Genomic DNA, 55,301 nt, shown 5'->3' with positions numbered 1-55,301 from the left:
CCTCTTCCCCGTCCTCGTCGGAGTCCGTCAGCACGGGAGAACCGTGGTGGGACCAGAGCCGCCAGCCCTCCGATGTGCGTCGGAACACATTCGTGGCCACGACCAGCTGGCCGACGAGCGGGCCGAGTTCTCCGCCGTCCTCGGCGGGCCCGCCGCTGAGGATGTTCTCCGTACACGTCACCAGTGCGGTGTCACCTATGACGGCGACTTTCGTGTCGGTGAGGAAGAACTGGATGTAGTCGGTGTGGGACATGATCAGCGCGTACGAGCGCAGCACCTCGCCGCGGCCGGAGAGCACCGGCCAGCCCGGGTGCACGCAGGAGATCTCGTCCTCCAGCCAGAGCGCCGACAGTGCGTCGAAGTCCCCCCGCTCCATGGCCTCGTAGAAGGCCGTGTTGACCTCGTCGACGGCTTCGATGTCGGTACGGCTCACCGTTCCCCTCTCCTGGCTGCTGCTGTACGGGTCCCACCACCGGCGGGGTGGATCACAGAGCCCCTTCCACCGCACGGGCCACCCGAACCGCGTCGGCGGTGGCCCGTACCTCGTGGACCCGTACGGCCCAGGCGCCCTGGTGGGCGGCGATGGCGGAGACGGCGGCGGTGGCGGCGTCGCGCTCGCGGGCGGGCGGCGGGGCGGCGTCGGCGGCGCCGGCCAGGATCCGGCCGAGGAAACGTTTGCGCGACGCGGCCACCAGCAGCGGGAAGCCGAGGGCGCGCAGCTCGGGGAGGTGGGCGACCAGGGCCAGGTCGTGCTCGGCCATCTTCGCGAAGCCGAGGCCGGGGTCGACGAGGAGCCGCTCGGGGGCGATCCCGCCGGCCACGACGGCGTCGATGCGGGTCCGGAGCTCGGCGGTGACCTCGGCGACGACGTCCTCGTAGACGGCGAGGCGGTTCATGCCGTCGCTGAAGCCGCGCCAGTGCATCACCACGAACGGCACCTCGGCGGCTGCGACGGCCGGGATCATCCCGGGGTCGGCGAGGCCGCCGCTGACGTCGTTGACCAGTGCCGCGCCGGCGGCGACGGCCCGGGCCGCGACGGAGGCGCGCATGGTGTCGACGGAGACGGTGACCCCTTCGGAGGCCAGGCCGCGCACCACGGGGACGACGCGGCGCAGCTCCTCCTCCTCGTCGACGCGGGAGGCGCCGGGGCGGGTGGACTCGCCGCCGACGTCGACGAGGTCGGCGCCCTGGGCGACGAGGTCGAGGCCGCGCTTGACGGCGGCGGTGGTGTCGAACCAGCGGCCGCCGTCGGAGAAGGAGTCGGGGGTGACGTTGACGACGCCCATGACCCCGCAGCGGTCCCATTCCGGCAGGCCTGCGACCCGGCCCCTGCCGGTGGCCCCGCGCTCGATGTTCATGGCTCCAGGGTAGGGCCGCTGCCCTGGCCGGGCCGTACGCGGGGATCGGGGCCCGCCGGCTTCCCGCGGCCGCCGCCCCGGGCGGCCCCGGGAAACGGCGGAGCCCGGCCCGCCGCACGTGCGGCGGGCCGGGCTCGGGGCCGGGCTCCGGGCCGGGGGCCCGGGATCAGGCGACCTGGACTTCGCGCTCCTGCTTGGCCTGGGCCGGGACCTGGGCGGTGTGGTGCGTGTGGGCGCAGGTGCGGACCGGCTTGGGACGGCGGCGGCTGGCGAACAGCCGGGGCAGGGCCAGCGTGACGAAGCCCTCGGCCTGCATCACGGCGAAGCCGATGCGGGGCAGGTCGCGGCTGCTGCGGTAGACCATGAAGCGCGGCTCCCAGCGGGGGCGGAACTTCTCGTTGAACTTGTACAGCGACTCGATCTGGAACCAGCGCGACAGGAAGACCAGCAGGCCGCGCCACATCCGCAGCACCGGGCCGGCACCGATCTTCTCGCCGCGGGCCAGGGCCGCGCGGAACATCGCGAAGTTCAGGGAGACCTTCTCGATGCCCAGCTCGGGGGCCTGCTGCAGGGAGGCGACGATCAGCAGCTCGTTCATGCCCGGGTCGGCGGCGCGGTCGCGGCGCATCATCTCCAGCGACATGCCGTCCTTGCCCCACGGCACGAAGTGCTGGATGGCCTTCAGGTCGCCGAACGGGCTGCTGTCGCCCTCCTCGACCCGGTGGGCGGTGGCGATGAAGCAGTCGCCGTCGCCCTCGTCGCCGACGCGGCCCAGGGCCATGGAGAAGCCGCGCTCGGTGTCGGTGCCGCGCCAGGCGACGGCCGCGCCGCGGACCTGCTCCAGCTCCTCCTCGGTCAGCTCGCTGACGCGGCGGACCTTGGTGGTGTAGCCGTTGCGCTCGATGCGCTTCACCATCTGGCGGACGTTGCGCATGGGTCGGCCGGTGAGCGAGAAGTCTTTGACGTCGACGATCGCCTCGTCGCCGAGCTCCAGGGCGTCCAGCCCGGTCTCGCGGGTCCAGACCTCGCCGCCGGTCTCGCTGCAGCCCACGACGGCCGGGGTCCAGGAGTGGGCCTTGGCCTCCTCCATGAACCGCTCGATGGCGCCGGGCCAGGCCTCGACGTCGCCGATGGGGTCGCCGGAGGCGAGCATCACGCCGGAGACGACGCGGTAGGTGACGGCGGCCTTGCCGCTGGGGGAGAAGACGACGGCCTTGTCGCGGCGGAGCGCGAAGTGGCCCAGCGAGTCGCGGCCTCCGTGCTTGGCGAGCAGCTCGCGCAGCTTCGTCTCGTCGTCGGCGGTGAGCCGGGCGGCCGGGTGCTCGGGGCGGAAGGCCAGGTAGATGGTGGTGAGCGCGGTCAGCATGCCGAGGGCGCCGAGCGAGTAGCCCACGGTCCAGGAGACGCGGCCGGCGTAGTCGACGGGTCCCTCGATGCCGAAGAGGCCGTAGACGACGTGGCTGATCTGCTCGTAAATACCCGGATGGCCGACGACGCGGCCCGGGTGGGAGTTGACGATGACCAGACCCAGGCCGATGGAGCCGGCGCTCATCAGAACGAAGTTGGCCAGCGCCTTCCAGCGGCTGCGCGGGTCCGGCAGCGCCTTGAATTCACCCTGGTGGCGCACGATGAGCCCCAGCAGTACCGCCGCGATGACGACACTGATGACCGAGTGCCGGTACATGAACTGCGCCGCGGCCCCGGCCGGGAGCAGAACGACGGCGGCCCGCCAGGCACGGCGCTTGCGGCGCTTGAGGCCGTGGGCGAGCAGGAGCAGCAGGACGCCCGCGCTGATGGCGAGGGCGGCTGCGAAGGGGCCCAGCGAGCCGGGCAGCACCTCGGTGACCGCGTGGATCCGGCTGTGCCGGAACCGCGGGAACACTCCCGCCGCGATGTCCAGAAGGCCGACGATCATGACGGCCGTACCTACCAGCCCGGGCACCGACTCCGGTCGTGGGCCGCGGAAGATTCGGCGGACCTGCTTCGGAACCTGTCCCGACTTATCGCCATCTATCCTGCTAGACATCGCTTCCCGTTGCTCCGCGAGAGATCATGTGGCCGAAGGCCGCGACAGCCTCCGGAGTGTGGTGCGTCCACTAGGACGACATCGGGGTCGAGCGGGTTCACTCTTCCGCCGAGAAAAACTAGTCCTGCCATCAGAAAGTCGACTGACTGCTCATGGGTCTCACCAGTAATACGGTTCTGGCGCTGGCCATCATCGCCGGTGTGCTGCTGTTCGCAGCCACGGTGTGGTTCTGGCCCCGGCTCTCGGGCCGCACCTGGCGTGCGCTGCTCGGCCGGATCGGGCTCCTGCTCGCGACCCAGCTGGCGCTGTTCTCGGCCGTGGGCCTGGCGGCGAACAAGTCCTTCTCCTTCTACGGCTCGTGGGCGGACCTGTTCGGCCAGCAGACATCTGTCGGCAAGGTCGTGGACCACTCCATGAGCAGCAAGGACATCAAGGTCGTCGACAAGCAGAAGCTCGACGTGCCGGGCGGCGCCCAGCCCCAGGTCGGCGGACAGATCCTGAAGGTTGCCATAACCGGGCAGAAGTCGAAAATAACGAGCCCCGGGTACGTGTGGCTGCCGCCGGAGTACTTCCAGCCGCAGCACAAGGAGCAGAACTTTCCGGCCTCCATCGTGCTGACGGGCTACCCGGGCACCGCCGAGAACCTGATCAAAGGGCTGAACTACCCGATGACGGCCTTCAAGCAGGCCAAGGCGGGCAAGATGAAGCCGATGATCCTGGTGATGCTGCGCCCGACCATCGCGCCGCCGCGCGACACCGAGTGCGTGGACATACCCGGCGGACCGCAGACCGAGACCTTCTTCGCCGAGGACCTGCCGCAGGCCATCCAGGACACGTTCCGGGTCGGCAAGAAGCCGCAGAACATGGGCTTCATCGGGAACTCGACGGGCGGCTACTGCGCCCTGAAGATCGCCGCGCACTACCCGCAGACCTTCGGCGCCGCCGCGGGTCTGTCCGCGTACTACGACGCGGCGAACGACGCGACGACGGGCAACCTGTTCCAGGGCGACGACAAGCTGAAGAAGCGCGCGGACGTCCTGCACAGCATCGAGCACAAGAAGCCGACCGGTACGTCGTTCCTGGTCACGAGCAGCGAGACGGGCGAGCCCAACCTCGACGACACCAAGAAGTTCATCAAGCTGGTCAAGGGCCCGGACCGGGTCTCCTCGATCATCCTCGACAGCGGCGGCCACAACTTCAACACCTGGCGCCGCGAGATCCCGTCGATGCTGGTGTGGATGAGCAACCGCATCCAGGCCTGAGGCCCGGCCTCGGACCCGAGGCCGCGCCCAGGCCCAGGATCAGGCCAGGCCTGGATCAGGATCAGGCCCAGGCCTCCTAGGCCTCTTGCAGTTGGGCCCGGCGCAGCGCCCGGTGGACCCCCTCCGGGGTCAGTACGCCGACCAGTTCACCGGAGTCCGGATCCGTGACCCCGATCCGGCCGGAGTCCTCCTGAAGCAGCAGCGCGAGCGCCTCGCGCAGACTCGCCCCCAGCGCCACTTCGGCGGTGGGGGCTTTCCCGTCCGCCCGCGTCAGGTCGGCCCGCTCCACCGGGGTGACCGCGAGCCGCTTCAGGCCGCGGTCGGCGCCGACGAAGGAGGCCACGTACTCGGTGGCCGGGGCGCCCAGCACCTCGGCCGGGCGGGCGAACTGCTCGATGGTGCCGGAGCCGTAGACGGCGATGCGGTCGCCGAGCCGGATCGCCTCCTCCAGGTCGTGCGTGACGAGCAGGATCGTCTTGCGCACCGTCCGCTGGAGCGCCAGGAACTCGTTCTGGAGGCGTTCGCGGACCACCGGGTCCACCGCCCCGAACGGCTCGTCCATCAGCAGCACCGGCGGATCGGCGGCCAGCGCCCGGGCGACGCCGACGCGCTGGCGCTGCCCGCCGGACAGCTGCTCCGGGTACCGGCCCCCGTACACGGCCGGGTCCAGCCCCACCAGTTCCAGGAGCTCGGCCGCCCGGGCGCGGGCCGTGGCCTTGGGGGTGCCGATCAGCTGCGGGACGGTCGCGGTGTTCTCCAGCACCGTCTTGTGCGGGAAGAGTCCGACCTGCTGGATGACGTACCCGATGTGCCGGCGCAGCTCCACGGGATCGGCGCTCGCGATGTCCTCGCCGCCGAGCAGGATCCGCCCGGAGGTCGGCTCGATGAGCCGGTTGACCATCTTCATCGTGGTCGTCTTGCCGCAGCCGGACGGGCCCACGAGCGTGACCAGCTCACCCTCCGCCACCTCGAAGGACAGGTCCTCGACGGCCGTGGTCCCGTCGGGGTAGCGCTTGGTCACATGCTCGAATCGGATCACACGCCCATCCTCCCCCACGCGCCGCGGGTTGTTTGTGACGGGAGTATTACCCCGGTGCGAAGGTTTCCGGCCATTGTCGGCGACGGGGGTTATGGTCGCTGTTGACCCGTGCCCATTCGGACGGGTGTACGCAGCGGTGGCAGGGGGGTGAGGACATGGCCGGGCAGAACTGCCTGGTGGCGAACGACTGGATCTGCTGGGACTACGTCACGTCCCGCTCCCAGGAGCTCACCGACGCCACGGTCCAACATGTGTGGATCACGGGGGTGTCGGTGCTTATCGGCCTCGTCGTGTCCCTCCCGCTGGCCCTGCTGGCCCGCCGCGGCCGGCGGTGGTCCGCGCCGGTGCTGGGCCTGACCACCCTGCTCTACACGGTCCCCTCGCTCGCCATGTTCTCGCTGCTGCTGCCGCTGTTCGGGCTGTCGGCCTCACTCGTGGTGACCGGGCTGGTGCTGTACTCGCTGACCATCTTGGTCCGCAACGCGATGGCCGGCCTGGAAGCCGTCCCCGAGGAGGTGCGGGAGGCCGCGCGCGGGATGGGGTACGGGCCGGCGCGGCTGCTGTGGCAGGTCGAACTGCCGCTGGCGCTGCCCGCGCTGCTCGCCGGGGTGCGGATCGCCACGGTGTCCACGGTGGCGCTGACCACCGTCGGCTCCATCGTCGGCAAGGGCGGCCTCGGCAACCTCATCGCCCCGGCGGTCAACAGCTCCTTCAAGGCCCAGGTGCTCACCGCCTCCGTGCTGTGCGTCCTGCTGGCCCTGGCGGCGGACCTGCTGCTGCTCGGCGTACAGCGGCTGCTCACGCCGTGGACGCGGGCGACGCGCGCCCCGCGGCGGACGAGGCCGGCGGCGACTCCCGGGACGCCGGCTCAGGCTCCGGCCCCCACGCAGGCTCGGACGGCTCGGACGGCTCGGACGACTCCGACGAAGGGGGCTTGAGGCGATGGGCGTGCTCGGACAGGCCTGGGACTGGCTGGCGGACGGGGCCAACTGGTCCGGGGAGAACGGGGTGTGGCACCGGCTCGGCGAGCACGTCTACGTCAGCGGGATCTCCCTCGCCATCGCCTGCGCGGTGGCCCTCCCGATCGGCCTGTGGCTCGGCCACATCGGCAAGGGCGGCGCCCTGGCCGTCAACGTCTCCAACATCGGGCGGGCCGTGCCCGTCTTCGCGGTGCTGGCCCTGTTCATGGTCTCGCCGCTGCGCAGCGCGGGCTATCTGCCCACCATCGCCGCCCTCGTGCTCTTCGCCATGCCGCCGCTGCTGACCAACGCGTACGTGGGCATGCGCGAGGTGGACCGCTCGGTGGTGGAGGCCGCCCGGGGCATGGGCATGTCCGGAGGCCAGCTGTTCTGGCGGGTGGAACTGCCGCTCGCGCGCGAGCTGGTGATGACCGGGCTGCGCTCGGGCGCCGTCCAGGTGATCGCCACGGCCACGATCGCGGCCATGGTCGGCCAGGGCGGCCTCGGCCGGATCATCACCGCCGGCTTCAACACGTACAACACGCCGCAGGTCTTCGCCGGGGCGCTGCTGGTGGCTGCGCTGGCCCTGCTGGTCGAGGGCGCCCTGGTGGCGGCGGACCGGCTCTTCCCGCGCCCGGCGGCGCGCTGACCCGTCCGCCCGCACCGGTCCGCCCGCAGCCGTCCGCCCCGCACCTGCCCGCCCCACCCCCCGTTCGCTGGTCGTTCCCACTCCCCTGGAGGAGCACAAGATGAGCAAGTCCACGCGCGTCCTCGGCGCCGTACTGGGGGCGGCGGCCCTGACCGCCTCCCTCGCCGCGTGCGGCGGCGACAGCCTGGAGAAGAGCAAGGACACCGGGTCGGGCGCCTCCGCCCCCTCGGACTCCGGCTCCGGCAAGGGCAAGGTCGTGATCGGCGCGGCCGGGTTCACCGAGTCCAACGTGCTGGCGGAGCTGTACGCGCAGGTCCTCAAGGACGCGGGCTACAGCACGTCGATCACCACGGTCAACAACCGCGAGCTGTACGAGCCCTCGCTGGAGAAGGGCGAGATCGACGTCGTCCCGGAGTACGCGGCCACCCTCGCCGAGTTCCTCAACGCCAAGGTGAACGGGCCGAAGGCGCCGGAGGAGAAGCCGGTCGCGTCGAGCGACGTGGCGGCGACGGTCGCGGGGCTGGAGAAGCTCGCGGGCCCGCTCGGCCTGAAGGCGCTGCCGGCGGGCCCGGCGGTCGACCAGAACGCGTTCGCGGTGTCGAAGGAATTCGCCCAGAAGAACAACCTGAAGACGCTTTCCGATCTTGGCAAGTCGGGGCTGAAGGTGAAGATCGCGGCGGGCGACGAATGCTCCGTACGGCCCTTCTGCGCGCCCGGGTTGAAGAAGACGTACGGAATGGACGTTTCCGGTATTGACCCGAAGGGCGTCGGCACCCCGCAGGCCAAGCAGGCGGTCAAGGACGGCGTGGACCAGCTGGCGCTCACCACGACCACGGACGCCACCCTCGACTCCTTCGGGCTGGTCCTGCTGGAGGACGACAAGAAGCTCCAGAACGCCGACAACGTCCTGCCGGTGGTCAACGCCAAGGACGCGGGCTCCCCGGAGATCGCGGCGGCCCTCGACAAGCTGACCAAGGTCCTCACGACCGCCGACCTCGTCGAGTTGAACAAGCAGGTGGACGCCCAGCGCGAGAAGCCGGCGGACGCCGCGAAGGCCTATCTGAAGGCGAAGGGCCTCACGAAGTAGGAGTAGTTACGGGTTTGGTGGAGAAATGACGGGTAACTGCCCGGCCACAGATTGCCGGGCAGTTACCCCACTCGACCTCCACGCCCTGTAAATTTCAGGCCATGCCCCGTGGACGCCACCGCAATCCCGAACCCCTGCACCGGCTGCTCACGCCGACGACCGTGGCCGGAGTCTCCGTCGCCAGTGCGGCCGCGGCCTGGCTGCTCGCGGAACCCCTGCCCCTGCGCCTGCTCGTGGCCCTCTCGGCGGCGGCGGGCGTGTCCGGCGCCGTCGTCATGCGCGCCTGGGACCGTGCGGCCGGGCGCCGCGTGGCCGAACTCGCGCGCGAGCGGATCAAGGACGAGTGGAAGACCGAGGAGCGGATAGCCGAGCTCGAGTCCGACCTCGAAGAGGCCCGGGCGCTGCGCGCCAAGCTGGACGCGAAGCTGCGGGCCAAGCGGGTCGAACTCGCGGGGCTCCGCGGCGAGCACGCGGCGCTGCTGCGGCGGTACGCGACCGCCGAGACCGAGCGGGCCAGCGCCCTGGAGGGCCGCCGGCTGCTCGCCATCGAGGCCTCGGCCGCCCCGGAGTCCCCGGCGGCGCCGAAGGAGCTCCCGCCGGTGAGCGAGGAGCGGACGTCGAGCGGCGCGCCCACCAGCGTCGGCTACGCCCGGGCCCATGCCGCCATGGCGGCCCTCGCGCGCAAGGCGGAGGCGGAGCCGGCCCAGCCGAAGGCGCTTCCCGCCAAGGGCGCCGAGCCGATGGCGCTGGAGACCGGGCACGCCCGTACGGGCGCGGTCCCGGCGCGCCGGCCGGCCGCGGCGGTGGCCCCGTACTCGGCCGCGCGCCGCTCGGCGTCCCGGGTCGAGGGAGGCTTCGACTTCTTCGGCACCAAGACCGCGGCGCAGGCCCGTGCGGTGATCGAATCGGTCCAGAACGAGGACCTGGCCGACGTGGTCGGCGCGGAGGCCCTCGCGGTCCACAAGGCGGAGTCGGCCCAGGCTGACCTGACCGCCGCCGAGCAGCCGGTCAAGGACCAGGGCTTCAAGCAGCCCACCCCCGAACAGCGAGCGGTGGGCCAGGTCATCGACCTGACGGCCCACGACGAGACGGAGCCGATCGACGTGGTCCGCCTCCGCACCGCGATCTCGTAGCCGGTCCGGCCGGTCCGGCCGGTCCGGCGCACTCGGGCCGGTCCCGCGCTCAGAACAGCGGGAGCTGGCCCGGGAGGGGCGGGAGGGCGAAGCCGTCCAGGGTGGGGGCCGAGGCGCCGAGCACCACGCGGGCCCGGGAGCCCGGGCAGGAGATCAGGTCGGCGCGGGCGCGGCCGGCGGGAGGGTCGTGGCGGGCGATCCGTCCGGCGGTCACGGCGCAGTCGCGTCCGCATGCGGGGCAGGCCCGTCGGGGGGAGTGGGACATGCCCCAAGTCTGCACCCCCGTACCGACATCAGCCCCGGCCGGCCAGCCAGGTCTCGTGGGACGCGCAGACGCGGTCCCACAGCGCCGCCCGGTCTGCCGGGGTCAGGTCGTCGAGCCTGCGCTCGAAGAGACCGCCCACCACCGCCCAGAACTCACCCTGGGTGTCCAGGATCCGCTCGGTCGGCCTCTTCGCCGGTTCGGTCCGGCTCAGCACCCGGCCCCGCAGCGCGTCGATGCCGTGGGCGTCGCGCCGCAGCAGCGCGAGGGTCCGTACGAAGCCCGAGTCCGGCGTGGTCGACAGCCGCAGGTGCGTGGCCTCGAAGTCGGCGGTCGTCGCCGGCTCCGCGTACATGTTGACCACGGGGAAGGGGCCCGCGTCGTAGACGTACCTCCAGCCCGGCCGGTCCCCGTCCAGCGGGCCCAGCCCGTACGTGAACCCTCCCTGCCGGTACGTTCCGGCGCGCAGCGGCAGCGGTTCGTACGGGCCGTCGCCGAGCCCGGTGTCGACGAAGTACTGCTCGCCGTCGACCCGGACCGTCAGCGCGAGGTGGTCGCCGTTGACGTCGCGGCGCTCGCGGTCGGCCGGGCCGAGGACGCCCGCCAGGTGCCGGGTCACCGCGAAGCCGAGATGCTCCAGGAGCAGCGCGAAGGCGCCGTTGAGGTGGAAGCAGTACCCGCCGTGCCCGGCCGCTATGCGGCGTACGGACAGCTCGGGGTCGATGCCGGGCGGCCGGCCGAGCTGGATGCCGAGGTTCTCGTACGGGACGCGCTCGACGTGGGCGCGCTGGAGCGCGAACAGCGTCTGCGCGGTGGGCCGGGGCGGCCGCGCGAAACCGAGCCGCCGCAGGTAGCCGTCGAACGGGCCAGGGGTCATGGCCGCACCCTAAGCAGGAAACGCCCGCGCAGTCGCGGGAGTTCCCGCGACTTATCACTTGTCGATGTCTCCCACGACGAAGAACAGCGAGCCCAGGATCGCCACCATGTCCGCGACCAGCTGCCCGGGCAGCAGCACCGACAGTGCCTGGATGTTGTTGTAGGAGGCGGAGCGCAGCTTCAGCCGGTACGGGGTCTTCTCGCCCTTGGAGACGAGGTAGTAGCCGTTGATGCCGAGGGGGTTCTCGGTCCAGGCGTACGTGGCCCCCTCGGGTGCCTTCAGCACCTTCGGGAGGCGCTGGTTGATCGGCCCGGGCGGCAGCTCGGCCATCCGGTCCAGGCAGGCCACGGCCAGGTCGAGCGCGTTGTGGGTCTGGTCCAGCAGGCACTCGAAGCGGGCCAGGCAGTCGCCCTCGGTGCGGGTGACCACCTTCAGGACGTCCTGGAGCTCCCCGTACGCCAGGTACGGCTCGTCGCGGCGCAGGTCGAAGTCGACGCCGGAGGCGCGGGCGATCGGGCCGGAGACCCCGTACGCGTGCACCGCCTCGGCGGACAGCACGCCCACCCCGCGCGTGCGGCCGCGGAAGATCTCGTTGCCGTGGACCAGCTTGTCGTACACGTCCATGCGGGTGCGGACGTCGGCGATGGCGGCGCGCGCCCGGCCGAGCCAGCCGGCCGGGAGGTCCTCCTTGAGGCCGCCGACGCGGTTGAACATGTAGTGCATGCGGCCCCCGGAGATCTCCTCCATGACGGCCTGGAGCTCTTCGCGCTCGCGGAACGCGTGGAAGATCGGGGTGATTCCGCCCAGTTCGAGGGGGTACGACCCGAGGAACATCAGGTGGTTCAGCACCCGGTTCAGCTCGGCGAGCAGGGTCCGCATCCACACGGCCCGCTCGGGGACCTCCATGCCGAGCATCCGCTCGACGGCCATCACGACGCCGAGCTCGTTGGAGAACGCGGACAGCCAGTCGTGGCGGTTCGCGAGCATCACGATCTGCCGGTAGTCGCGCGCCTCGAAGAGTTTCTCGGCGCCGCGGTGCATGTAGCCGACGACCGGCTCGGCACTGACGATCCGCTCGCCGTCCAGGACGAGGCGCAGGCGCAGCACGCCGTGCGTGGAAGGGTGCTGGGGTCCGATGTTGAGCACCATGTCGGTGCTCTCCGCCGCTCCGCCGATGCCGACCGTGGTCTCCGTCATGGCCGCATTGTCGCAGCCCTACGCTGAGCGCATGGAAACGGGGACGACGGGTGAGACGGGGCGGCCCGAGTGGGTGGGGCTTCCGGGCGGGCTGCTCAGGCTGCGGCGGCTGCTGCTGGCGATATGGGCGGTGCCGCTCGCCGCGGGGACCGCGGTGCTGCTGGGGCTGACGGCCGGTCCGGCGTGGGCGGCCGTGGGGGCGGTGTGGCTGGTGGCCCTGGTCTGGGGCTGGGTGCTGCTCGGCCGCAACTGGCGGTCCTGGCGGTACGCCGAGCGCGCCGATGACCTGCTGATCAGCCGCGGGGTGCTGTGGCGGGCGCAGACCGTGGTCCCGTACGGGCGCATGCAGCTGGTCGAGGTGACCTCGGGGCCGCTGGAGCGGCGCTTCGGGCTGGCCTCCGTACAGCTGCACACGGCGGCCGCGGCCACCGACGCCAAGATTCCGGGACTGGTCCCGGCCGAGGCGCAGCGGCTGCGGGACCGGCTGACGGAGCTCGGCGAGGCAAGGTCGGCGGGCCTGTGACCGCCGAACCGGCCGCCGAACCGGCCCCCGCGCCCGAAGCGGCACCCGAAGTCGCGTCCGCATCCGGTGCCGCATCCGGTGCCGCGTCCGCCGTCGCGTCCGCCGTCGAGCGCCGGCTGCACCTGCTCACGCCGCTGCGCCGGGCGTGGGTGCCGATCGCCGCGACCGTCGGCGTCGTCGTCCAGCAGGCCGACCAGGTCGAGCGGTGGGCGAGCGGGCTCTCCGTGACCCTGCGCGCCCTCTCCCTGGCCGGCCTGGTCGTGGTGTTCGGCGTGTACGGGTTCCTGAGCTGGTGGTTCACCCACTACGCGGTGACGGACACCGAGCTGCGCATCCGCAGCGGACTGCTCTTCCGGCGCACCGCGCACATCCGCCTCGACCGCATCCAGGCGATCGACGTGACCCGGCCGCTGCTGGCCCGGGTCGCCGGCGTCGCCAAGCTGCGCCTCGACGTGATCGGCACCGAGGACAAGGACGAGCTCGCCTTCCTCGACGAGCGCGAGGCCGTCGCCCTGCGCGCCGAGCTGCTGGCCCGGGCGGCCGGCTTCGCGCCCGCGGAGGCCGCCGCCCTCGGTGAGGCCCCCCAGCAGGAGCTGCTGCGGGTCCGTCCCCGGGACCTGGTGGTGTCGCTGCTGCTCACGCTCTCGGCGTGGGGGGCGCTGGCCGCCGGGCTGGGCGTGCCCGTCGCCGTGTGGTGGTTCAGCGGGAACCCCTGGGCGACGATCGGGACCATGCTGCCCATGCTGGGCGGGCTCTGGTCGGGTACGGCGGGCCGGTTCCTCACCGAGTTCGACTGGCGGGTCGCCGAGTCCCCCGACGGGCTGCGCCTCGACCACGGGCTGCTGGACCGGGCCCACGAGACCGTGCCGCCGGGTCGGGTGCAGACCGTACGGATCGTGGAGCCGCTGCTGTGGCGGCGCCGTGAGTGGGTGCGGGTGGAGCTGGCGGTGGCCGGCTCGAAGAACGGGGTGCTGGTCCCGGTGGCCTCGCGGGCCGCCGCCCAGGCGGTCGTCGCGCGGGTGCTGCCGGGCGTGGACCTGGCCGCCCTCGCCTTCGGCCGGTCCCCGAAGGCCGGGTCGCGGTGGGTGGTCCCGGTGTGGTGGAGGGGGTACGCCCTGGCCGTCTCCGCGGACGTGTTCGCCGCCCGCAAGGGGCTGCTGTGCCGCCGTACGGAGATCGTCCCGCACGCCAAGGTGCAGAGCGTCCGGCTCACCCAGGGCCCGTGGGAGCGGGTGCTGGGGCTCGCCGACGTCCATGTGGACACCGGCGCCAACGGTACGGTCACGGCCCGGCTGCGCCCGGCGGCCGAGGCCGCCGAGCTGCTGGACGCCCAGGCGGCCCGCTCCCGCACCTCCCGCGCGGACGCCCGCCCGGACCGCTGGATGACCTGACCGCTGGATGACCTGACCGCAGGATGCCCCTGGCGGACCTGACCGGCGGCCCGGCCGCGGGCGGGGTACTACGCGCCGCCGGCGCGGACCAGCCCCGTCTCGTACGCGAGGACGACCACCTGCACGCGGTCGCGCAGGTTCAGCTTGGTCAGGATGCGGCCCACGTGCGTTTTGACGGTGGCCTCGGAGAGGACCAGGCGGGCGGCGATCTCGCCGTTCGACATGCCCTGGGCCACCAGCAGCATGACCTCGCGCTCGCGCTCCGTCAGCCGCTCGATCTCCTTGTTCTGCGGCTCCTGCGTGCTCGTCGGCAGCATCGGCGCGAAGCGGTCCAGCAGGCGCCGGGTCGTGGACGGGGCCACCACCGCGTCACCGCTGTGCACGGAGCGGATCGCGGCCAGCAGCTCCGCCGGCGGCACGTCCTTCAGCATGAACCCGCTCGCGCCCGCCTTCAGCCCGGAGAAGGCGTACTCGTCCAGGTCGAAGGTGGTCAGGATGATCACGTCGGGGTGTTCGTCCCGCTCGCAGATGCGGCGCGTGGCCTCGACCCCGTCGAGCTTCGGCATCCGGACGTCCATCAGCACCACGTCCACCTTCGTGGACCGCAGCACCTCCAGCGCCTCCAGGCCGTCGCCGGCCTCGGCGACGACCTCCATGTCCGGCTGGGCGGCGAGCACCATGCGGAAGCCCGTGCGCAGCAGTACCTGGTCGTCGACCAGCATCACTCGGATGGACATCAGTTACCTCGACCTCGTCATTTCTTCTTGAGCGGGAGAAGCGCGCTGATCCGGAAGCCGCCGCCGGGGCGCGGGCCCGCGTCCAGGGTGCCTCCGACCATGCCGATCCGCTCGCGCATGCCGATCAGCCCGTGCCCGGCGCCGTCGGCGCCGCCGTCCTCGTACAGCTCGTGGGCCGCCCCCCGGCCGTCGTCCTCGATCAGCAGGCCGAGCCCGTCGTCGAAGTAGACCAGCCGGACGCTCGCCTTGGCGTCGGGGCCGCCGTGCTTGCGGGTGTTCGTCAGCGCCTCCTGGACGATCCGGTACGCGGTGAGCTCGACGCCCGTGGGCAGCCGGCGCGGTGCGCCCTCGACCTCGAAGTCCACCGTGAGCCCGGCCGCCCGTACCTGCTCGACGAGGACCTCGATCTGCTCCACGTCGGGCTGGGGCACGTAGTCCTCGGACTCCTGGGGCTCCCCGGTGCGCAGCACGCCGAGCAGCCGGCGCATCTCGGCCAGGGCCTGGCGGCCGGTGCCGGAGATGGTCTGGAGGGCCTCCTTGGCCTGTTCCGGCGCCACGTCCATGACGTACGCGGCGCCGTCGGCCTGGACCACCATCACCGAGACGTTGTGCGCGACGACGTCGTGCAGCTCGCGGGCGATCCGGGCGCGCTCGGCGGCGACGGCCACCTTCGCCTGGGCCTCGCGCTCCTTCTCCAGGCGCTGGTTCCGCTCGACGAGCTGGGCGTAGTAGGCCCGGCGGGTGCGCAGGGAGTCCCCGAGCACCCAGGCGAGGACGAACGGGACGATGGCGAACAGGGTGAAGAAGACGTTGCTGGAGGTGTCGCCTTTGTCCACGTGGAAGCGCAGGGCGTAGAGCGGGGCGGCGGAGAATCCTATGGCGAGCGCGGTACGGGACATCCGGCGCGAGATCTCGGCCGAGGCGGCGACCGTGTACAGGATGATCAGCATCCCGAAGTCGGCCATGTTCGTGTCGGTGTGCGTGAGGAGCTTGTACACGCCGGCGCCGACGGCCAGCCAGAACATCGGCATGGTCCATTTGCGGCGCAGGGCCACGACGAGGCCCATCGCGATCACGGAAGGGACGGCGATCAGCTTCGTGGTGGCGCTGTTGGCGCCGTTGTCGGCGACTTGCAGCATCGCGATCCCGAACAGGAGGACAGCCCAGAAGCTGTCGACGCCCGTCGGGTGTCTGCGGAGGAAGTCGTAGAGGCGCTGCACGTAACCCAGAGTAGGCAAAGGAGATAGGTGCTGGAGTCAACCACAGGTGCGATCCGTGCGACGGAGGTGTACTCCCCAAGGTGGAGGCCGAGCTTAACCTTTCGGGGATGAGGACTCAGGGAGAAGTCGCGGACGCTGTTCCGGTTCCGGTTCGGTGGCGGACCGCGATGGAGGCCGCGCTGTACGGGCCGGGCGGGTTCTACGTGCGGCCGGGCGGGCCGGGACCGGCCGGGCACTTCCGTACGTCCGTGCACGCCTCGGCGCTGTACGCGGGGGCCGTGGCGCGGCTGCTGCGGTGGGTGGACGCGGAGCTCGGGCACCCGCGGGAGCTGGACCTGGTCGACGTCGGGGCCGGTCGGGGGGAGCTGCTGACCGGGGTGCTGGGGGCGCTCCCGGCGGAGGTCGCGGGGCGGGTGCGGGCGTGGGCGGTGGAGCGGGCGGAGCGGCCGGCCGCGCTCGATCCGCGGATCCGGTGGGTGGCGGAGCCGCCGGAGGGTGCGTGCGGGCTGCTGTTCGCGAACGAGTGGCTGGACAACGTACCGCTGGACGTTGCGGAGGACGGGCACTACGTACTGGTCGACCGGGAGGGTGCGCAGACCCGCGGGCCGGCGGTGGACGGCGCGGACCGGGCCTGGCTGGAGCAGTGGTGGCCGGGGCCCGGCCGGGTCGAGATCGGGCGGGCGCGGGACGAGGCGTGGGCCGGCGCGGTGCGCTCGGTGTCGCGGGGCCTTGCGGTGGCGGTGGACTACGCCCACACCCGCGACGCCCGCCCCCCGTACGGCACGCTGACGGGCTTCCGCGAGGGGCGGGAGGTCGCGCCGGTGCCGGACGGTACCTGCGACGTGACGGCTCACGTGGCGCTGGACGCGTGCGCGGGGCCGGGAGCGGTGCTGGTTTCGCAGCGCGAGGCGCTGGGCCTTCTCGGGGTCTCGGGGGCCCGCCCCCCGCTGGCGATGGCCTCCGCGGACCCCGCCGGGTACGTCCGCGCCCTCGCCTCCGCCGGCGAGGCGGCGGAACTCACCGCCCGCGGCGGCCTGGGCGACTTCGCCTGGCTGGTCCAGCCGGTGGGCGTGCGTTCCTGGCCGGCCTGACCGGTCCCGCCGCGCGGGGCTTCCTCCCCGCGCGGCGGACCCGCGGACTACTCCGTGGCGTCGTGGTCGTGGCCCGGGCGCAGGCCGCCGCCCGCGGCGCCGCCCGTGGTCGGCTTCGAGACGACCGGCTTCGACAGCGGGGCCAGGTCGAACGCGTAGTGGCCGACCGCGTTCGCGATCACGTCCACGTTGATGTCCAGCGCCTTCTGGTCGATGTTCGTGATGTCGTCGCCCTTGCCGTGGTAGTTCACGTCGTACGCGACCCCCGCCTGGCCCCCGAACTTCGCCGCCTGCGCCGCCGTCTTGATGCCCTCGGCGCCCGTGTCCGTACCGCCGGACGGGATGCCCGCCTCGATGAACGGGCCGTAGTCCGAGCGGCCCGTGAAGTCGGACCCCTCGTGCGGGATCTTCTGCGCGTCGAGGAACTCGGTGATGCCCTTCTCCAGCTGCGCCGAGCCCTCCGGCCCCGGACCCGAGCCGACCTTGTCCGAGTCGTCGCCGTCGTAGACGAAGTACGCCGCGTTCGGCGAGGCGATCATGTCGAAGTTCAGGTACAGCCTGATCTGCTTCTTCTGCGCGTCGCTCAGCCCGCCGACGTACGCCTCGGAGCCCAGCAGGCCGAACTCCTCCGCCGACCACCAGGCGAACCTGACCTTGTTCTTGATCTTGTTCTGGCTGCTCGCGAGGCGCTGCGCGACCTGGAGGATGCCGGCCGAGCCCGACCCGTTGTCGTTGATGCCCGGGCCCGCCGCGACCGAGTCGAGGTGCGCGCCGAGGAAGACGGTGTTGTTCTCGTCGCCGCCCCGGGTCTCCGCGATCACGTTGTACGTCTTGCGGTTCTCCCGGAACTCGCGGATGTCGAGGGTCACCTCCACCGGCCCGGCCGTCGCCTCGGCGGCCAGCCGCTCGCCCTCCGCCTGGGAGAGGCCGCCGGTCGGGACCTTGCCCGCGTTCGCGTCGCCCAGGGTGCCGTTGAGGGCGCCCGCGGTGTTGTTGTAGATGATCGCGCCGACGGCCCCGGCCGCCGCCGCGTTCGCCTGCTTGACCGCGAAGGTGCAGCCGCCGCGCTTGATCAGCGCGATCTTGCCGGTGAAGGCGCCCGCGGCGAAGTCGCCGGGCTCGCAGCCGTTCGTGCCGTCCGCGTCCACCGGCGCGACGGCGATCCGCGCGGTCACCCCGTCCTCCGGGCCGCTCGCCGTGTACGTCATCAGCTCGATCGGGACGTCCCGCCCGCCCGCGCCGTTGACCTTCAGCGTCTCGGCGATCGTCTCGACGTACACGAAGTCGAACTCGTTCTTCGAGACCTTGTAGCCGGCCGCCCGCATCACGGCCTCGACGTACTGCGCGGACTGCACGTGGCCCTTCGAACCGGCCACGCGCGTGCCCTTGTTGTAGTCGGCGATGGCCTGGAAGACCTTCAGGTGGTTGTTGGCGCCTTTGCCGGTCGAGTCCTTGACCAGTTTCCGGGCCAGTGCGTCACCCCGCGCGGCATCGCTCTGCGGGCTGCCGGTGGCGCCGGCCGGCCCGGCGAGCAGCAGCGGGGAGACGAGGGCCGCGGCGGCCAGGGCGGCGGTTGCTGCGGCTATACGGCGTGAGGGCATGAAGGTCCTTCCACGACAAGTACGGGCAGACAGACGGACGGACGAGCGGGCAGACGGGCAGGCAGACGGGCACGGACGACGGACGGACTGTCGGCCGCCGGTGGTGCGCGGTGGACGCACGGTATAGACCAGGGAGCCGATCTCGCCAGAGGTTGCGCTGATTCCGGGTGGTGACCTCCGCATACCGGTGAACGCCCGCCGTCGGTATCCGGCCATCCGTCAGCGCAGGATGCCCTCGATGAACTCCGAGCCGATCCGGGCGACGACCCCCAGGTCCAACTGGTGCTGTACGTACCGCCCTTGGCGCCGGGTGTGCAGCAGGCCCGCCTTCTTCAGCGCCGACAGGTGCCGCGACACCTCCGGCGCCGTGATCCCGTGTACGGTCGCCAGCTCGCTCGTCGTGTACGGGGCGCGCGCCAGGCTCCGGCACAGCATCATCCGCATCGGGTGCGCCAGCGCCTCCATCCGCCGCTGGAGCAGCTCCACCGAGCCCGGCTGGGGCAGTTCGGGGGAGCGGATCGGGTAGTGGACCACCGGCACCCAGCCGGGCGCGTGCAGCACCAGCAGGTGCGGCCAGCCGAAGTTCGTCGGCACGAAGACCAGCCCGGGGCCTATCTCCGGGTCCGTCGCCGTGGCCGACCCGTGGACCATCTTGTCGACGGTGATGGTGCTCGCGGCCTCGTCGACGCTCAGCGCGCTCGACACCTCGTGCAGCGTCGCCGCCAGCCCCTTGCGGCGCAGGACCTCGGTCTTGTGCCGCGCGTCGGCGCTCTGCTGCGGCTCTATCCGCCGCCAGGTCTCCGCGAAGAACGCCTCGTCGCAGTCCTCCAGGAGCCGCCGCAGCCACACCCGTACGGAGGCCGTGTCGTCCAGCAGCCGCAGCGAGAAGTCCAGCTGGCGCGGTCCGCGCGCGGCGGCCGTCTCCAGCGCCTTGGCCCTGGCCTGCGGGTTCTTCAGCGGGGAGGGCCCGCCGCCCTCGTTGTAGAGCGCCAGCCAGCAGTGCTCCAGGGCGGCCATCACGAACCGCTCGTCGTCGATGCGGTCGAGTACGTCGAGCTCCTCGGCCAGCGTCGCGGCGGGCAGGCCGCTGCCGCCGGGGATCCCCGCGAAGGCCATGAAGATGTCGGAGAAGGAGCTGCGCCACATGAAATCGCCCTCCAGCAGCCGGTCCGCGAGGCAGGGATCCAGCGCGGCGGCGGTGGCGGTGGTCCAGGAGGCCAGGCCGGGGTGGTGGGCGGGCTGCGAGAGGGCGTGCAGCGTCATGCAGAGCTCGGAGAGCGGAGAGGGCGCGAAACGGATGCGCTCCGCGGGGAGCCCGGCGATGTCGATGGTGACGCTCATCGGGCCATTCTGACCTGTCCCGGGCCTGTGACCTGGACGGACACGGATCGATTGACGAGGAGCGTCAATCGTCGTGCGGGGTGGCCCGACCGGGTCCAGGGTTGAGTCATGACAGCGATCGAGCAGTACCTCATCGACACCTACCGGGCATCCCAGCTGGGCGAGCCGATGCCCCCGCCACCGGGCCGGGACGACGTCGCGGTCCTGCGCTCGGCCCGTACGTACGCCCAGTTCCGGGCCGTCCTCGAAGGCCGGGAGGCCCGGCACCCCTGGTGGGCCGCCCTGCGCCGGCTGACCCACGCGCACGGAGCCCGGTGACGCCGCCGGCAGCGGCGCCGGTGGAGCGGCCCGGTCAGTGGTCCCGTCAGCGGTCCCCGGGGTGGAAGTCGATCTCGTACGCGATCTCCGAGCGCCGGTCCGCGACCACGATGTCGGCGGTCTCCACGGCCCGGCCGTCCACCGCGTAGTACGTCCGCTCGATCTCGGTGATCAGCTCGCCGACGCTGATGCCGAGCAGATTGGCCTGCGTCTGGTTCGCGCGCGCCGGGCGGGGGACCTCCAGCGCCGAGGCGACCAGCACGCCGATCGAGCGCATCCGCTCGATGACCCCGGCGCCCTTGAACGGGCCCGCCTCCGGCAGGACGACCGGAGTGCCGTCCGTGACCGCCATCGGCTCCCAGGACTCGCAGATCTCCACCGGCCTGCCCTCGGCCAGGAACTCGTACGTGGTGTGCACGCAGGGGTCTCCCGGCGCGACGGCCAGCCGCTGCGCGATCCGCTCGGGAGCCGGCGTACGGGCCGAGGAGTGCGATTCCCACGTCAGGCCGCCACCGCCGAGCCCGGCCCGGCGGCGCCGCCGGGAGCGGACTATCCGCAGCCGCTCGCGCGGCGCGCACAGGTAGGTGCCCGAGCCCGCGCGGCCCTCCAGGAGCCCCTCGATGATCAGCAGCTCCAGCGCGCGCTGCGTGACGCTCTGCCCGACCCCGTACTCCCGGGCGAACCGGGACCGCGACGGCAGCTTGGCACCGACGGGCCACTCCTCGGCCCCGATCCGCGCCCGCAGCGAGTCGGCCACCTTCAAGTACGCCGTATCACGGGCCATATGAGCCGTCCTGTACCTGTCGACGAGTTGGGCTCAAGCTAATTCATCAGGTCGAACCCGAGTCTTCAGAACGGCGAGGAGTGAGACGAGGGCCACACCGCCGCACCGCCGCCTGGCCGCCGGTCGCGGACAAGCGGCGCGCGTGCGGCCTCAGTCGAAGTTCGGCGCGTTGCGCTCGTAGACCAGGCGCAGCCCGATCAGCGTCAGCCACGGCTCGTGGTCGTCGATGACCGAGGACTCGCCGAGGACCATCGGCGCCAGGCCGCCGGTGGCGATCACCCGGACGTCGCCCGGGTCGCCGTGCGGGCCGGCCAGTTCCTTGGCCATCCGCGTGACGACCCCGTCGACCTGCCCGGCGAAGCCGTAGACCACGCCCGACTGCATCGCCTCGACCGTGGACTTGCCGATGACGTTGCGCGGCCGCGCCAGCTCGATCTTGCGGAGCTGCGCGCCCCGTACGCCGAGGGCCTCCATCGAGATCTCGATGCCCGGGGAGATCACCCCGCCCACGTACTCGCCCTTCGCGGACACCGCGTCGAAGGTGGTCGCCGTACCGAAGTCGACCACGATCGCCGGGCCGCCGTAGAGCTCGACGGCGGCGACCGCGTTGATGATGCGGTCCGCGCCGACCTCCTTCGGGTTGTCCATCAGGATCGGCACGCCCGTCTTGATCCCGGGCTCGACCAGCACCGCCGGGACGTCGCCGTAGTAGCGGCGGGTCACCTCGCGCAGCTCGTGCAGCACCGACGGGACGGTCGAGCAGATCGCGATGCCGTGGATGCCGTCGCCGAGCTCGCTGCCGAGCATCGGATGCATGCCCATCAGGCCCTGCATCAGGACGGCCATCTCGTCGGCCGTCCGGCGCGGGTCGGTGGAGATGCGCCAGTGCTCGACGATCTCGTCGCCGTCGAACAGGCCGAGCACGGTGTGGGTGTTGCCGACGTCGATGGTCAGCAGCATTACCGCTCCTCGCGCAGGTCCAGGCCGATGTCCAGGATCGGGGAGGAGTGCGTGAGCCCGCCGACCGCGAGGTAGTCGACGCCCGTCTCCGCGTACGCACGGGCGTTGGCCATGGTCAGGCGGCCCGAGGACTCCAGCACCGCGCGGCCGTGGACGAGCGCGACGGCCTCCTCGGTCTCGATCGGCGTGAAGTTGTCGAGCAGGATCAGGTCCGCGCCCGCGTCCAGGGCCTCGCGCACCTGCTGGAGGGTGTCCACCTCGACCTCGATCGGCAGGTCGGGGAACTGCTCGCGGACGGCCTTGAACGCCTCCGCGACACCGCCCGCCGCGATCACGTGGTTGTCCTTGACCAGCGCCGCGTCCGACAGCGACATGCGGTGGTTGACGCCGCCGCCGCAGCGCACCGCGTACTTCTCCAGGGAGCGCAGGCCCGGCGTGGTCTTGCGGGTGTCGCGGACCTTCGCCTTGGTGCCCTCCAGCTCGTCGGCCCAGGTGCGGGTCGCCGTCGCGATGCCCGACATCAGGCAGAGCAGGTTCAGCGCGCTGCGCTCACCGGTCAGCAGGTCCCGGGTGCGGGCCTTGACCGTCAGCAGCACCTGGCCGGGCTGCACGCGGTCGCCGTCCTCGACGTGCCGCTCGACCTCGAACTCGTCCTCGCAGACGACCGAGAGGACGGCCTCGGCGACGCGCAGGCCGGCGACCGTGCCCGCCTCGCGCGCCGTGAAGTCGGCGTGCGCGACGGCGTCCTCGGGGACGGTGGCCACGGTGGTCACGTCGACCCCGCCGTCCAGGTCCTCGGAGATCGCCATGTGGGCGATGTCCTCGACCTCGATGGGGTCCAGGCCCGCGTCGGCGAGCAGCTGGGCGAGCGCCGGGTCCAGGCCGCTCTCCTCGCCGTCGCCGCACGCGCAGTCCTCGCCGCAGCCGCCGCCCGCGGACTCTTCGAGGAGCGGCAGCTCCGCGCGCTCGTGGTCGTGCTCGTGCTGTTCGGGGGTGCTCACGATGACTGCTCCTGGCTCAGGGGGTGCTGTACGGACGGAAAGCCCGCGGAGTCGGTGGGGGTGACGACCAGGGCCCGCCTCTCGGTGGCGGACAGCCGGACGACGAGGTGGCGGCGCCAGGCGGCGTCGTCCCGGTCGGGGTGGTCCTCGCGCCAGTGGCAGCCGCGGGTCTCCTCGCGGCGCAGGGCGGCGGCGACCAGCACGCGGGCCACGCACAGCAGGTTCGTGGCCTCCCAGGTCTCGACGCCGGGCACGGCGGTCTTGCCGTCCGTCTCCAGCGCCGTGAGGGCCCTCGCGTAGAGGTCCTCCAGGGCGGCGGCCGCCGTGCGCAAGGACTCTGCGGAGCGGAGCACGCCCGCGCCGGCCGTCATGATGCGCTGGACCTCGTACCGCGCCTCGGCGGGCTGGAGCGGGCCGGTCGCGGGGACCGGGATGCCGGGGCCGCTGCCGGCGGGCGCGCTGCCGGCGATGTCGGCGGCGATCCGCTCGGCGAAGACGAGCCCCTCCAGCAGGGAGTTGGAGGCGAGCCGGTTCGCGCCGTGCACGCCGGTGCAGGCCACCTCGCCGCACGCGTACAGGCCGGGGACGGTGGTCCGGCCGTGCAGGTCGGTCCGTACGCCGCCGGAGGCGTAGTGCGCGGCGGGCGCGACCGGGATCGGCTCGGTGACCGGGTCGATGCCGTGCGAGCGGCAGGCGGCCAGGATGGTCGGGAAGCGCTGCTCCCACATCTGCGCGCCGAAGTGCCGCGCGTCCAGGTACATGTGCTGCGCGCCCTGTTCCTGCATGCGGCGCATGATGCCCTTGGCGACGATGTCGCGCGGGGCCAGCTCGGCCAGCTCGTGCTGCCCCTGCATGAAGCGGACGCCGTCGGCGTCGACCAGGTACGCGCCCTCGCCGCGGACCGCCTCCGACACCAGCGGCTGCTGGCCCTCGGCCTCCGGACCGAGGAACAGCACGGTCGGGTGGAACTGGACGAACTCCAGGTCGGAGACCTCGGCCCCGGCCCGCAGGGCGAGCGCGACCCCGTCGCCGGTGGACACCGACGGGTTGGTGGTGGCCGAGAAGACCTGGCCCATGCCGCCGGTCGCCAGGATCACGGCGGGCGCGTGGACGGCGCCGACGCCGTCGTGCTGGCCCTCGCCCATGACGTGCAGGGTGACGCCGGCCGTACGGCCCCGCGCGTCCTGCAAGAGGTCCAGTACGAGCGCGTTCTCGACCGTACGGATGCCCGCCCGGTGGACGGCCTCGACCAGCGCGCGGGAGATCTCCGCGCCGGTGGCGTCGCCGCCCGCGTGCGCGATCCGGCGGCGGTGGTGGCCGCCCTCGCGGGTCAGCTCGATCTCGCCGGTCTCGACGGAGGTGTCGAAGACGGCGCCGGTGGCCATGAGCCGGCGCACGGCGTCCGGCCCCTCGGTCACGAGGAGCCGGACGGCGGCCTCGTCGCACAGCCCGGCACCCGCGACCAGCGTGTCGTCCAGGTGCTGCTCGGGGGTGTCGCCCTCGCCGAGGGCCGCGGCGATCCCGCCCTGCGCCCAGCGGGTGGAACCGTCGTCGAGCCGGGCCTTGGTGACCACGACCGTACGGCGGCCCGCGGCGGCGCAGCGCAGTGCGGCGGTCAGGCCGGCGACGCCGGAGCCGACGACCACGACGTCGGCGTCGAGGGCCCAGCCGGGGGCGTTGGCGTGCAGCCGTATGCCGGTACCGGCGCTGCCGTTGCCTGGGGTGCTCACGTGTGTGCTCCGAACTCCAATGGGATGTTGTCGATCAGCCGGGTCGTCCCCACCTTGGCGGCGACGGCCAGGACGGCCTGCCCGGTGAAGTCGGGGCGGACGTCGGTGAAGTCCTGCGGATCCACCAGCGCCAGGTAGTCCAGCAGCAGCGGCGGATCGTGCCGGCCCGCCTCTTCCAGGACGTGCCGGGCGGCGGCCCGTACGGCGTCCGGGAGCCCGGTGCCCGCGGCGGACACGGCGTGCGCGTCGGCGGCGCAGCGGATCTCGCCGAGCCGGGCCAGGGCGGCGGCCCGCTCGTCGCTGGTCGGGGAGGCCTCGGCGCGGGCGCGCAGCGCGGCCTGCGCGGCGAGCCGGTCCTGCCCGGCGAACAGGGCGCGCGAGAGGGCCAGGGCGGTACGGCGCTCCTGGGCGGAGAGGTACCGGTTGCGGGACGACAGCGCGAGCCCGTCCTCCTCGCGGACGGTCGGTACGCCGACCACCTCGACGGGGAAGTTCAGGTCGGTCACCATCCGCCGGATCAGGGCCAGTTGCTGCGCGTCCTTCTGGCCGAAGAGGGCCAGGTCGGGACGGGTGAGGTGGAGCAGCTTGGCGACGACGGTCAGCATGCCGTCGAAGTGGCCGGGCCGGGTGGCCCCTTCGAGGCGCTCGCCCATCGGGCCGGCGCTCACCCGCACCTGGGGGTCGCCGCCGGGGTAGACCTCGTCGGCGGCCGGGGCGAACACGGCGTCGGCGCCGGCAGCCCGGGCGATCTCCAGGTCGGCGTCGAGGGTGCGGGGGTAGCGGTCGAGGTCCTCGTCCGCCCCGAACTGGAGGGGGTTCACGAAGACGGTCACCACGACCTGGCCCGTCTCCCCGGCCCGCTCGCGGGCCGAACGGATCAAGGTGGCGTGGCCGTCGTGGAGGGCGCCCATGGTCATGACGACGGCGCGCGGGCCCCCGGCGGTCCGCGGGAGCTTGTGCAGCTCCTCGGCGGTGTCGATCAGCAGCAGGTCGGTCACTGGTCCCCACCCTCGGGATCGGCGAGCACGCCCAGGAGGTCCTCGGCGAGTTCGGGCTTGAGGAGGCCGTGCGCGAGGGCCCGGTCGGCGGTGGTGCGGGCCATCGCCAGGTATCCGGCGACCGAGGCCGGGGCGTGCTTGCGCAACTCCGCGACGTGCGCGGCGACCGTACCGGCGTCGCCGCGGGCCACCGGGCCGGTCAGCGCGGCGTCACCCGAGCGCAGGGCGTTGTCGAGGGCCGCGCCGAGCAGCGGGCCGAGCATCCGGTCGGGGTGCTCGACCCCGGCCTTGTGCAGCAGCTCCATGGCCTGGGCGACCAGGGTGACCAGGTGGTTCGCGCCGAGGGCCAGGGCCGCGTGGTAGAGCGGACGGTTCTCCTCCGCGATCCACTCGGGCTCCCCGCCCATCTCGATCACCAGGGCCTCGGCCGCGAGCCGCAGCTCCTCGGGGGCCGTGACGCCGAACGAGCAGCCGGCGAGCCGCTGCACGTCCACCTCGGTGCCGGTGAAGGTCATCGCGGGGTGCAGGGCCAGCGGGAGCGCGCCCGCGCGGCGGGCCGGGTCCAGCACGGCGGTCCCGTACCGCCCGGAGGTGTGGACGAGGAGCTGGCCGGGCCGGACCGCGCCGGTCTCCGCGAGCCCTTCGACGAGGGCCGGCAGCGCGTCGTCGGGCACGGTCAGCAGCACCAGGTCGGCCAGCTCCAGCACCTGCGCGGGCGGTACGAGCGGCACGTCGGGCAGCATCCGCGCGGCGCGCCGGCGAGAGGCGTCGGAGACGCCGGAGACGGCGACCGGCCGGTGCCCGGCCTGCTGGAGCGCGCGGGCCAGCGCGGGGCCGACCCGCCCTGCGCCGACGACGCCGACGGTGAGCCGGGCGGGGCGCGGTTGCTGGGATGAGTTCACGCGGGGAAGGCCTTCCGTTCCAGTCCGCGGGGGGTACCGGACGATACGTCGCCATGCTAGCCCCTGGGCGTGTTGGCCGGTCGGCGATGATCGGGGCATGACGCATGACGATGATCTGACGGAACGGTTGCTGGCGGCGGGGCGTGCGGCGGACCGGATGCTCTCGCCCGGCGCGCGGGAGGCGACGGTCGGGGAGCTGCTGGCGGGGCTGGCCGCGCCGGATCCCGACGAGCCGGCCGACCTGTACGGGGACGGGGTGGTGACCCGGCTCGAACAGCGGGTGGCGGAGCTCCTGGGGACCGAGGACGCGGCGTACTTCCCGTCGGGGACGATGGCCCAGCAGATCGCGCTGCGCTGCTGGGCGGGGCGGACCGGCAACCCGGTGGTCGCCCTGCACCCCGCGAGCCATCCGGAACTGTGGGAGGGCGGCGCGCTGTCGCTGGTCTCGGGCCTGCGCACGGTGCACCCGACGAAGGATCCGCGCCAGCCCACGGCGGAGGAGGTCGCGGACCTGGCGGAGCCCTTCGGCACGCTGATGCTGGAGCTCCCGCTGCGCGAGTCGGGCTTCCTCCTCCCCACCTGGGAGGAGCTGGAGGCGCTCGTCGGCGCCGCCCGCGAACGCGACGCGGTGGTCCACTTCGACGGGGCCCGGCTGTGGGAGTCGACCGTGCACTTCGGGCGGCCGCTCCGGGAGATCGCCGGGCTCGCGGACTCGGTGTACGTCTCGTTCTACAAGTCGCTCGGCGGCCTCAGCGGCGCGGCCCTGGCGGGCTCCTCCTCCCTGATCGCGGAGGCGCGGGTCTGGCGCCACCGGTACGGGGGCCAGATCTTCCGCCAGTTCCCGCAGGCCCTGTCGGCGCTGGCCGGCCTGGACGGGGAGCTCCCGCGCCTGCCCTCGTACGTGGCCCAGGGCCGCGTGGTGGCTTCGGCGCTGGCCGAGGCGCTGGCCGACGGCCCGGTCCCGTGGTTCCGGATCAACCCGGAGACCCCGCACACGCACCAGTTCCAGGTCTGGCTGCCGTACGGGGCCGACCGCCTGACGGAGGCGGGGGTGCGCCTGGCGGAGGAGACGGGCACGGTCCTCTTCCGCCGCTGGTCGGCGTCGCCCGTCCCGGGCGTCTCGGTGACGGAGGTGACGGTCACCGCTCCGGGACTCACCTGGACCCGCGAGGACGTCCACCGGGCGGTGGAGGCCTTCACCGCCCGCATCCACCCGTGACATTGCGAACAGCGACGCACCGATTTCCGCCGAAGTCATCGGTCCGGCGCCGCCTCCCGGTTACCTTCCCTCCACGGGAAAGCAACGGAGCCGTCCCCCGGAGGAGACACCATGACCGCTCACCCCGCCTGGCAGAAGTCCACGTACTGCGGCGAAGGAGACAACTGCGTCTACGTCTCCGCGGCCCCGGGCCACCTCGTCCGCGTGGCCGACCGGGCCGACCCGGCGCACCTGGTTCTGGCCACGACCCAGTCCGCCTGGGCCGACTTCCTTGACGCCGTCAAGGCGGACGGGTAGCCGTCGGCGCGCCCGGAATCATGCCGCTCAGGGGATTTTGTCCGATTAGCGCGTATCTTCGGCCCATGCCCACGCCCTACGGATCCCGCGGCGGCATGGCGTTCAGCGCCGCCGAGCTGCACGTGCTCAGGCGAACGCTCGCCCACGCCCTCCAGTCCTCCCCGGCCCCCGCCCCCCTGACGGCCCCCGAGGTCCAGGACTGTCTGCGCCTCGCGCAGTCGGTGGACGAAGCGGTCCAGGAGGCGGGACGGCTCAGAGAGTTCCTCCTCGCCGACCTGGCCCGCTACCGCGACGCCCTGCCCGGCAGCCTCTCCGGCTACCTGGAGCTGCTCCAGGACGCCCTGGCCGCGGGGTACGAGCCCGCGCCCGACGACCTGGCCGCCCTGCGCGCCCTGCGGGCGAACCCGGTCGCGGCGGCGCTGCTGGAGCGCTGCCAGGGGATCGCGGAGCGCTCCGTACGCCGGAGGCTCTCCACGACCCCGCAGCCCCGGACCCGCCTGCTGGCGCTGTCCGGGGGCAGGGACGTCAGGGAGTCGCGGGAGGTCAGGGAGGCCAGGGGGGCGAAGGACGGCAAGGAGGAGCCCGCCCAGCCCGCCCGGCCCGCGCCGGCCCCCAAGGAGCCGCCGCACCCCGAACGCCCGTCCGAGCGGCCCATCCCGACCCCCGGCGAGGTGTTCCCGCCGCGCCGCAAGCCCACGCCGCCCCCGGCGGCCGGGCTCGCGGCCGGGTAGCTACGCTGGGGGCATGGACTACGTTTCCGCGCTCGTGCCCCCCGTAGTGATGGCCGGCTTCTTCATCGCGCTCGTCGTGACGATCGTGAAGAGCCAGGGCGGCGCCAACAAGGCCAAGGAAGACGCGGCCGTCGACGCCGTGATCGCCCGCGCCGAGGCCGCCAAGCAGGCCCAGCCCGGCAAGTAGTCCGCCCGGCCTTCCCCTTCCCGCTCCGGGGCTTCTCCCGCGCGCCCATCCCGCGTACGCGGCGTTCCCGCGTACGCCGCCTTGCAGCGTAGGCGGCGTTCCCACATGCGCGGCCTTCCCGCGTAACGCAGCGCCCCGGCTTATTCACGGCGCGTTGCCCTCCGAATAGCCGGGCAATTCCGCACATTCCGCACTATCGTGCTGTTGTGCCTCGCCCCTTGGGAGAACTCGAAGACGCGGTCATGACGCGGGTGTGGCAGTGGAACCGCCCGGTCACTGTTCGTGAAGTACTGGAAGACCTCCAGCAGGAACGGTCCATCGCGTACACCACGGTCATGACGGTTATGGACAATCTCCATCAGAAGGGCTGGGTCCGCCGGGAAGCCGAAGGCCGCGCCTATCGATATACGGCGGTCTCCACCCGCGCCGCCTACTCGGCCGCACTGATGAACGAAGCCTGGTCGACGAGCGACAACCCCGCGGCCGCCCTCGTGGCCTTCTTCGGCATGATGTCGGCCGAACAGCGCGACGCCCTGCGGGACGCCTTCCGCATCGTGGGGTACGACGACGGATCGGCCGCGGAACCGGCGGCAGAACAGGCCGAACCAGCAGCGGAACCGGCAGCCGAACCGGCAGCCGAACCGGCCGGGCCGCCCGACGGGACCGCCGCACGGCCCCCCGCCGCGACGCCCTCCGAACCCCCTCCCGCCGAAGGGGACTCCGCCGGGCGCGGGGCCGAGCCCGGGCGATAGCGTCCGGGCATGGGTGAGTTTTCCGCTGAACACGCAAAAACAGTGACGATCCGCCGTGCCCGCACCGGTGATGTTCCCGCGCTGCGCCGTCTCCTCGACCAGTACGTGCAGCAGCGGATCCTCCTCGACAAAGCCCCGGTCGTCCTTTACGAGGACATCCAGGAGTTCTGGGTCGCGGAACGCGACTCCGACGGCCGGGTGGTCGGCTGCGGCGCTCTCCACGTCATGTGGGAAGACCTGGCCGAAGTGCGCACACTCGCGGTCGACCGCGAGTTGAAGGGCGCTGGAGTCGGCCATCAGCTGCTGCGCCAGTTGTTGGACACCGCGCGGACCCTCGGTGTCGCCAAGGTTTTCTGCCTGACCTTCGAAGTGGACTTCTTCGCGAAGCACGGGTTCGTCGAGATCGGCGAGACCCCGGTCGAGACGGATGTCTACATGGAGCTCCTGCGTTCCTATGACGAGGGCGTCGCCGAGTTCCTCGGTCTCGAACGAGTGAAGCCGAACACCTTGGGCAACAGTCGGATGCTTCTGCACCTCTGAACGATCACGGCGGCTTTTCCGTGCTCCGCGCACCTGTGGCCTATGTCCGAATCGCGCACGTTTCCCGCCGCGTTGCGGTCTCGAACCTCTCCCGGGGGGTTTGTGTTTTCCAGGGAAAAGCGGTTTCCTTTCCGCGTACTGCTTTTCGATGAAAGGAAATCCCGGTGGCACAGAAGGTTCAGGTCCTTCTTGTCGACGACCTCGACGGTGGCGAGGCGGACGAGACCGTGACGTTCGCTCTGGATGGCAAGACCTACGAGATCGACCTCACCACCGCCAACGCGGAGAAGCTGCGTTCCGCGCTCGCCGACTACGTCAAGGGCGCCCGCCGCACCGGTGGCCGCGCCTCGGGCGGTCGCGCCAAGACCCGTACGGCCGCGACGTCCGGCAACCCGGACACCGCCGAGATCCGCGCGTGGGCCAAGGCCCAGGGGATGAGCGTCAACGACCGCGGGCGCGTCCCGCAGGAGATCCGCGAGGCCTACGAGAACGCCAAGGGCTGACCCTCGGCCTCTCGTTCCCCCGGGGCCTGCGGTCCTGCGGGGGAAGGGGCTCTCAGGGGCGTACGCCGCCACAGGCGCGCCCGGTGGCATTCCGTCGCCGCCGCCGCGACCAGGCGTACGAGATCGGGCCCGGCACCACCGTGCCGGGGACCGGCGCCCTGTCCCGGACCGGGCAGGGACGGCAGCAGTGCCTCACACCCCTGCTCGGGGGGTCGCAGCCACAGGGCGGCCCCCCGGGGACTTCCCTGGGGGTGTCCCGGCGGGACCGGGGCCGCGATCCGGCCACCGGCGCCCAGCGCGGTGAGGTCCAGGGCGACTCCGCCCCACTCCAGCCAGTCGAGCAGCCCCTCCAGCTCGTCCGCGCTCCCCGCGGCCACCAGGAACCGCATCCTGCGCCCCGCGAGCGCCACCGGCCCCGTGGCGACGGGCCCGCGCAGCACCCGCTCCCCGGCCTCGGCCGGCAGCTCCAGCACGTCGAACCGCACCCCGGTGACCAACCGGGCGGGCGGTCCGGCCGCGACGGGCCAGCCGAGCACCTCCTCGTACCAGGGCGCGTACGCGTCCCGGAGCGAATCGGCGGGTGGATCCGCCGGTGGATCCTCGGGCGCGGCGCGGGGCGGTGGAACGGTGACGGCCATGACCGGAGCAACTGCGGAGCGCCACCGGAGTTACGCAGCGCGCCGGTCTCAATGCGGAACGTAAACATCCGTTGAGGTGGAGTCCCACATTCGGGACGCAATCGTGTTCGCCCGTAGCGGAGGGAACCGGTGCCACCGGCATGGAGTGTCAGTCCTTACGGGTAAGACATTCCTAGTGGATCGGGGCGACACGCTGATTTGGGCGGCTTCCGTTCGCCATCGGCGTACACGTGTGACGGGTATCTGCCTGGCCTGCGGGAACATCGTCTCGCACCATCGGGTTGGAGCAGTTGTCGGCTGTTGAAGCCGGTTTTCCCCACTGACGTGGGGGTGATCGCGGACGGATGTCGGCAGTTGGAATGAGCTGTCCCGCCCCGCGGGACTAGCATGCGGAAGGACAGGGCGGGGACCGACCCCGAACTGCCCGACCGCTCTGAGGAGCGATAAACGATGTTCGAGAGGTTCACCGACCGCGCGCGGCGGGTTGTCGTCCTGGCTCAGGAAGAAGCCCGGATGCTCAACCACAACTACATCGGCACCGAGCACATCCTCCTGGGTCTGATCCACGAGGGTGAGGGTGTCGCCGCTAAGGCCCTGGAGAGCCTCGGGATTTCGCTCGAGGCTGTTCGCCAGCAGGTTGAGGAGATCATCGGTCAGGGGCAGCAGGCCCCGTCCGGCCACATCCCCTTCACCCCGCGGGCGAAGAAGGTCCTGGAGCTTTCGCTCCGAGAGGCCCTCCAGCTCGGCCACAACTACATCGGCACCGAGCACATCCTGCTCGGCCTCATTCGCGAGGGCGAGGGCGTCGCCGCCCAGGTCCTGGTGAAGCTGGGCGCCGATCTCAACCGAGTCCGGCAGCAGGTCATCCAGCTGCTCTCCGGCTACTCCGGCGGAGGCAAGGAGTCGGCCACGGCCGGCGGGCCGGCCGAGGGCACCCCCTCGACCTCCCTCGTCCTGGACCAGTTCGGCCGCAATCTCACGCAGGCCGCCCGCGAATCCAAGCTCGACCCGGTCATCGGGCGCGAGAAGGAGATCGAGCGGGTCATGCAGGTCCTGTCCCGCCGTACCAAGAACAACCCGGTCCTCATCGGCGAGCCCGGCGTCGGCAAGACCGCCGTCGTCGAGGGCCTGGCCCAGGCGATCGTCAAGGGCGAGGTGCCCGAGACCCTCAAGGACAAGCACCTCTACACCCTGGACCTCGGCGCCCTGGTCGCGGGCTCCCGCTACCGCGGTGACTTCGAGGAGCGCCTGAAGAAGGTGCTCAAGGAGATCCGCACCCGCGGCGACATCATCCTGTTCATCGACGAGCTCCACACCCTCGTGGGTGCGGGTGCCGCCGAGGGCGCGATCGACGCCGCCAGCATCCTCAAGCCCATGCTGGCCCGTGGTGAGCTCCAGACCATCGGTGCCACGACGCTGGACGAGTACCGCAAGCACCTCGAGAAGGACGCGGCCCTCGAGCGCCGCTTCCAGCCGATCCAGGTGGCGGAGCCTTCCCTCCCCCACACGATCGAGATCCTCAAGGGCCTGCGCGACCGCTACGAGGCCCACCACCGCGTCTCCATCACGGACGAGGCCCTGGTCCAGGCGGCGACGCTGGCCGACCGGTACATCTCGGACCGCTTCCTGCCGGACAAGGCGATCGACCTGATCGACGAGGCCGGTTCCCGGATGCGCATCCGCCGGATGACCGCGCCGCCGGACCTCCGCGAGTTCGACGAGAAGATCGCGGGCGTGCGCCGCGACAAGGAGTCGGCCATCGACTCCCAGGACTTCGAGAAGGCGGCTTCTCTCCGCGACAAGGAGAAGCAGCTGCTTGCGGCGAAGGCCAAGCGCGAGAAGGAATGGAAGGCCGGCGACATGGACGTCGTCGCCGAGGTCGACGGCGAGCTCATCGCCGAGGTCCTCGCGACCGCGACCGGCATTCCCGTCTTCAAGCTCACCGAGGAGGAGTCCTCGCGACTGCTCCGCATGGAAGACGAGCTCCACAAGCGGGTCATCGGCCAGAAGGACGCCATCAAGGCGCTCTCCCAGGCGATCCGCCGTACCCGTGCGGGTCTGAAGGACCCGAAGCGCCCGGGTGGCTCGTTCATCTTCGCCGGCCCGTCCGGTGTCGGTAAGACCGAGCTCTCCAAGACGCTCGCCGAATTCCTCTTCGGCGACGAGGACGCGCTGATCTCCCTCGACATGTCGGAGTTCAGCGAGAAGCACACGGTTTCGCGCCTCTTCGGTTCGCCCCCCGGCTACGTGGGCTACGAAGAGGGCGGTCAGCTCACCGAGAAGGTGCGCCGCAAGCCGTTCTCCGTCGTCCTCTTCGACGAGGTCGAGAAGGCCCACCCGGATATCTTCAATTCCCTTCTCCAGATCCTGGAGGACGGTCGTCTGACCGACTCCCAGGGCCGGGTCGTGGACTTCAAGAACACGGTCATCATCATGACGACCAACCTGGGTACGCGGGACATCTCGAAGGGCTTCAACCTCGGCTTCGCCGCCGTGGGCGACGTCAAGACCGGTTACGACCGGATGAAGGCGAAGGTCAACGAAGAGCTCAAGCAGCACTTCCGGCCCGAGTTCCTGAACCGCGTCGACGACACGGTCGTCTTCCACCAGCTCTCGCAGGAAGACATCATCCAGATCGTCGACCTGATGATCGCCAAGGTGGACGAGCGCCTGAAGGACCGCGACATGGGCATCGAGCTGAGCGGCGACGCGAAGCTCCTGCTCGCCAAGCGGGGCTACGACCCGATCCTGGGTGCCCGCCCGCTGCGTCGCACCATCCAGCGCGAGATCGAGGACATCCTGTCGGAGAAGATCCTCTTCGGCGAGCTGCGCCCCGGTCACATCGTGGTCGTCGGCAAGGAGGGCGACGGCGAAGACGCCAAGTTCACCTTCCGCGGCGAGGAGAAGTCGGCCCTGCCGGACCTCCCCCCGATCGAGGCCACGGGCTCCGGCCCGGACCTGTCGAAGGGCGCGTAACGCGCGAGCGGTAGCCGTACCAAGGGGCGGCCCCGGAACCGAAAGGTTCCGGGGCCGCCCCTTTTTCGGGTTCCGGGGTTTTGGGCTCCGCGCTCCGAGGGACCGGCAGAGGTCCCGCGTCGGTGACAAGCCGCACAGGGCAAAACGGACCTACTAGGACGTCTCGTAGGCACGATGTCCGTTTTGCCCCTGTCGGGGCAGGCCCTCGGGCCAGTGGGGGCGCGGTCAACCGGTTGCGTCACACCTCCCGGCCCTACGAGTCGCGGTAGTAATCGGGAGGTTTGGGGATACGGCGGGACGCGGGTTACCAAGGGTGGGCAAGCCCGGCATCCGCTCTCCAGCGTGCCGGGTGGCTTCTTGCCCGAACCGCCCTTGTCCCCGGCCCGGAGGTCTCCTTATGTCCGCGAAGCGCAGCAGCATCCGTCGTACCCGTATCGCCATCGGCGCCACCGCTCTCGGTGCGGCCCTGGCACTCGGGGCCGGGACGACCGCCGCCTTCGCCGACACGGCTCCGGAGACCACCCTGACCGGCACCGCCGGACTGGTCGCGGCCCAGGCCAAGGCCCAGGCCGCCCAGGCCGCCGCGGCCAAGACCGCCGCGGCCAAGACCGCCGCCGCCAAGGCTGCCGCCGCCAAGGCTGCCGCCGCCAAGACCGCCGCCGCCAAGGCCGTCGTCGCCTGGCAGAAGCCGGTGTCGAGCTACACGCTCTCCGCCACCTTCGGCAAGGGCGGCACCATGTGGTCCCACAAGCACTCGGGCCAGGACTTCGCCTGCCCCATCGGCACCCCGGTCAAGGCCGCGTCCGCGGGCACCATCGTCAAGGCCGGCCCGGGCGGCGGCGGCGACGGTCCGGCGTACGGCAACGCCATCGTGATCAAGCACGCGAACAACACGTACTCGCAGTACGCGCACCTCTCGAAGATCAAGGTCCGGATCGGCCAGAAGGTCAGCAAGGGCTCGCAGATCGCGCTGTCCGGCAACACCGGAAACTCCAGCGGCCCGCACCTGCACTTCGAGATCCGGACCACCCCGAACTACGGCTCGGCCGTGAACCCGGTCGCGTTCCTGCGCAACGCCGGCGTCACCGTCTGACCCTGACCCTGGTCCGCGAACCGGCTCAGTACAGGAGCCAGGAGCCCGTCGGCTTCGTCTTCGCGTCGACCCGGCCCGGCTTGAGGGTGTCGATCTGGGCGGGCGACAGCACCGAGGCGTAGGTCTGCACGGTCTCCATGGCCCCGTTCCACGGAGCGGTCCACTTGTCCTCGTGGCGGGAGCGGGCCAGCTCCAGCGGCCCCTGCGCCTGGAAGATTCCGGGAACGGGGGCCTCTCCCGCCTTCTTCCCGTTGACGTAGAGGGCGATCTGCTTGCGCTCGGCGTCGTAGGTCCCGGTCAGGGTGGAGAAGGTCTTCTCCATCTTCGGGCTCTCGCCGGTGACGGTCACCGCGGTCGCCTCCGCCCCCTGGTCGCCCGTCTGGACGCGGAAGACCCAGGCCGGCTTGCCGTTCACCTGGTCCAGGCCCAGCTCGAACGCGTAGGACTTCTCGTTGCCCTGGCTGACGGCGATCTGGCGCCCCTTCGGGGCCCGGTTCCAGACGTGGGCCGAGACGGTGAAGCTCTTCGCCGTGTCCACCACGCGCTTCTCGGACTCGGCGTACGAGTTCTCGTTGCCCTTCGTACGGATCTCGAAGCGCTTGTCGATCGGGAAGACCCCGGCGTCGGGGCCCATCTTCAGCGGGGCCTTGCCGCTGCGGTCCCGGATCTGCGTCGGGTCGTCCTTGACGGTCGGGGTGTTGTCGACCGGCGCCTTGCTCTTCGACCCGCTGGGGGAGGGCGAGGCCGACTCGGTCGGGGACGGGGACTGCTTGTCGTCCACCGCCTCGTTCCCGCCCTTGTCGCCGCCCAGCAGCAGGAACGCTCCTCCACCGGCGAGCAGCGCCAGTACGGTCACCGCGGCGCCGATCATCCACAGCCGCTTCTTGCGCTTCTCGGCCGCCGAGCGGTCCGCCATGGCCTCCCAGTCGGGCTGGTCCGACTGCGGGGCGAACGGGCCGGGGGCCCCGGGGAACCCGGGCCCGCCCGGGGCGCCGGGCGGCACCGGCGCGCCCATGTCGGGGAGTCCCTGGGCCCACTGCTGCGGGGCCGGGCCGAAACCGCCACCGCCGCCCTGTGCCGGCGGGCCGGGCGGGTAGCCGTAGCCGGCCGAGGGGGCCGGCGGGACCGGCGGGAACCCGTAGCCCCCGTCCCCGGGGGCGGGCTGGGGCTGCGGGTTGCTGGGGGGATTCGTACCGTCGGTCATGCAGGGGATGCTAAAACACCGGACCGCACGTCCGTACGACCCGGTCCCGGTCCGGTCCCGGTCCGATGCCGGCCCGGGTGCCGGTCGGATGCCGCTCCGGGAGCCGGTCTCCGTGCGCGGGCGCCGTCGGCCCGGCCCCGGCGCTCCCCGGCCATCCCGGCCCGGACCGCCCCAACACCCCTACTTCGACAGCTTGATGACCGGGAAGCTCCCCGTCGCCGTCGGCGCGTGCTCCGGCAGCCACAGCACCGCCACCGCGCCCGCCGCCGCTCCCTCGCGGTCCGCACCGCCCGGGGCGGCCACGTTGCGGAACGTCAGCCGGGCGCCCAGCACCCGCGCCTGCCCCTCCGCGATGGTCAGCCCCAGCCCGTGCCCGACGCCCGCCCGGTCCGTCGACCCGGTCCGGAACCGGCTCGGCCCCTCGCGCAGCAGCGCCTCGGGGAAGCCCGGCCCGTAGTCCCGGACCCGTACGACCCGGCCCTCGATGTCGACCTGGACCGGGGGCTGCCCGTACCGCGCGGCATTGGCCAGCAGGTTGCCCAGGATCCGCTCCAGCCGCCGCGGGTCGGTGCTGACGATCTCGTCCGCGACCACCCGGACCGTCGCCTCCGGCATCAGCGCGGTCACCCGCCGGCTCACGAACTCGCCCAGCGCCACGTCCTGGAGCTCCGCCCGCTCGGACGCACTGTCCAGCCGGGCCACCTCCAGTACGTCCTCGACCAGCGCCCGCATCGCCTGCGCCCGGTCCCGCACCAGCTCGGTCGGCCGCCCCGGAGGCAGCAGTTCCGCCGCCGTGAGCAGGCCCGTCACCGGGGTCCGCAGCTCGTGCGCGATGTCCGCGGTCACCCGCCGCTCGGCCTCCAGTCGCTGCTGGAGCGCGTCGGCCATGGCGTCCACGGCCCGGGCGAGGTCGTCGGTCTCGTCCCGTACGACGCCCCCGACCGCGTCCCGCACCCGTACGTCGGGATCTCCGTGCGCCACCCGCTGCGCGGCGGCCGCGGCCTTGCGCAGCCGGCGCGAGATCTGCCCGCCGATGAGCACGCCGAGCGCCGCTCCCGCGACCACGACGGAGATCGACCCGACGACCAGGGCCCGGTCCAGGTCGCGCACCATGTTGGCGCTCTCCTTGAACTCGTTGTGCAGCGACAGCACCTGCCCGTTCCCGAGCGGGACCGCGGCCCACACCTCCGGCACGCCCTTCTTCGACTCCTGGATGTACGTGCCGCGCCGCCCCGACCGAGCCTTCTCGCGCAGCGCGCCGGGCAGTTCGGGGTCGTTGACCTTCGCGCCGAGGGCGGGCTTGCGCCCGGCTTCGACGAAGCGGGCGATGACGTTCACGTTGGCCAGCTGGGCCTCGCGCGCGCTCTCCAGCATCGACACGCGGGCAGCACTGTGCACGACCAGGCTCAGTGCCACGGCGACGAGCGCGCCGACGGCGGCGATGGCGAGCGTGATCTTCCAGCGGATCCCCGTACGGAGGGTGAAGCGCCTCATGCCTTCAGCTTGTATCCGAATCCTCGGACCGTTTCGATGCGGTCCTGCCCGATCTTGGTGCGCAGCCGCTGGACGTGGACGTCCACGACGCGGGTGTCGCCGCCCCAGTCGTAGTCCCAGACCCGCTCCAGCAGGCGGTCGCGCGAGAGAACGGTGCCGGGCGCGGAGGAGAATTCCAGCAGCAGCCGCATCTCGGTCGGCGTCAGTGCCACCGGGGCCCCGGCCTTGCGGACCTCCATGCCCTCGGTGTCGACCTCCAGGTCGCCGAAGAGCAGGACCCCGCGCTCCTCGGAGCCGTCCTCGCCGTTCGTGCCCGGCCGGCCGTTCTGCGGGCCTCCGGCGTGGCCGAAGCGGCGCAGCACCGCGCGGATGCGGGCGACGAGGACCGAGCCGTCGAAGGGCTTGGTGACGTAGTCGTCGGCGCCGGCCTCCAGGCCCAGGACGACGTCGATGGAGTCGGCGCGCGCCGACAGCATGATCACCGGGACGGTGGACTCGTCGCGGATGCGGCGGCACAGGCTCACGCCGTCCATGCCGGGGACCATCACGTCGAGGAGGGCGATGTCCGGGCGGTTGGCCCGGAAGGACTCCAGACCGGACAGGCCGTCGGGCATGGCCGTGACCACGAACCCGTCGCGTTCCAGCGCCAGGGTCGTGGCCTCACGGATGACGTCGTCGTCCTCCACGAACAGGACATGGGTCTCGGCCATGCGGAAGCCTCGCCTCGGTTCTTCGGTACGTCAGCTCTTGCGTCGGTGCTTGTGTCGGTGTGTGCGTCGGTTCTTGCTTCGGTTCGTGCGTCAGTTCTTCTGGGTGACGGCGGGGGCGGGCTGGGCCCCGCCGTCGACGTTGCTGTAGTCGGTGTGCACCCGGTCCTGCTCGCCGAACTTGTCCCCGTCCCAGCGGTACGTGATCACGTCCTCGCCGGACGGGTACGCGAGCGGGTCGCTCTTGCCGTACACCGGCCTGGTGACCACCAGGTCGCCCCGGTCGATCTCCGCGTAGACGGGCGACTGCTCGTCCGAGAACACATTCTCGTACGTCCCGCCCTCCGACCTGTACACGTACGATCCCCGCCCCAGCGCGTCGGCGCAGGACAGCACGTTGACCACGATGTCGACGGCCGAGTTCCCGGTGACTTTCCCGTAGCTCACGTCGATCGGGTATTCCTTGCCCGTGCAGGGCTTGAGGTCCCGCTTGACCTCGGCGCTGACCTTGGGGTCCGCCTGGAGCAGCGCGACGGGGTCGACCTTCTTGGCGGGCTTGCCCGAGGCGCCGGTCGTGGCCGGGACGTGGTCGGGCGGCGTGGCCGCCGGGGAGCTCTTGGACACGGGGTCGGTGTGGGCGGGCCCACCGTCGCGCAGGCCGGTCCCGCCCGCGCTGCATCCGGCCGCGAACAGCACAGTGCCGGCGAGGACGACCGTCCCCGCCGACATCAGAGCCAGCGAACTTCTGCCCCTCAGGCATTGGCCGTTCAGGCCGCGCACCGCTCACGCCCCTCGTACCGGATGGTGTGGTCACCGCGGTGGTCACCGCGCTCCAGCGCGCGCATGTCCAGGTCCCGGCTCTCCAGTTCCTGCCGGAGACGGGCCAGTGCGCGGTGCAGGGTGCTCTTCACAGTACCCGCAGACATCCCGAGCGCGGCGGCGGTCTCCTCGGTGCTCATCTGCTCCCAGTGTCGCAGTACGACGACGCTGCGCTGCTTGGGCGCGAGCACCTTGAGGATGTCCATCAGCAGGGCGCGGTCGGCGCGCTGGTCGGAGCCGTCCTCGACGGAGGCGTCCGGAAGCTGCTCGGTGGGGACCTCGTCGAGCTTGCGGGCGCGCCACCACTCGGTACGGGTGTTGATCATGACGCGGCGCAGGTAGGCGTCGGCCAGGGACTTGTCGGCGATGCCGTCCCAGCGGCCGTACGTGCGCACCAGGGCGGTCTGCAGGAGGTCCTGCGCGTCCGTGGGGTCCGGAACCAGGCGCCGGGCACTGCGCAGGAGCGCGTCCTGCCGAGTGCGTACGTACTCTTCGAATCCGAGTACCTCGCCGTGCGCCATCTCAGACCGCCTCCGTCCCGTGCAACCGCTCGTCCGTTGCCTTCCGCCTTACGGATTTGAAGGTACGGAGGGGTTGTCACGGGCCTGTGCGGGCCAGCCTTCGGTGGGCGCACGGACACCCATAGGTTGTGTAACAGTGCCGTGAGCTGGGGTTTCGCCGAGATAAACGGAACCTCTGGCTCAGCTTGTGGCGGGGCTCGCAGGGGTGCTCGCTCCGGGGCTCGTGGGGGTTGCCGTCGGGGCGCTCGCGGGGGTGGCCGCGGGGGCACTTGAGGGCGCGTTCGCGGGGGTGCCCTGCGGCAGCCGGTACATCCCCGCCGCGAGCGGCTCGACCAGCCCGTCGGAGACCAGCCCGTCCAGCGCCCGGGCCCGCTGCACGGGCTCGTCCCAGACGGTGTCGAGGACGGCCTGCGGAACCGGCCCGACCGCGTCCCGCAGCACCGCGAGGAGCTTGCCGCGCACCTGCCGGTCGGTCCCCGCGTACGTCTGCCCGCGCCGCGGCGGCCCGTCGTGGGCCGGCTTCCCGGCCAGCCGCCACGCGCACAACGCGGCCACCGGGCAGCGGGCGCAGTCCGGGGACTTGGCGGTGCACACCAGGGCGCCGAGTTCCATCGACGCCGCCGCCCAGCGGGCCGCGGTGTCCTCGTCCTCGGGCAGCAGGGCCCGGGCCAGGCGCCGCTCGGCCGCGGTGGTGGCGTTCGGCGGGTACTCGACTCCGGTCGTGGTGCGGGCGAAGACCCGGCGCACGTTGGTGTCGAGCACGGCGTGCCGCTGCCCGTACGCGAAGGAGGCCACGGCCGCCGCCGTGTACTCGCCGATCCCGGGCAGCGCGAGCAGCTGCGCGTGCTCCCGCGGTACGTCGCCCCCGTGCCGCTCCGTTATCGCGACGGCCGCGCCGTGCAGGCGCAGGGCGCGCCGCGGGTAGCCGAGCCGCCCCCAGGCCCGTACGGCCTCGCCGGGGGCCTCGGCGGCCAGGTCGGCCGGGCGGGGCCAGCGGGCGAGCCACTGCTCGTATACGGGCAGGACCCGGCTGACGGGGGTCTGCTGGAGCATGAACTCGCTGACCATGACCCCCCAGGGGCCGGCCTCGGGGCGGCGCCAGGGCAGGTCGCGGGCGTGCTCCTCGAACCACGCGATGACCGGGGAGTGCAGCGCGTGGGACGCGTCGGAGGACGTCTTGGGGGAAGGGCTGGTGGATGCAGTCATGGCAAACGGCATCCTGGCACGTTTCAGGGCCGGCGCGCGGGGCCCGGGCCGGTGAACCAGACAGCGGCGCGGCCGCCGCTCGCCCGCATGGCGGTGGTGATCGTACTGATCGGACCGGTCAGGGCGGTGACGGCGAGCGCCGCCAGCGCCCCGCCGAGCAGCAGGCCGGCCAGGACGTCGTGGGGGTAGTGGACGCCGACGAAGACGCGGGAGAAGGCCATCAGCACCGCGAGCGGGACGGCCACCGCCGCGAGGCGGCGTACGGCGAGGGCCAGCGCGACGGCGGCGGCGCCGGCGATGGCGGAGTGGTTGCTGGGGAACGACCAGTCGCCGGGGGCCGGGCAGGCGAGGAGCGGGGCGGCCGCCCCGGCGACCGCCCGGCAGGGCCGTTCCTCGTCCACGGCGGACTTCACGAGCTCGGAGGCGACGTACGCGAGCGCGGTGGCGAGCGGCGCGGCGACGGCGAGGGCGAGGGCTCGCGGGCCCGCCTGGGCGCGCGCACGCCACCACACGGCTATGAAGAGGAGGCCGAAGAGCAGCAGCCCGTACTCCGTCCAGACCTCGAACGCCGACTGCACCCAGCCGGGTGCGGAGCGGGCGGAGCCGGTGATGTCGCGGTAGAGGCCGGAGGAGTCCATGCTCACCGACCGTACCCAAAGCCGATCAAGTCCGGCATGGGACGCTTGGCCGATTCTCGACGGTCAGGGGTCGGTCCGCAGGATGATCATCGGCAAAACAAGCCGGTTGCGCGGCATGTGGGGCGCGGATCGGGCCGCGGACTCTCGTAAAGTTCCGTCCGTGGGATCTATGCGCAATCCGGTCGGGCCGCTCCCCTCCTCCATCTACTGGCGACGGAGGGCTGTGCTGGCGTCCGTCGTCGCCCTGCTCGCGCTCCTCGCCGTATGGACCGTCAGTTCCGGTGGGGGCACGTCGAGTACGAACGGCAAGGGCGGCGACAAGGCGCCCAAGCCCGTCACGTCGATCACCCCGGGACCGGCGGGGACCGGGCCGGCGATCAGTCAGGCGCCGGGCGGGCGTGCGGAGTCGGGCGGCGGCGCGGGCAAGAACGGTGAACCGGGCGGCACTCCGGGCACGGGTTCCGCTTCGGGCGGCGGCACCGGTTCCGCCGGCAGCGGCGGTACGGGCGGCGCCGCGCCCCAGGTCCCGGCGGACTCACCCCTGCCCACCTGCGCCGCGAGCGGGCTGCAGTGGGAGGTCAAGAGCGTGAAGAACGAGTACGAGACGAGCGAGAAGCCCCGCCTCGAACTGGTCGCGCGCAACGTCTCCGGCACGACCTGCAAGGTCGACCTCGGCCCGAAGCAGGCGGTCCTGACCATCCTCCAGGCGAGCACGAGCAAGGCGGTCTGGTCCTCGGCGGACTGCCCGTCGGGCGCGGGCAACGCGTTCTTCCGGGTGCCGGCCCAGGGCGAGACGAAGCAGTCGCTGGAGTGGGACAGGAAGTTCAGCGCACCCGACCAGTGCCAGACGCCTCCGGCGGGCGCCGCGGCCGCGGACACGTACGTGGTGGAGGTCAAGTCCCCGGGGATGCCGGTGGCCCGCACCTCGTTCGTCCTGAAGCAGGACTGACACCACTGAGGTGCGTCCGGGGGCTCAGCCCCGTCCGGGCGCTCAGTCCCGTCCGGGGTGCTCAGTCCCGTCCGGGGGCTCGGCCCCCGGACACCTGTGGTCGGACGTACCGTTCGAGGGCGGTCAGACGTACCGTTCGAGGATCGAGGACTCGGCCAGCCGGGACAGCCCCTCGCGCACGCTGCGCGCACGGGCTTCGCCCACGCCGTCCACGGCCTGGAGGTCGTCCACCGAGGCGGCCAGCAGCTTCTGCAGGCCCCCGAAGTGCTCGACCAGCCGCTCGATGATGGCCCCCGGCAGCCGCGGAACCTTCGCCAGCAGCCGGTACCCGCGCGGGGAGACCGCCGAGTCCAGGGTCTCGGGCGAGCCCGTGTACCCCAGCGCCCGCGCCACGATCGCCAGCTCCAGCAGTTCCGGATGCGTCAGCGCGTCGAGCGCCGGCAGCGCCTCCTCCACCGTGCGGGAGCGCTTCGCCGTCGGCTCCGGCACGTAGTCCCGGATCACCAGCTCCCGCTCCTGCTCGATACCGACCGTCAGCTCGTCCAGCTGGAGCGACAGCAGTCGTCCGTCCGTGCCCAGCTCGACCACGTATTCAGCGATTTCCGTGGCAATGCGGCGAACCATTTCCAGCCGCTGCGCGACCGCCGTCACGTCGCGCACCGTGACCAGGTCCTCGATCTCCAGCGCGGACAGCGTCCCGGCGACCTCGTCCAGGCGGAGCTTGTACCGCTCCAGCGTGGCCAGCGCCTGGTTCGCCCGCGACAGGATCGCCCCGGACTCCTCCAGGACCCGCCGCTCCCCGTCCACGTACAGCGCGATCAGCCGCATCGACTGCGACACCGACACCACCGGGAAGCCGCACTGCTTGGACACCCGGTCCGCGGTCCGGTGCCGCGTCCCCGTCTCCTCCGTGGGGATCGACGCGTCCGGCACCAGCTGGACGCCCGCCCGCAGGATCTTGGTGAGGTCCTTGTCGAGGATCAGCGCGCCGTCGAGCTTGCACAGCTCGCGCAGCCGGGTCGCGGTGAACTCCACGTCCAGGACGAAGCCGCCCGTGCACATCGCCTCGACCGACTTGTCCATCCCGAGGACGATCAGGCCGCCGGTGTTGCCGCGGACGATCCGTTCCAGGCCGTCACGAAGGGGCTGACCAGGTGCGACCGCGCTCAGCGAGGCGCGCATCATGGCCTCCTGCTTGGAGCTCGCGCCCGACTTTCCGGATGCTGCTGCCCCGTCCTTGGCTGCCACTGCACTCCTCCGGTCGCGGGTTGCGCCGCCTGCGTACGGCCGGGCGGACCAGCACAAAGTCTACCGGCGCCCGCTGTGCGCCCGCCGTGGCTTGGCCAGGTGCGCCCCCGCGGGGCCCCGTACGGACCCCCTCACCAGCGGCTACTCCTTGGCCGCCGCCCGCGAACGCCCGCGCGGCAGGACCCGCAGGGCGTCACCCATGTCCGCGACCTCGATGACCTTCATCCCGGCCGGCACCTTCCCCGGATCGCCGGGCACCAGCGCGTGCGTGAAGCCGAGCCGGTGCGCCTCGGCGAGCCGCCGCTGGACGCCCGTCACCCGCCGCACCTCGCCCGCGAGCCCGACCTCGCCGATCGCCACGAGGTTCTTCGGCAGCGGCACGTCGCTCGCCGCCGAGGCCAGCGCGAGCGCGATCGCCAGGTCGGCGGCCGGCTCGGTCAGCTTCACCCCGCCCACAGTGGCGGAGTAGATGTCGCGCTTGCCGAGCGCGGTGATCCGCCCGCGCTGCTCCAGCACCGCCAGCATCATCGAGACGCGCGAGGTCTCCAGACCGGAGGTGGTCCGCCGCGGCGAGGGGATCTGCGAGTCCACGGTCAGCGCCTGCACTTCGGCGACGAGCGGGCGCTTGCCCTCCAGGGTCACCGTCAGGCAGGTCCCGGGGACGGCCTCCGCGCGCCGGGTCAGGAACAGCCCGCTCGGGTCGGCGAGCCCGGTGATCCCCTCGTCGTGCAGTTCGAAGCAGCCGACCTCGTCGGTGGCGCCGTACCGGTTCTTCACGCCGCGTACGAGGCGCAGCCGCGCGTGCCGGTCGCCCTCGAAGCTGAGGACCACGTCGACGAGGTGCTCCAGCAGCCGCGGGCCGGCGATCGCCCCGTCCTTGGTGACGTGCCCGACCAGCAGGGTGGCCATCCCGCGCTCCTTGGAGGCGCGGATCAGGGCACCGGCGACCTCGCGGACCTGGGCCATGCCGCCGGGCGCGCCGTCGATCTCGGGCGAGGCGACGGTCTGTACGGAGTCCAGGACCAGCAACGAGGGCTGTACGGCGTCGAGGTGGCCCAGTACGGCGGACAGATCGGTCTCGGCTGCGAGGAAGAGGTGGTCGTTGAGCGCGTTGATCCGGTCGGCCCGCAGCCGCACCTGGCTCGCCGACTCCTCGCCCGTGACGTAGAGGGTGCGGTGCGCTTCGCTCGCCGCCTTCGCCGCGACGTCGAGCAGCAGCGTCGACTTGCCGACGCCCGGCTCGCCGGCCAGCAGGACGACGGCGCCGGGCACGAGCCCGCCGCCGAGGACCCGGTCCAGCTCGTCCACGCCCGTGCTGCGGGCGGTCGCCGTCCGGCCGTCGACCTGCGCGATCGGGAGGGCGGGCGCCGAGACCCGGCCGGCGGCGGTGGTCCGTACGGCGGGCGCGCCGCCCATCTCCTCGACGGTGCCCCACGCCTGGCACTCGGGGCACCGCCCGAGCCATTTCGCGGTCGTCCAGCCGCACTCGGAGCAGCGGTAGGACGGCCGGTCCTTGGCGGATGAACGAGATGTACGGGCAGCCATGCGGCCCACGGTATCCGGAGCCTGTGACAGCGCCGACCGCTCGGCCGGGGCCCGGCGGTCGGCGCAGTGGTCGGTGCGGTGGTCGGCCGGCGGACGGCTCGGTGGACGGTCCAGGCGTCAGGGCCGCAGTCAGCACACGTTCGATCTGTTCACCCGTAAGGGCTAAAACAGCTGAAGGCTTCACGGCCGTCACCGGCGTGCGGCCTACCTTCGCCAGGGTGAACAGCAGCAATCAGGAAAGCCCCGCCCAGCGCACCGGCGCACACCGGGCGCACGGGCGCACTCCCCCCGCGGGCCCCCCTGAACGCCCCGAGGGCCTCGCAGGTCTCAAGGGCCCCGATGGTCTCGAAGATCTCGAAGATCTCGATCGAGAACAGCCGTCCCAACAGTCCCAGGCACCCCAGACGCCGCCCCCGTTCCGGCACGAGCCGTACCTGGACGGCCTGTTCACTTACTGCCTTTCGGTCCTCTGTGACCACGACGCCGCCACGGAGGTCCTCGCCGAGGTCCTCGCCGTCGCCGAGCGGTACCCCGGTCGATGTCCCGACGAGGGCGCCCGGCGGGCCTGGCTGTACGCCCTCGCCCGCTGGGCCTGCCTGCGGCGGCTGGCCGAGCACCGGCGGACCCGGCTCCCCGGAGCGCACTCCGCCCGGCGCACGCCGGAGCGCAAGGACACCGAGCGCGCTGAGCACACCGAGCGCGCTGAGCACGCCGAGCACGCTGAGCGCGCCGAGCGCGCGCCGGAGGAGTACCGTTCCGGCGCCCTCGACGTGAGCGCGTACCGGCGCACCGAGCTGGCCCGGCTCGCCTGGCCCGAGGCCGCCGGGACCACGCCCGCGCAGCGCGAGGCCCTCGAACTCGCCGTCCGCCACCGCCTCGGCGTCCCCGAACTCGCCGCCGTCCTCGGCACGCCCCCCGCCATCGCCCGCGAGCTGCTGGCCGGCGCCGCCTGCGAGGTGGAGCGGACCCGCGCCGCCCTCGCCGTCGTCGAGAGCGGCGGCTGCCCGTCCGTGTCCCGGCTCACCGGCGACGGCGACGGGCAGGTGCTGCTGTCCACCACCCTGCGCGCCGAGCTGGTCCGCCACGTCGACGACTGCCCGCGCTGCCGCCGCGTCGCCGAACGCGCCGACGCCGCGTCCCCCTGGCCCGGCACCGGCGGCATCGACGCCGCCCTCCCGCTGGTCCCGGCCCCGCGCACCGCCGTCCGCGCGGCCATGGTCCGCTCCGGCGGCCGCCGCGGGCGCCGGCCCGGCCCGCGCTTCGACCGCACCGGATTCCCGATGGACCCCCGGGACCGCGCTGCCCGCCGCGACCGGCTGCGCGCGCGGGCCGTGACCACCACCGTCGTCGCCACCGTCGTCGCGGCCCCGGTCCTGGCGCTGTGGGCGGCCTACCGCGGCGCCCCGGAGACCGGCGAGCCCGTCGGGGTGGACTCCACCCGGATCTCCGCGAGCGAGTCCGATTTCCCGGGCCTGCGGCAGGACGGCCGCCCGCCGCGCGCGTACGAGAACGCCGGCAACACCGCCCGCACCACCGGCGAACCCGGCTTCGCCCCGGGCGGCGCGGACCCGGACGGCTCGGACGTATCCGTCGAGGTGATCAGCACGGGGGCGTCCGCCGCCCCCGGCGACCGGGCGGGCAACCCCGGACGGCTGTCCGTCGCCGCCTCCTCGCACCGGGGCACCACGATGCTCACGCTCACCGCGTCCGGCGGGGCGCCGGTGGACTGGCAGCTCTGGTCCGACGCGCCCTGGCTGCGGGCGAGCCGCTCCGCGGGGACGCTGAGCCCCGGCGAATCGTTCACGGTCTGGATCACCGTCGACACCGAGGCGCAGCCGGTGGGCGCCTGGTCCGCCCGGATCGGGGTGGAGCCGGGCGGCGCGGTGATCTCCATCCAGGGCCGCGGCCGCCCGGCGCCCACGCCCCCGCCGGAGCCCGCGGACCCGACGCCGACACCGAGCCCTACGCCCACGCCGACGGAAACCCCGACGCCGACCCCGACCCCCACGCCGACCCCCACTCCGACCCCGACCCCGACGGCGAGCGCCTCGGCAGGAGGAACGGTTGGCCCGCCGTCGGACCCGAGCGGGCCGGGGCCGTCGTGACGGCCTCGAAGGCCTGGGAGGCCTGGGAGGCCTCGAAGGCCTGGGAGGCCTCGCAGGCCCGGGAGGCCCGGCCGGCCTAGGGGGCGGCCGGGTCCGCGGGGTGCGGTGCCATCGGCAGCAGCGAGGACAGCCGGGCCTCGCACAGCTTCACGAGGGCCTCGTACCCCTCCTTGCCCATCAGCTCGGTCAGCTCGGCGCGGTACGACACGTACACCGGGTCGCCGGCGCCGTGCGCGGACGTCGCCGACGTGCACCACCAGTGCAGGTCGTGCCCGCCCGGACCCCAGCCGCGCCGGTCGTACTCGCCGATCGACACCTGGAGCACGCGGGTGTCGTCGGGCCGGTCGATCCACTCGTACGTCCGGCGGATCGGCAGCTGCCAGCACACGTCCGGCTTGGTCTCCAGCGGCTCCTGGCCGCTCTTGAGCGCCAGGATGTGCAGCGAGCAGCCCGCCCCGGCGGGGAAGCCGGGCCGGTTGAGGAAGATGCAGGCGCCGTCCCAGCGGCGGGTCTGCTTCTCCCCGTCGTCGTCGTGCTGCGTCCACCCGGTCTCGCTGCCGACGTCGTGGAACTGCCACAGCTCGGGGGTCAGCCGCGCCACGTGCTCGGCGACCCGCTTCTCGTCGTCCTCGTCCGAGAAGTGCGCGCCGAGGGTGCAGCAGCCGTCGTCGGCCCGGCCGGCCTGGATGCCCTGGCAGCCGCTGCCGAAGATGCACGTCCAGCGGGAGGTGAGCCAGGTCAGGTCGCAGCGGAAGACCTGCTCGGCGTCGGCGGGGTCGGGGAACTCGACCCAGGCCCGGGGGAAATCGAGCCCCTTCTCGTCGTCACGGGCAACCGAGGCCTTGGCCTTGGTCTTCTTGGTCGCCTTGGACTTGTTGGCCTTCTTCGTATTTGGCACAAACCCAAGCCTAAGGGCCCCTTACGTCACCCATACTCCAGCCGCACAGTAGCGTTTCCTCGTATGAGACTCGGTGTCCTCGATGTGGGTTCGAACACGATCCATCTGCTGGTGGTGGACGCGCACCCCGGCGCGCGCCCGCAGCCGGCCCACTCGCACAAGGTGGAACTGCGGCTGGCGGAGCTGCTCGACGAGCGCGGAGCGGTCACCCCGGAGGGCGTCGAGCGCCTCGTCTCGGTGATCGGCGAGGCGGCGCAGGCCGCCGAGGACAAGGGCTGCGAGGACGTCGTCCCCTTCGCGACCAGCGCCGTGCGCGAGGCCACGAACGCGGACGAGGTCCTGGCCAGGGTGCTGGCGGAGACCGGCGTCGACCTGCCCATCCTGAGCGGTGAGGACGAGGCGCGGCTGACGTTCCTGGCCGCCCGGCGCTGGTTCGGCTGGTCCGCGGGCAAGCTGCTGGTCCTCGACATCGGCGGCGGCTCGCTGGAGATCGCGTACGGCATCGACGAGGACCCCGACGCGGCGGTCTCGCTGCCGCTGGGCGCGGGCCGCCTCACCACGGGCTGGCTGCCGGGCGACCCGCCGGACCCGGCGGACGTACGGGCCCTGCGGCGCCACGCGCGGGCCCAGATCGCCCGTACGGTCGGGGAGTTCAGGCGCTTCGGGGCGCCGGACCACGTGGTCGCGACGTCGAAGACCTTCCGCCAGCTGGCCCGCATCGCGGGCGCGGCCCGCTCGGCGGACGGCCTGTACGTTCAGCGGGACCTGACCCGCAAGTCCCTGGAGGAGTGGGTCCCGCGGCTCGCGGCGATGACCACCGCCCAGCGCTCCGCCCTCCCGGGAGTCTCGGAGGGCCGGGCGTCCCAGCTGCTGGCGGGAGCCCTGGTCGCGGAGGGCGCGATGGACCTCTTCGGCGTGGACGAACTGGAGATCTGCCCCTGGGCCCTGAGGGAAGGAGTGATCCTCCGCCGTCTGGACCACCTCCCGTCGTGACGGCGCCCTGAGCGCGGGGCGGTACGAGGCCTGCGGCGCGAGCGGGCCTCCACCCCCTGGCCCCAGCACCGCGGGGCGGTGGTTGCCCACCCGCCTCCTCGGCATCGAGGCGAGGGCGGGTGCCCCGCTGCTGTCGGCGCCCGCGGGATTCCGCTCGGGGAGGCTCCGCCTGCGAGAGCCGGCCCCCGTGAGCGGTGGCCCGCTGGTCGGCGGCGCGGTGGGTTTGGGGGGTTTCCCGCCAGTCCCATCGTCTCTCCGTGCCGGGCCGGGCCCTCAAGGGCGCTCCCTGCGGTCGCGTCGCTTCGCGACGGCCTTCGGCCGCCCTTGACCGCCCGTCCCGCCCCGGAAGGACAAGGACTGTCGGGAAGCCCCCAAACGGACGGTCACCTGGGCACAAGCGTGGAGCGGGGCGGCATCAGGGCCGCCGAAAACCGGTTCCGTCGGTTCTGCCTGCCCGGCCGGGGCCCACGGGCAGGCCCGTTCCGGGTCGGGGCGAGCCCGGCCGGAGCCGGGCAGCGGCCGGATCACCGTCAGCACCGGGCAGGCGGGCACCACGCGGCAGATCGCTACGCGCTCCGGTCGCCATGGCGGCCCCGGGCCGTCCGGGGTTGCGGCCCGGATGGAGGCCAGGTCCATCCAGTACTTCCGGGTGGCCACGGCCGAGACGTCCCACTGCCATCAGCTCGCCCTCCACGCCGGACGCGACGTCGCGCACCCGAGCCTTCCGCTGGACTGACCCGCCTCCCGGTCGAGTGCGGGCTCCAGGGCGGCGTGGTCGGCGTCACGGTCGTTCGTGGCCGGGCCCCGTACCCTGTCTCCGTGGCAGAACCTGTTCGGATCCCGAGTGCGAAAGTCGCGCTGTCCACTGCCTCCGTCTATCCGGAGTCGACGGCTACCGCCTTCGAGATCGCCGCGCGCCTCGGTTACGACGGCGTCGAGGTGATGGTCTGGACGGATCCGGTCAGCCAGGACGTCGATGCCCTGCGGCGGCTGTCGGACCAGTACCAGGTGCCGATCCTCGCCGTGCACGCTCCCTGTCTGCTCATTACGCAGCGGGTGTGGTCCACCGATCCTTGGACCAAGCTCCAGCGGGCGCAGGCCGCGGCCGAGCGGCTGGGGGCGTCCACCGTGGTCGTGCACCCGCCGTTCCGCTGGCAGCGCCAGTACGCGCGGGACTTCGTCAGCGGGATCTGGCGGATGGCCGACGAGACCGATGTGCGGTTCGCCGTCGAGAACATGTACCCCTGGCGGTATCGGGACCGCGAGATGCTGGCCTACGCCCCCGAGTGGGACGTGACCAAGGACGACTACCGGCACTTCACCGTCGATCTGTCGCACACCGCGACCGCCCGGACCGATGCCACCGAGATGATCGACCGCATGGGGGACCGGCTCGCCCACGTGCACCTCGCCGACGGAAACGGTTCGGCCAAGGACGAGCACCTGGTTCCGGGGCGGGGGACGCAGCCGTGTGCCGAGTTGCTGGAGCGGCTCGCCCGGACTTCCTTCGACGGGCACGTCGTCATCGAGGTCAACACCCGCCGCGCGATGTCCTCCGCCGAGCGCGAGGCCGACCTCGCCGAGGCGCTCGCCTTCACCCGGCTCCACCTCGCGGCCAACGCCGCCCCGATCAGGACCCCCCGGCCATGACGGAACCCGTCAAGCCGCGCCGCGGGCCCGGCCGGCCCCGCCAGGACGAGGCCGACGAAGGCCCCGGCACCCAGGAGCGGATCCGGCTCGCCGCCCGCGAGGTGTTCGCGGAGCGCGGGTACGACAAGACGTCCGTGCGCGGCATCGCGAAGGTCGCCGGCGTGGACCCGGCACTGGTCCACCACTACTTCGGCAGCAAGGACGACCTGTTCGCCGCCGCCATCGAGGTCACGATGGAGCCCGCCCTCGTCGTCCCCGCCATCGTGGGGGAGGGCCCCGAGGGCATCGGGGAGCGGCTGGCCCGCTATTTCCTGGGCATCTGGGAGAACCCGGTCACCCGGGCGCCCCTGCTCGCCGTCATCCGCTCCGCCCTCACCCACGAGGTCGCGGCGGCGGTGCTGCGCCGGCTGGTCCTGCGCCGGCTCCTGGAACGGGTCGCGGCCGACCTCGACGTCCCCGACCCCACCTTCCGCGCCGAGCTCGCCGCCTCGCACATGATCGGCATCGCGCTCCTGCGGTACGTGGTCCAGGTCGAGCCCCTGGCCTCCGCCGACCCGGAGGACATCGTCACGCTGGTGGCGCCCACCCTTCAGCGTTACCTGACCGAGGAATGAGCCGGCCGTATCGACATGCGGACCACTTGTCCGCATCGCGGGCCGGGAGCGTAGCCTCGTAACCGAGCCATATCCACAGTCGCGGCGGGCGTGCGAACGCCACCGTACTCATGGGGAGTGAACCCGATGCCCGAGCTGAGGTCCCGCACCGTCACCCACGGCCGCAACATGGCGGGCGCACGCGCCCTTATGCGTGCGTCGGGCGTAGCGAGCGCGGACATCGGGAAGCCGATCATCGCGGTCGCCAACTCCTTCACCGAGTTCGTCCCCGGCCACACCCACCTGGCGCCCGTCGGCCGGATCGTCTCCGACGCCATCCGCGCCGCCGGTGCCATCCCGCGCGAGTTCAACACCATCGCGGTCGACGACGGCATCGCCATGGGGCACGGCGGCATGCTGTACTCCCTGCCCTCCCGCGACCTGATCGCGGACAGCGTGGAGTACATGGTCGAGGCGCACTGCGCCGACGCGCTCATCTGCATCTCGAACTGCGACAAGATCACCCCCGGCATGCTGATGGCCGCCATGCGCCTCAACATCCCGGTCGTGTTCGTGTCGGGCGGCCCGATGGAGGCCGGCCAGGCCGTCCTCGTCGACGGCACCGTCCGCAAGCTCGACCTGATCGACGCCATGGTCGACGCCTCCAACGAGAACGTCTCCGACGAGGACGTGCTGCGGATCGAGGAGAACGCCTGTCCGACCTGCGGGTCGTGCAGCGGCATGTTCACCGCCAACTCCATGAACTGCCTCGCCGAGGCCATCGGCCTCGCGCTCCCCGGCAACGGCTCCGTCCTCGCCACGCACACCGCCCGCCGCGCGCTGTACGAGGACGCCGGCCGGACGGTCGTCGAGATCACCAAGCGGTACTACGAGCAGGACGACCACTCGGTCCTGCCGCGCTCCATCGCGACCCGCCAGGCCTTCGAGAACGCCATGGCGCTCGACATCGCCATGGGCGGCTCGACGAACACGATCCTGCACCTGCTGGCCGCCGCGCAGGAGGCGGGCCTGGAGTACGACCTCACCGACATCGACGAGGTGTCGAGGCGGGTCCCGTGCCTGGCCAAGGTCGCGCCGAACGTGGCGCCCGGCGGTACGTACTACATGGAGGACATCCACCGGGCCGGCGGCATCCCCGCCATCCTCGGCGAGCTGCACCGCGGCGGGCTCCTGAACAAGGACGTCACGACGGTCCACTCCGAGAACCTGGAGGACTGGCTGGCGAAGTGGGACGCGCGCAGCGGCACGGCCTCGGAGGAGGCCATGGAGCTGTGGCACGCGGCCCCCGGCTGCGTGCGCTCCGCCACCGCCTTCTCGCAGTCCGAGCGCTGGGACGAGCTCGACCTGGACGCCGAGGGCGGCTGCATCCGGTCGGTGCAGCACGCGTACTCCAAGGACGGCGGGCTGGCGGTCCTGCGCGGCAACATCGCGGTCGACGGGTGCGTCGTGAAGACGGCGGGCGTCGACGAGTCGATCTGGACCTTCGAGGGCCCGGCGGTCGTCTGCGAATCGCAGGACGAGGCGGTCGACAAGATCCTCCGCAAGGAGATCAAGGCGGGCGACGTCGTCGTCATCCGGTACGAGGGCCCGCGCGGCGGCCCCGGCATGCAGGAGATGCTCTACCCGACGTCGTTCCTGAAGGGGCGCGGGCTCGGCAAGGTCTGCGCGCTCGTCACGGACGGCCGCTTCTCCGGCGGCACCTCGGGCCTGTCCATCGGCCACGCCTCCCCGGAGGCGGCCTCGGGCGGCGACATCGCCGTCGTCGAGGACGGCGACCGCATCCGGATCGACATCCCGAACCGCTCGATCGAGCTGCTGGTGGACGAGGCCACGCTGGCCGCCCGCCACGCGGCCCTCGGCGGCGTCTACGCCCCGAAGAACCGCGAGCGCAAGGTCTCGGCTGCGCTGCGCGCGTACGCCGCGATGGCGACGAGCGCCGACAAGGGCGCCGTCCGCGACGTGAGCAAGCTGGGCGTCTGACGACCGCCGCGCCCCGACTCCGCACCGGAGCCACCGCGAACCCCGCCGGGAATCCCCGGCGGGGTTCGCCGCTTCCTGCCGCGTCGGGGCCGGTCACCACCCCGTGGGGTCGGCGGCGCTGACCGCGAAGACCGTGCCGTCCGGGGCCGTCCCGTAGACCCGGCCCCCGGCCGGGACCGGGGTCGGCAGGGTGGCCGTGAAGCCGTCGCGGCCGTCGCCCGGGCGCGGCCGCGTCTGGCCCACCAGCCGCCCGGTCCCGCAGTCGACCGCCAGCAGCCGCCCGTCCGGCGCCGTCAGGTGGATCCGGCCGTCGGCCGCCACCGGACGGGACGCCACGGCCAGGCCCGTCTCCAGCCGCCACATCTCCCGCTCGGCGCCCACCGCGATCAGCGCACCCGAGACCCCGACCGCGTACACGACGCCGTCCGCGCCCACCGCCGCCTCCGCGTCGAAGAGCGGCACCGACAGCCGGACCCGCCGGACCGCCTGCGTCGCCGCATCCACCCGGACCACCGCGCCGGTCTTGCCTTCCGTATCGACGTCCAGCAGGTACAGCCCGCCCCGCGCGGCCCCGACCGGCCGCAGCCGTCCCGCCGTCCGCAACTGCCAGCGCACCGCCCCGTTCGCCGGATCCACCGCCAGCAGCTGTGAGCTCCCGCCACCGCCGTCGGGCGTCGACACGTACGCCACCGCGCCGTCGCCCCACCACACGGAGCCCATCCCGCCGAGCTGCTTCGTCCACCGCACGGCGCCGCTCGCCGCGTCGAGCGCCGTCACGTTCCCGTTCGGCGGTACGAGCAGCACCTGCCCGCCCGCCGAGGCCACCGCCCGCGCGCCGTCCGGCAGCTTCCGCTGCCAGCGCTCGGCGCCCGTACCCGGATCCAGCGCCTGAAGCGTCCCGCTGCCCGGCGCGGCCACGAGCACCAGCCCGCCCGCGTGCAGCGGCGCACCGTCCGCCGCGGTCCGGGTCGCCGGGGCAGCCGCCTTCACCGACCACACCACCGACCCGTCCGCCGGGCTGAGCCGGGCCGCCGCCACCCCCGGCCCGGCGCAGTACAGGGCCGCCGCCTCCCCCCAGGAACAGGCCCCGGTCCGACTGCCCGCCCTCGGCTCGCCCAGCGCGACCGCCCACGGTACGAACGGCTTCGCCGGCGCCGGGTCGGCCTGCGCGGCGCTCCGCCCCGGAGGTCCGGCCCCCGCCCCGAAGTGCAGGTACCCGCCCACGGCCCCGCCCGTCAGCAGCAGCCCGACCCCCGCCCCCCCCACCGCCCGCGCCCTCCTGCCGACCCGGGCCGCGGGAGGGCGTGGGGGGGGGGGGCCGCCGGCCGCGGCCCCCGGCTCCAGGGGG

53 protein-coding genes (1 of these 53 running past the window's edge) are annotated in these 55,301 nt (G+C 72.7%); 24 read left to right on the top strand and 29 right to left on the bottom strand.

Annotated elements, in window-relative coordinates:
- The 3 genes from ADK52_RS20905 to ADK52_RS20895 form a co-directional block, all read right to left on the bottom strand.
- Window positions 1-433: the 5' portion of a nuclear transport factor 2 family protein gene (locus ADK52_RS20905; protein WP_078988493.1), read on the bottom strand. The gene continues 11 nt to the left of window position 1, outside the view; only the first 433 of its 444 coding nucleotides appear in the window; it begins with the start codon at window positions 431-433; its stop codon lies off the left edge, out of view.
- A gap of 52 nt (window positions 434-485) precedes the next feature.
- The gene (gene folP / locus ADK52_RS20900) at window positions 486-1,358 is read right to left on the bottom strand and encodes a dihydropteroate synthase (RefSeq protein WP_053691364.1); all 873 of its coding nucleotides are present in this window, start codon (window positions 1,356-1,358) and stop codon (window positions 486-488) included.
- A 166-nt stretch (window positions 1,359-1,524) separates the two neighbouring features.
- Window positions 1,525-3,384: a phosphatidylglycerol lysyltransferase domain-containing protein gene (locus tag ADK52_RS20895; RefSeq protein ID WP_053691363.1), complete on the bottom strand. Its 1,860-nt coding sequence runs from the start codon at window positions 3,382-3,384 to the stop codon at window positions 1,525-1,527.
- A 152-nt stretch (window positions 3,385-3,536) separates the two neighbouring features.
- Here ADK52_RS20895 and ADK52_RS20890 point away from each other — a divergent pair, with 152 nt between their 5' ends.
- Window positions 3,537-4,646 (top strand): alpha/beta hydrolase, encoded by a 1,110-nt coding sequence (locus tag ADK52_RS20890; RefSeq protein ID WP_053691362.1) that lies wholly within the window; start codon window positions 3,537-3,539, stop codon window positions 4,644-4,646.
- A gap of 76 nt (window positions 4,647-4,722) precedes the next feature.
- On the opposite strand, the gene ADK52_RS20885 is transcribed toward ADK52_RS20890, so the two are convergent.
- Window positions 4,723-5,685, bottom strand: a complete 963-nt coding sequence (locus tag ADK52_RS20885) for an ABC transporter ATP-binding protein (protein ID WP_053691361.1) — start codon at window positions 5,683-5,685, stop codon at window positions 4,723-4,725.
- Between the two features lie 155 nt (window positions 5,686-5,840).
- On the opposite strand from ADK52_RS20885, the gene ADK52_RS20880 reads away from it, so the two are divergent.
- The 4 genes from ADK52_RS20880 (at window position 5,841) to ADK52_RS20865 (ending at window position 9,513) form a co-directional block, all read left to right on the top strand.
- Window positions 5,841-6,623, top strand: coding sequence for an ABC transporter permease (locus ADK52_RS20880; protein ID WP_053691360.1), 783 nt, complete (start codon window positions 5,841-5,843; stop codon window positions 6,621-6,623).
- A gap of 4 nt (window positions 6,624-6,627) precedes the next feature.
- Window positions 6,628-7,293, top strand: a complete 666-nt coding sequence (locus ADK52_RS20875; protein ID WP_053691359.1) for an ABC transporter permease — start codon at window positions 6,628-6,630, stop codon at window positions 7,291-7,293.
- Window positions 7,294-7,393: 100 nt separating this feature from the next.
- A complete protein-coding gene (locus ADK52_RS20870; RefSeq protein WP_053691358.1) occupies window positions 7,394-8,380 on the top strand; it encodes an ABC transporter substrate-binding protein in 987 nt (328 codons plus the stop codon).
- A 101-nt stretch (window positions 8,381-8,481) separates the two neighbouring features.
- Entirely contained in the window at window positions 8,482-9,513 is a 1,032-nt protein-coding gene (locus ADK52_RS20865) for a hypothetical protein (protein ID WP_053691357.1), read from the top strand.
- 49 nt (window positions 9,514-9,562) lie between these two features.
- On the opposite strand, the gene ADK52_RS20860 is transcribed toward ADK52_RS20865, so the two are convergent.
- The 3 genes from ADK52_RS20860 to ADK52_RS20850 are packed head-to-tail and all read right to left on the bottom strand — an operon-like array spanning window position 9,563 to window position 11,849.
- The gene (locus ADK52_RS20860; protein ID WP_030158518.1) at window positions 9,563-9,778 is read right to left on the bottom strand and encodes a hypothetical protein; all 216 of its coding nucleotides are present in this window, start codon (window positions 9,776-9,778) and stop codon (window positions 9,563-9,565) included.
- Window positions 9,779-9,806: 28 nt separating this feature from the next.
- Window positions 9,807-10,652, bottom strand: a complete 846-nt coding sequence (locus tag ADK52_RS20855) for an arylamine N-acetyltransferase family protein (protein WP_053691356.1) — start codon at window positions 10,650-10,652, stop codon at window positions 9,807-9,809.
- A 54-nt stretch (window positions 10,653-10,706) separates the two neighbouring features.
- Window positions 10,707-11,849 (bottom strand): NADH-quinone oxidoreductase subunit D, encoded by a 1,143-nt coding sequence (locus ADK52_RS20850; protein ID WP_053691355.1) that lies wholly within the window; start codon window positions 11,847-11,849, stop codon window positions 10,707-10,709.
- A gap of 31 nt (window positions 11,850-11,880) precedes the next feature.
- Between ADK52_RS20850 and ADK52_RS20845 the strand changes: the two genes are divergently transcribed.
- Together ADK52_RS20845 and ADK52_RS20840 are read left to right on the top strand one after the other, a co-directional pair.
- Window positions 11,881-12,372 (top strand): PH domain-containing protein, encoded by a 492-nt coding sequence (locus ADK52_RS20845; RefSeq protein ID WP_053691354.1) that lies wholly within the window; start codon window positions 11,881-11,883, stop codon window positions 12,370-12,372.
- Window positions 12,369-13,763, top strand: coding sequence for a PH domain-containing protein (locus ADK52_RS20840; protein ID WP_053691353.1), 1,395 nt, complete (start codon window positions 12,369-12,371; stop codon window positions 13,761-13,763). Before ADK52_RS20845 ends, ADK52_RS20840 begins: the two co-directional genes overlap by 4 nt.
- Window positions 13,764-13,831: 68 nt before the next feature.
- Here ADK52_RS20840 and ADK52_RS20835 read toward each other — a convergent pair whose 3' ends face one another.
- Window positions 13,832-14,500, bottom strand: a complete 669-nt coding sequence (locus ADK52_RS20835; RefSeq protein ID WP_053691352.1) for a response regulator — start codon at window positions 14,498-14,500, stop codon at window positions 13,832-13,834.
- A gap of 17 nt (window positions 14,501-14,517) precedes the next feature.
- Window positions 14,518-15,720 carry a sensor histidine kinase gene (locus tag ADK52_RS20830; protein ID WP_053691351.1) on the bottom strand — a complete coding sequence of 401 codons (1,203 nt, stop codon included), beginning with the start codon at window positions 15,718-15,720 and terminating at the stop codon, window positions 14,518-14,520.
- Window positions 15,721-15,827: 107 nt separating this feature from the next.
- Here ADK52_RS20830 and ADK52_RS20825 point away from each other — a divergent pair, with 107 nt between their 5' ends.
- Complete coding sequence (locus ADK52_RS20825) at window positions 15,828-16,811, top strand: SAM-dependent methyltransferase (RefSeq protein WP_053691350.1); 984 nt, start codon at window positions 15,828-15,830, stop codon at window positions 16,809-16,811.
- A gap of 47 nt (window positions 16,812-16,858) precedes the next feature.
- Here the strand turns inward: ADK52_RS20825 and ADK52_RS20820 are convergent, their stop codons facing one another.
- Window positions 16,859-18,412: a M28 family metallopeptidase gene (locus ADK52_RS20820; protein ID WP_053691349.1), complete on the bottom strand. Its 1,554-nt coding sequence runs from the start codon at window positions 18,410-18,412 to the stop codon at window positions 16,859-16,861.
- Window positions 18,413-18,631: 219 nt separating this feature from the next.
- A complete protein-coding gene (locus ADK52_RS20815) occupies window positions 18,632-19,753 on the bottom strand; it encodes a DUF5937 family protein (protein WP_053691348.1) in 1,122 nt (373 codons plus the stop codon).
- A gap of 108 nt (window positions 19,754-19,861) precedes the next feature.
- On the opposite strand from ADK52_RS20815, the gene ADK52_RS20810 reads away from it, so the two are divergent.
- Complete coding sequence (locus ADK52_RS20810; RefSeq protein ID WP_053691347.1) at window positions 19,862-20,071, top strand: hypothetical protein; 210 nt, start codon at window positions 19,862-19,864, stop codon at window positions 20,069-20,071.
- A 46-nt stretch (window positions 20,072-20,117) separates the two neighbouring features.
- Here the strand turns inward: ADK52_RS20810 and ADK52_RS20805 are convergent, their stop codons facing one another.
- The 6 genes from ADK52_RS20805 to ADK52_RS20780 form a co-directional block, all read right to left on the bottom strand.
- Window positions 20,118-20,855, bottom strand: a complete 738-nt coding sequence (locus ADK52_RS20805) for a GntR family transcriptional regulator (RefSeq protein WP_053691346.1) — start codon at window positions 20,853-20,855, stop codon at window positions 20,118-20,120.
- Window positions 20,856-21,005: 150 nt separating this feature from the next.
- The gene (locus ADK52_RS20800) at window positions 21,006-21,815 is read right to left on the bottom strand and encodes a type III pantothenate kinase (RefSeq protein ID WP_030300701.1); all 810 of its coding nucleotides are present in this window, start codon (window positions 21,813-21,815) and stop codon (window positions 21,006-21,008) included.
- Window positions 21,815-22,771, bottom strand: coding sequence for a carboxylating nicotinate-nucleotide diphosphorylase (nadC, locus tag ADK52_RS20795; protein ID WP_420714922.1), 957 nt, complete (start codon window positions 22,769-22,771; stop codon window positions 21,815-21,817). Before nadC ends, ADK52_RS20800 begins: the two co-directional genes overlap by 1 nt.
- A gap of 41 nt (window positions 22,772-22,812) precedes the next feature.
- Window positions 22,813-24,546 carry an L-aspartate oxidase gene (locus ADK52_RS20790; RefSeq protein WP_053691344.1) on the bottom strand — a complete coding sequence of 578 codons (1,734 nt, stop codon included), beginning with the start codon at window positions 24,544-24,546 and terminating at the stop codon, window positions 22,813-22,815.
- On the bottom strand, window positions 24,543-25,535 hold the full coding sequence (panC, locus tag ADK52_RS20785; protein ID WP_053691379.1) for a pantoate--beta-alanine ligase: 993 nt from the start codon (window positions 25,533-25,535) through the stop codon (window positions 24,543-24,545). The genes ADK52_RS20790 and panC overlap by 4 nt, the downstream gene beginning before the upstream one ends.
- Window positions 25,536-25,540: 5 nt before the next feature.
- Entirely contained in the window at window positions 25,541-26,446 is a 906-nt protein-coding gene (locus tag ADK52_RS20780; protein WP_053691343.1) for a Rossmann-like and DUF2520 domain-containing protein, read from the bottom strand.
- Window positions 26,447-26,543: 97 nt separating this feature from the next.
- Between ADK52_RS20780 and ADK52_RS20775 the strand changes: the two genes are divergently transcribed.
- From ADK52_RS20775 to ADK52_RS20750, 7 genes are all read left to right on the top strand, one after another.
- Window positions 26,544-27,665: a threonine aldolase family protein gene (locus ADK52_RS20775; RefSeq protein ID WP_053691342.1), complete on the top strand. Its 1,122-nt coding sequence runs from the start codon at window positions 26,544-26,546 to the stop codon at window positions 27,663-27,665.
- Window positions 27,666-27,776: 111 nt separating this feature from the next.
- Window positions 27,777-27,962, top strand: coding sequence for a DUF397 domain-containing protein (locus ADK52_RS20770; RefSeq protein WP_030158488.1), 186 nt, complete (start codon window positions 27,777-27,779; stop codon window positions 27,960-27,962).
- A 95-nt stretch (window positions 27,963-28,057) separates the two neighbouring features.
- Complete coding sequence (locus tag ADK52_RS20765) at window positions 28,058-28,693, top strand: hypothetical protein (protein ID WP_053691341.1); 636 nt, start codon at window positions 28,058-28,060, stop codon at window positions 28,691-28,693.
- Window positions 28,694-28,706: 13 nt separating this feature from the next.
- Entirely contained in the window at window positions 28,707-28,880 is a 174-nt protein-coding gene (locus ADK52_RS43040) for a hypothetical protein (RefSeq protein ID WP_166682061.1), read from the top strand.
- Window positions 28,881-29,122: 242 nt separating this feature from the next.
- On the top strand, window positions 29,123-29,632 hold the full coding sequence (locus ADK52_RS20760; protein ID WP_053691340.1) for a BlaI/MecI/CopY family transcriptional regulator: 510 nt from the start codon (window positions 29,123-29,125) through the stop codon (window positions 29,630-29,632).
- Between the two features lie 9 nt (window positions 29,633-29,641).
- Window positions 29,642-30,172, top strand: a complete 531-nt coding sequence (locus ADK52_RS20755; RefSeq protein ID WP_053691339.1) for an amino-acid N-acetyltransferase — start codon at window positions 29,642-29,644, stop codon at window positions 30,170-30,172.
- Window positions 30,173-30,336: 164 nt separating this feature from the next.
- Window positions 30,337-30,675, top strand: coding sequence for a histone-like nucleoid-structuring protein Lsr2 (locus ADK52_RS20750; RefSeq protein ID WP_030867899.1), 339 nt, complete (start codon window positions 30,337-30,339; stop codon window positions 30,673-30,675).
- Here ADK52_RS20750 and ADK52_RS20745 read toward each other — a convergent pair.
- Entirely contained in the window at window positions 30,654-31,313 is a 660-nt protein-coding gene (locus tag ADK52_RS20745; protein ID WP_053691338.1) for an SCO3374 family protein, read from the bottom strand. The two genes, ADK52_RS20750 and ADK52_RS20745, sit on opposite strands and share 22 nt — an antisense overlap.
- Window positions 31,314-31,763: 450 nt before the next feature.
- Between ADK52_RS20745 and ADK52_RS20740 the strand changes: the two genes are divergently transcribed.
- On the top strand, window positions 31,764-34,289 hold the full coding sequence (locus tag ADK52_RS20740) for an ATP-dependent Clp protease ATP-binding subunit (RefSeq protein ID WP_030158472.1): 2,526 nt from the start codon (window positions 31,764-31,766) through the stop codon (window positions 34,287-34,289).
- Window positions 34,290-34,686: 397 nt separating this feature from the next.
- Entirely contained in the window at window positions 34,687-35,382 is a 696-nt protein-coding gene (locus ADK52_RS20735) for a M23 family metallopeptidase (protein WP_053691337.1), read from the top strand.
- 25 nt (window positions 35,383-35,407) lie between these two features.
- Here ADK52_RS20735 and ADK52_RS44550 read toward each other — a convergent pair whose 3' ends face one another.
- The 7 genes from ADK52_RS44550 to ADK52_RS20700 form a co-directional block, all read right to left on the bottom strand.
- Complete coding sequence (locus tag ADK52_RS44550) at window positions 35,408-36,586, bottom strand: LamG-like jellyroll fold domain-containing protein (protein ID WP_053691336.1); 1,179 nt, start codon at window positions 36,584-36,586, stop codon at window positions 35,408-35,410.
- 180 nt (window positions 36,587-36,766) lie between these two features.
- Complete coding sequence (cseC, locus tag ADK52_RS20725; RefSeq protein ID WP_053691335.1) at window positions 36,767-38,080, bottom strand: two-component system sensor histidine kinase CseC; 1,314 nt, start codon at window positions 38,078-38,080, stop codon at window positions 36,767-36,769.
- Window positions 38,077-38,790 (bottom strand): two-component system response regulator CseB, encoded by a 714-nt coding sequence (gene cseB, locus ADK52_RS20720; RefSeq protein WP_030158468.1) that lies wholly within the window; start codon window positions 38,788-38,790, stop codon window positions 38,077-38,079. The genes cseC and cseB overlap by 4 nt, the downstream gene beginning before the upstream one ends.
- Window positions 38,791-38,880: 90 nt before the next feature.
- Window positions 38,881-39,516, bottom strand: coding sequence for a hypothetical protein (locus tag ADK52_RS20715; protein WP_053691334.1), 636 nt, complete (start codon window positions 39,514-39,516; stop codon window positions 38,881-38,883).
- Between the two features lie 38 nt (window positions 39,517-39,554).
- Window positions 39,555-40,127, bottom strand: a complete 573-nt coding sequence (locus ADK52_RS20710; RefSeq protein ID WP_053691333.1) for a SigE family RNA polymerase sigma factor — start codon at window positions 40,125-40,127, stop codon at window positions 39,555-39,557.
- Between the two features lie 180 nt (window positions 40,128-40,307).
- The gene (locus tag ADK52_RS20705) at window positions 40,308-41,333 is read right to left on the bottom strand and encodes an A/G-specific adenine glycosylase (protein ID WP_324615936.1); all 1,026 of its coding nucleotides are present in this window, start codon (window positions 41,331-41,333) and stop codon (window positions 40,308-40,310) included.
- Window positions 41,334-41,356: 23 nt separating this feature from the next.
- The gene (locus ADK52_RS20700; RefSeq protein ID WP_053691332.1) at window positions 41,357-41,971 is read right to left on the bottom strand and encodes a phosphatase PAP2 family protein; all 615 of its coding nucleotides are present in this window, start codon (window positions 41,969-41,971) and stop codon (window positions 41,357-41,359) included.
- Between the two features lie 223 nt (window positions 41,972-42,194).
- Here ADK52_RS20700 and ADK52_RS20695 point away from each other — a divergent pair, with 223 nt between their 5' ends.
- Complete coding sequence (locus ADK52_RS20695) at window positions 42,195-42,920, top strand: hypothetical protein (protein ID WP_324615935.1); 726 nt, start codon at window positions 42,195-42,197, stop codon at window positions 42,918-42,920.
- 123 nt (window positions 42,921-43,043) lie between these two features.
- On the opposite strand, the gene disA is transcribed toward ADK52_RS20695, so the two are convergent.
- Entirely contained in the window at window positions 43,044-44,168 is a 1,125-nt protein-coding gene (gene disA / locus ADK52_RS20690; protein ID WP_053691330.1) for a DNA integrity scanning diadenylate cyclase DisA, read from the bottom strand.
- A 141-nt stretch (window positions 44,169-44,309) separates the two neighbouring features.
- The gene (radA, locus tag ADK52_RS20685; RefSeq protein ID WP_053691329.1) at window positions 44,310-45,713 is read right to left on the bottom strand and encodes a DNA repair protein RadA; all 1,404 of its coding nucleotides are present in this window, start codon (window positions 45,711-45,713) and stop codon (window positions 44,310-44,312) included.
- Between the two features lie 218 nt (window positions 45,714-45,931).
- Here radA and ADK52_RS41670 point away from each other — a divergent pair, with 218 nt between their 5' ends.
- Entirely contained in the window at window positions 45,932-47,818 is a 1,887-nt protein-coding gene (locus ADK52_RS41670) for a BACON domain-containing protein (RefSeq protein WP_053691378.1), read from the top strand.
- 76 nt (window positions 47,819-47,894) lie between these two features.
- On the opposite strand, the gene ADK52_RS20675 is transcribed toward ADK52_RS41670, so the two are convergent.
- Entirely contained in the window at window positions 47,895-48,716 is an 822-nt protein-coding gene (locus tag ADK52_RS20675; RefSeq protein ID WP_053691328.1) for a hypothetical protein, read from the bottom strand.
- A gap of 63 nt (window positions 48,717-48,779) precedes the next feature.
- Here ADK52_RS20675 and ADK52_RS20670 point away from each other — a divergent pair, with 63 nt between their 5' ends.
- The 4 genes from ADK52_RS20670 to ilvD all read left to right on the top strand — a co-directional run bounded on the left by ADK52_RS20670 (window position 48,780) and on the right by ilvD (window position 53,953).
- Entirely contained in the window at window positions 48,780-49,709 is a 930-nt protein-coding gene (locus ADK52_RS20670; RefSeq protein ID WP_053691327.1) for a Ppx/GppA phosphatase family protein, read from the top strand.
- A gap of 819 nt (window positions 49,710-50,528) precedes the next feature.
- Entirely contained in the window at window positions 50,529-51,359 is an 831-nt protein-coding gene (locus ADK52_RS20665) for a sugar phosphate isomerase/epimerase family protein (RefSeq protein ID WP_053691377.1), read from the top strand.
- Window positions 51,356-51,973 (top strand): TetR family transcriptional regulator, encoded by a 618-nt coding sequence (locus ADK52_RS20660; protein WP_053691326.1) that lies wholly within the window; start codon window positions 51,356-51,358, stop codon window positions 51,971-51,973. Before ADK52_RS20665 ends, ADK52_RS20660 begins: the two co-directional genes overlap by 4 nt.
- Window positions 51,974-52,099: 126 nt before the next feature.
- The gene (ilvD, locus tag ADK52_RS20655) at window positions 52,100-53,953 is read left to right on the top strand and encodes a dihydroxy-acid dehydratase (RefSeq protein ID WP_053691325.1); all 1,854 of its coding nucleotides are present in this window, start codon (window positions 52,100-52,102) and stop codon (window positions 53,951-53,953) included.
- Between the two features lie 93 nt (window positions 53,954-54,046).
- On the opposite strand, the gene ADK52_RS20650 is transcribed toward ilvD, so the two are convergent.
- The gene (locus ADK52_RS20650; RefSeq protein WP_053691324.1) at window positions 54,047-55,219 is read right to left on the bottom strand and encodes a PQQ-binding-like beta-propeller repeat protein; all 1,173 of its coding nucleotides are present in this window, start codon (window positions 55,217-55,219) and stop codon (window positions 54,047-54,049) included.
- Between the last annotated feature and the right edge of the window lie 82 nt (window positions 55,220-55,301).

The sequence above is a fragment of the Streptomyces sp. WM6372 genome (genome assembly GCF_001279655.1).
Classification (GTDB): Bacteria; Actinomycetota; Actinomycetes; order Streptomycetales; family Streptomycetaceae; genus Streptomyces.
The sequence above is the reverse complement of the archived record's forward strand: the minus strand, read 5'-3'. Positions and strand labels throughout refer to the sequence as shown.

Bases quoted from the DNA above. Each gene is read 5' to 3' on its own strand.
- folP (WP_053691364.1), bottom strand. From the start codon at position 1,358: ATGAACATCGAGCGCGGGGCCACCGGCAGGGGCCGGGTCGCAGGCCTG.
- ADK52_RS20895 (WP_053691363.1), bottom strand. From the start codon at position 3,384: ATGTCTAGCAGGATAGATGGCGATAAGTCGGGACAGGTTCCGAAGCAG.
- ADK52_RS20890 (WP_053691362.1), top strand. From the start codon at position 3,537: ATGGGTCTCACCAGTAATACGGTTCTGGCGCTGGCCATCATCGCCGGT.
- ADK52_RS20880 (WP_053691360.1), top strand. From the start codon at position 5,841: ATGGCCGGGCAGAACTGCCTGGTGGCGAACGACTGGATCTGCTGGGAC.
- ADK52_RS20875 (WP_053691359.1), top strand. From the start codon at position 6,628: ATGGGCGTGCTCGGACAGGCCTGGGACTGGCTGGCGGACGGGGCCAAC.
- ADK52_RS20870 (WP_053691358.1), top strand. From the start codon at position 7,394: ATGAGCAAGTCCACGCGCGTCCTCGGCGCCGTACTGGGGGCGGCGGCC.
- ADK52_RS20865 (WP_053691357.1), top strand. From the start codon at position 8,482: ATGCCCCGTGGACGCCACCGCAATCCCGAACCCCTGCACCGGCTGCTC.
- ADK52_RS20860 (WP_030158518.1), bottom strand. From the start codon at position 9,778: ATGTCCCACTCCCCCCGACGGGCCTGCCCCGCATGCGGACGCGACTGC.
- ADK52_RS20855 (WP_053691356.1), bottom strand. From the start codon at position 10,652: ATGACCCCTGGCCCGTTCGACGGCTACCTGCGGCGGCTCGGTTTCGCG.
- ADK52_RS20850 (WP_053691355.1), bottom strand. From the start codon at position 11,849: ATGACGGAGACCACGGTCGGCATCGGCGGAGCGGCGGAGAGCACCGAC.
- ADK52_RS20845 (WP_053691354.1), top strand. From the start codon at position 11,881: ATGGAAACGGGGACGACGGGTGAGACGGGGCGGCCCGAGTGGGTGGGG.
- ADK52_RS20835 (WP_053691352.1), bottom strand. From the start codon at position 14,500: ATGTCCATCCGAGTGATGCTGGTCGACGACCAGGTACTGCTGCGCACG.
- ADK52_RS20825 (WP_053691350.1), top strand. From the start codon at position 15,828: ATGAGGACTCAGGGAGAAGTCGCGGACGCTGTTCCGGTTCCGGTTCGG.
- ADK52_RS20820 (WP_053691349.1), bottom strand. From the start codon at position 18,412: ATGCCCTCACGCCGTATAGCCGCAGCAACCGCCGCCCTGGCCGCCGCG.
- ADK52_RS20815 (WP_053691348.1), bottom strand. From the start codon at position 19,753: ATGAGCGTCACCATCGACATCGCCGGGCTCCCCGCGGAGCGCATCCGT.
- ADK52_RS20810 (WP_053691347.1), top strand. From the start codon at position 19,862: ATGACAGCGATCGAGCAGTACCTCATCGACACCTACCGGGCATCCCAG.
- ADK52_RS20805 (WP_053691346.1), bottom strand. From the start codon at position 20,855: ATGGCCCGTGATACGGCGTACTTGAAGGTGGCCGACTCGCTGCGGGCG.
- ADK52_RS20800 (WP_030300701.1), bottom strand. From the start codon at position 21,815: ATGCTGCTGACCATCGACGTCGGCAACACCCACACCGTGCTCGGCCTG.
- ADK52_RS20775 (WP_053691342.1), top strand. From the start codon at position 26,544: ATGACGCATGACGATGATCTGACGGAACGGTTGCTGGCGGCGGGGCGT.
- ADK52_RS20770 (WP_030158488.1), top strand. From the start codon at position 27,777: ATGACCGCTCACCCCGCCTGGCAGAAGTCCACGTACTGCGGCGAAGGA.
- ADK52_RS20765 (WP_053691341.1), top strand. From the start codon at position 28,058: ATGGCGTTCAGCGCCGCCGAGCTGCACGTGCTCAGGCGAACGCTCGCC.
- ADK52_RS43040 (WP_166682061.1), top strand. From the start codon at position 28,707: ATGGACTACGTTTCCGCGCTCGTGCCCCCCGTAGTGATGGCCGGCTTC.
- ADK52_RS20760 (WP_053691340.1), top strand. From the start codon at position 29,123: ATGACGCGGGTGTGGCAGTGGAACCGCCCGGTCACTGTTCGTGAAGTA.
- ADK52_RS20755 (WP_053691339.1), top strand. From the start codon at position 29,642: ATGGGTGAGTTTTCCGCTGAACACGCAAAAACAGTGACGATCCGCCGT.
- ADK52_RS20745 (WP_053691338.1), bottom strand. From the start codon at position 31,313: ATGGCCGTCACCGTTCCACCGCCCCGCGCCGCGCCCGAGGATCCACCG.
- ADK52_RS20740 (WP_030158472.1), top strand. From the start codon at position 31,764: ATGTTCGAGAGGTTCACCGACCGCGCGCGGCGGGTTGTCGTCCTGGCT.
- ADK52_RS20735 (WP_053691337.1), top strand. From the start codon at position 34,687: ATGTCCGCGAAGCGCAGCAGCATCCGTCGTACCCGTATCGCCATCGGC.
- ADK52_RS44550 (WP_053691336.1), bottom strand. From the start codon at position 36,586: ATGACCGACGGTACGAATCCCCCCAGCAACCCGCAGCCCCAGCCCGCC.
- cseC (WP_053691335.1), bottom strand. From the start codon at position 38,080: ATGAGGCGCTTCACCCTCCGTACGGGGATCCGCTGGAAGATCACGCTC.
- cseB (WP_030158468.1), bottom strand. From the start codon at position 38,790: ATGGCCGAGACCCATGTCCTGTTCGTGGAGGACGACGACGTCATCCGT.
- ADK52_RS20715 (WP_053691334.1), bottom strand. From the start codon at position 39,516: ATGTCGGCGGGGACGGTCGTCCTCGCCGGCACTGTGCTGTTCGCGGCC.
- ADK52_RS20710 (WP_053691333.1), bottom strand. From the start codon at position 40,127: ATGGCGCACGGCGAGGTACTCGGATTCGAAGAGTACGTACGCACTCGG.
- ADK52_RS20705 (WP_324615936.1), bottom strand. From the start codon at position 41,333: ATGACTGCATCCACCAGCCCTTCCCCCAAGACGTCCTCCGACGCGTCC.
- ADK52_RS20700 (WP_053691332.1), bottom strand. From the start codon at position 41,971: ATGGACTCCTCCGGCCTCTACCGCGACATCACCGGCTCCGCCCGCTCC.
- radA (WP_053691329.1), bottom strand. From the start codon at position 45,713: ATGGCTGCCCGTACATCTCGTTCATCCGCCAAGGACCGGCCGTCCTAC.
- ADK52_RS20670 (WP_053691327.1), top strand. From the start codon at position 48,780: ATGAGACTCGGTGTCCTCGATGTGGGTTCGAACACGATCCATCTGCTG.
- ADK52_RS20660 (WP_053691326.1), top strand. From the start codon at position 51,356: ATGACGGAACCCGTCAAGCCGCGCCGCGGGCCCGGCCGGCCCCGCCAG.
- ilvD (WP_053691325.1), top strand. From the start codon at position 52,100: ATGCCCGAGCTGAGGTCCCGCACCGTCACCCACGGCCGCAACATGGCG.